This is a genomic window from Streptomyces sp. NPDC087310, assembly GCF_044744405.1.
Classification (GTDB): domain Bacteria; phylum Actinomycetota; class Actinomycetes; order Streptomycetales; family Streptomycetaceae; genus Streptomyces.
In genome coordinates this window covers 114,818-172,488 of the sequence record NZ_JBIUYF010000009.1, presented here as the reverse complement: position 1 = coordinate 172,488, position 57,671 = coordinate 114,818, and the positions used below count along the sequence as shown (strand labels likewise).

General features: G+C 74.4%; 17 protein-coding genes (2 of these 17 running past the window's edge). 6 read left to right on the top strand and 11 right to left on the bottom strand.

Annotated features, from left to right (window positions below; translation table 11 throughout):
• The 9 genes in view from hypF to ACIO3P_RS31465 are tightly spaced (at most 51 nt apart) and all read right to left on the bottom strand, a layout consistent with a single transcriptional unit that may run on beyond the window.
• On the bottom strand, nt 1-2,164 hold the 5' portion of the coding sequence (gene hypF / locus ACIO3P_RS31505) for a carbamoyltransferase HypF (RefSeq protein ID WP_401849961.1). The gene continues 440 nt to the left of window position 1, outside the view; 2,164 of the gene's 2,604 nt are visible here — the first part of the coding sequence; its start codon is at nt 2,162-2,164; the stop codon falls past the left edge of the window.
• A 4-nt stretch (nt 2,165-2,168) separates the two neighbouring features.
• Nucleotides 2,169-2,711, bottom strand: a complete 543-nt coding sequence (locus tag ACIO3P_RS31500) for a hydrogenase maturation protease (protein WP_329826597.1) — start codon at nt 2,709-2,711, stop codon at nt 2,169-2,171.
• Between the two features lie 51 nt (nt 2,712-2,762).
• Nucleotides 2,763-2,882 (bottom strand): DUF6893 family small protein, encoded by a 120-nt coding sequence (locus tag ACIO3P_RS31495; RefSeq protein WP_401786930.1) that lies wholly within the window; start codon nt 2,880-2,882, stop codon nt 2,763-2,765.
• Complete coding sequence (locus ACIO3P_RS31490; RefSeq protein ID WP_401849959.1) at nt 2,864-4,357, bottom strand: hypothetical protein; 1,494 nt, start codon at nt 4,355-4,357, stop codon at nt 2,864-2,866. The genes ACIO3P_RS31495 and ACIO3P_RS31490 overlap by 19 nt, the downstream gene beginning before the upstream one ends.
• A complete protein-coding gene (locus tag ACIO3P_RS31485) occupies nt 4,354-5,070 on the bottom strand; it encodes a DUF6084 family protein (protein ID WP_329826599.1) in 717 nt (238 codons plus the stop codon). Before ACIO3P_RS31485 ends, ACIO3P_RS31490 begins: the two co-directional genes overlap by 4 nt.
• Nucleotides 5,067-5,777, bottom strand: coding sequence for a DUF5947 family protein (locus ACIO3P_RS31480; RefSeq protein WP_329826600.1), 711 nt, complete (start codon nt 5,775-5,777; stop codon nt 5,067-5,069). The genes ACIO3P_RS31485 and ACIO3P_RS31480 overlap by 4 nt, the downstream gene beginning before the upstream one ends.
• Nucleotides 5,774-6,769 (bottom strand): NifU family protein, encoded by a 996-nt coding sequence (locus ACIO3P_RS31475; protein ID WP_401849957.1) that lies wholly within the window; start codon nt 6,767-6,769, stop codon nt 5,774-5,776. The genes ACIO3P_RS31480 and ACIO3P_RS31475 overlap by 4 nt, the downstream gene beginning before the upstream one ends.
• A gap of 1 nt (nt 6,770) precedes the next feature.
• Entirely contained in the window at nt 6,771-8,543 is a 1,773-nt protein-coding gene (locus ACIO3P_RS31470; RefSeq protein WP_329826602.1) for a nickel-dependent hydrogenase large subunit, read from the bottom strand.
• Between the two features lie 32 nt (nt 8,544-8,575).
• Complete coding sequence (locus ACIO3P_RS31465) at nt 8,576-9,631, bottom strand: hydrogenase expression protein HypE (protein WP_329826603.1); 1,056 nt, start codon at nt 9,629-9,631, stop codon at nt 8,576-8,578.
• A 176-nt stretch (nt 9,632-9,807) separates the two neighbouring features.
• Here ACIO3P_RS31465 and ACIO3P_RS31460 point away from each other — a divergent pair, with 176 nt between their 5' ends.
• Both ACIO3P_RS31460 and hypB read left to right on the top strand, forming a co-directional pair.
• A complete protein-coding gene (locus tag ACIO3P_RS31460; protein ID WP_329826604.1) occupies nt 9,808-10,137 on the top strand; it encodes a hydrogenase maturation nickel metallochaperone HypA in 330 nt (109 codons plus the stop codon).
• A 4-nt stretch (nt 10,138-10,141) separates the two neighbouring features.
• The gene (hypB, locus tag ACIO3P_RS31455; protein WP_401849955.1) at nt 10,142-10,951 is read left to right on the top strand and encodes a hydrogenase nickel incorporation protein HypB; all 810 of its coding nucleotides are present in this window, start codon (nt 10,142-10,144) and stop codon (nt 10,949-10,951) included.
• Here the strand turns inward: hypB and ACIO3P_RS31450 are convergent, their stop codons facing one another.
• Together ACIO3P_RS31450 and ACIO3P_RS31445 are read right to left on the bottom strand one after the other, a co-directional pair.
• Nucleotides 10,952-11,974: a Gfo/Idh/MocA family oxidoreductase gene (locus ACIO3P_RS31450; protein ID WP_401849953.1), complete on the bottom strand. Its 1,023-nt coding sequence runs from the start codon at nt 11,972-11,974 to the stop codon at nt 10,952-10,954.
• Nucleotides 11,975-12,043: 69 nt separating this feature from the next.
• Nucleotides 12,044-12,829 (bottom strand): TIM barrel protein, encoded by a 786-nt coding sequence (locus ACIO3P_RS31445; RefSeq protein ID WP_329826607.1) that lies wholly within the window; start codon nt 12,827-12,829, stop codon nt 12,044-12,046.
• 182 nt (nt 12,830-13,011) lie between these two features.
• Here ACIO3P_RS31445 and ACIO3P_RS31440 point away from each other — a divergent pair, with 182 nt between their 5' ends.
• The 4 genes from ACIO3P_RS31440 to ACIO3P_RS31425 form a co-directional block, all read left to right on the top strand.
• Nucleotides 13,012-14,040: a LacI family DNA-binding transcriptional regulator gene (locus ACIO3P_RS31440; RefSeq protein ID WP_401849951.1), complete on the top strand. Its 1,029-nt coding sequence runs from the start codon at nt 13,012-13,014 to the stop codon at nt 14,038-14,040.
• Between the two features lie 1,205 nt (nt 14,041-15,245).
• Complete coding sequence (locus ACIO3P_RS31435) at nt 15,246-34,520, top strand: SDR family NAD(P)-dependent oxidoreductase (RefSeq protein ID WP_401849949.1); 19,275 nt, start codon at nt 15,246-15,248, stop codon at nt 34,518-34,520.
• Nucleotides 34,521-34,547: 27 nt separating this feature from the next.
• Nucleotides 34,548-56,120, top strand: a complete 21,573-nt coding sequence (locus ACIO3P_RS31430; RefSeq protein WP_401849948.1) for a type I polyketide synthase — start codon at nt 34,548-34,550, stop codon at nt 56,118-56,120.
• Nucleotides 56,117-57,671, top strand: the 5' portion of a protein-coding gene (locus tag ACIO3P_RS31425; protein WP_401978245.1) for a type I polyketide synthase. The gene runs 4,538 nt beyond the window's last position; 1,555 of the gene's 6,093 nt are visible here — the first part of the coding sequence; the start codon lies at nt 56,117-56,119; its stop codon lies off the right edge, out of view. The genes ACIO3P_RS31430 and ACIO3P_RS31425 overlap by 4 nt, the downstream gene beginning before the upstream one ends.

Below are 57,671 nucleotides of genomic sequence, written 5' to 3'. Positions count from 1 at the left end.
CGTGCCGCACCCCCGCCAGCGACGCCACCGCGTCGAAGAGACGGCCCATGCTCGATGTCGGTACACACCCGAAGTCCGTCGCGAACTGGTGTGCCAGTACGCCCCGTTCGAGGGCCGGGCAGGCCGCCACCGAGGGCAGCTCCTTCTCCCAGGCGACCCCCGCGGCCCGCAGATGCGCGAGCGCCATCCGGTACGGCCGCAGCACACTCGCGTCGCCGCCCGCCAGCGGCACGTACGCCAGGTGCGCCGCCCGCCGGAACGACTTGTAGCCGGCGATCAGGGCCTCGCCGCCCCACACCGCGCCGTCGGTGCCATGGCCGGTGCCGTCGAAGGCGAAGCCGATGACGCTCTCGCCGGGGCCGAGACCGTGCTCGCCCATCACGGACGCGATGTGCGCGTGGTGGTGCTGTACGGTGCGCACGGCCCGGCCCCTGGCGTGTGTACGGGCCCAGACGCCGGAGCGGTAGCCGGGGTGCCGGTCGGCCACGAGCTGTTCGGGCGCGACGCCGGTCAGCAGCGCCAGATGGTCCGCCGTACGGGTCAGCGCCTCGACCGTGGAGAGGTCGTCCAGGTCGCCGACGTGCTGACTGACCCAGGCGTAGCCGCCCTCGCCCAGCGCGCAGGTGTTCTTCAGATCGGCGCCCGCCGCGAGCAGCGGCGGCACCTCGAAGGGCAGGGCGAGGGGGAGCGGCGCGTACCCCCGCGATCTGCGCAGGGGCAGTTCGGCGTCGGCGACGAACCGGCTGACCGAGTCGTCGCACGGCACCTGGATCGCCCGGTCGTGCCGCAGCCAGGCGTCGACCAGCGGGGCGAGTTCGCTCAGCGCCCTCGCGTCGTCGGTGACGATCCGTTCGCCGGAGCGGTTGCCGGACGTCATCACGAGCGCGTCGGGCCCGGGGGCGTCGCCGTCGAGGCCGAGGAGAAGGACATGCAGGGGGGTGTAGGGGAGCATCAGCCCGAGATCGGGACTGCCGGGGGCCACGGCGTGCGCGACCCCCCTGTCCGGGGCGGGCGTCCGGCGGGGGAGCAGCACGATCGGCTTCCGCGCGCCGGTGAGCAGCGCGGTCCCGCCCTCCGTGAGCGTCACCAGCTCCCCGGCGACGCCGAGGTCCGCGACCATCACCGCGAAGGGCTTGCCGCCCCGGTGCTTGCGGCGGCGCAGCCGGGCGACCGCCGCTTCGTCGCGGGCGTCGCACGCGAGGTGGTAGCCGCCGAGTCCCTTGACCGAGACGATCCGCCCCTCGGCGAGCAACCGCCGTGCCGCACGCAGCGCTTCGTCGCCGTGCAGCGGTGTTCCGCCGTCCTTGGCGATCAGTTCGAGACGGGGGCCGCAGGCGTGACAGGCGATCGGCTGGGCGTGGAAGCGGCGGTCGCGCGGGTCGCCGTACTCCGTTCGGCAGTCCGCGCACATCGGGAACGGCGCCATGGTCGTCGCCGCGCGGTCGTAGGGCAGGCCGGTGACGATCGTGAACCGCGGTCCGCAGTGGGTGCAGGTGATGAAGGGGTGGCGGTGGCGACGGTTCTCCGGGTCGCGCAGTTCGGTCAGGCAGTCCTGGCAGGTCGCGACGTCAGGGGAGACCAGGGTGCGGGCCCGGTCGCTCGCGCTGGAGTCCTCGATGGTGAACCCGGCGCCGCCGACGAGCGGCAGGTCGGTCTGCGTCACGGACTCCACGACCGCGAGCGGGGGCGGCCGGTCCCGCAGACGCCGGCCGAACTCCGCCACCGCTTCGAGGTCACCCTCGACCTCGGCGAGCACCCCGGCGCCGGTGTTGGACACCGCGCCGACGAGGGCCAGTTCGGCGGCCGTGACATAGACGAAGGGGCGGAAGCCCACGCCCTGGACGACGCCGCGCACCTCGAACCTGCGGCGGACACGGGGCTGTCGGGGCGCCGGATCCGCCGCCGGATCCGCCTCCGGCTTCTCCGCCGAGCGGGCGCCGCTGCCCATCATCTCCAGCCCCGACAGCGCCTGCGCCGCCTTCGCCTCGTCGATGATCTCCAGAGCGAAGCCCATGTGCAGCAGGACCCAGTCACCGGCGGCCGGCGGCGCGTCGAGCATGCCGACGTTGACACGGCGCCGGGCGCCCTCCACGTCGACGAGGGCGAGCTGGCCCGCGTACCCCTCGACGGTCTCCACGACTCGTCCGGGAATGCCGAGACACATGCGATCAGGACCTCCGGGGCCGGTCGGGCGCGGATGTGAGGGCGGGGTCGGGCTCCGAGGACGGTGCGGCTCCGACGGCCGGCAGCCGGCGGATCAGCTCCCGCACCGCCGACACCGCCCGGGGGACGGCCGCGGCGACGGCCTCGCCGAGACCGATGCCCTCGTCGACACCGGCCGGGGTGCAGCCCACGAGGTGGGTCAGCGGGAGCGTACCGCCTAGTTGGTGCAGATTTGCCAGCACCGCGACCGGATTCATACCGTGTGCGTCGAATTCACCCGTACCGAGGTCGTCCGGGCCGATCCGAAGCACCGTCAGCTCACCGGGTGGCCCGCCCCCCGGATACGCGTCCACCAGCACCAGCGCGTCGTACCCGTCGAGCAGGTCGTACGCGAGGTGCATGCCCCGGATGCCGTAGTCGACGATCCGGACCCCGGGGGGCAGCGGCGGCCCGGGGTCGGCGGCGAGCCGCCGCACGACCTCGGGGCCGAAACCGTCGTCGCCGAGGAAGAGATTGCCGATGCCCGCGACGAGCACGCCTCCGGTCATGTCAGGACCGGCTCTCGGCGCACGGTCGCGCTGGTCGTTCCTGCCGCGCGCTCACATGGAGCGCATTCTCAGGTACCTGCGGATGTCGGGGATCGAGCGCACGCCGACGGCGACGGCGACCGCCGCCACGGCGGCGACCACACCCGTGGTGATCAGTCCGAGGAATCGCACGATGGGTTCTCCTTCCGGAACTCCGGTGACGGGGGATCGGGGATGGGCGGGCCGGGATCGCCGGCGGGCAGCGGTTCCAGCTCTTCGGGGGCGAAGTAGAAGTAGCGGCCGTACCAGTCGTGCAGGTCGGCCGCCGGGTCGTCGACGAGGACGAGGGCGACATGCACACCGCCGTCCACGTCCGCGAGCACAGCCGTCACCCGTGCCACCTGACCGGCGAAGAACAGGTCCTGGGCGTCGGCGCGGCGGGTCGGACGCACGCGTACGAGACTGCCCTTGGCGACCCGGACCCCGTCGACCATCACGCTGTCGGAACCCGGTGACACGGCGGCGTCCGCCGCCGGATCCCACCACGGGGCGCCCCCGGTGTCGAAGCCGGCGGGAGCGGCGTCCCGCGCGTCGCCGGTGAGCTCCGCCGCGCCCGGGCCGGTCGCCGCGCCCGGGCCGGTGACCGGACCGTGCGGGTCGCGCAGCAGGCCGTGGAGCCGCTGGAGGTCCCCGGGTGTCATCGCGTCACAGCGGTCGATGATCTCGCGGGCGCGGGGATCGGTGGCCCGGGCCTCCGCCTTCTCCCGCTCCGTCATCGTCATCACCCGGAGCGTCAGGATCTCGTCGATCTCGGTCGAGTCGAACAGGGCGCCCGCGCTCTGCTCGGCGATCTCCGGGTGGTCGTAGAGGATGATCGGCGCGCCGAGCACCGTGTCCGCGGAGCCCTTCGCCCCGGCCAGGACCGGCCAGCAGCGGTGCTGTGCGCACCGGGCCGCCGCGGGGGCCGCCGCGTCCGGGGGCTCGCGCAGGGAGACGAAGCGGGCGCCCCGGGCCTGGAGGAGCAGGTGCGTGCCGATCAGCGAGACGCGGATCGCGGCGTCCTTGCCGGCGACGGTCCCGGCGTGCTCGTTCTCCACCGAGACCGACAGCCGCAGGAATCCGTCGTCCTGCCGGGTACGGGTACGGACCCGGGCCACCAGCGGCTCGCGGCGCCGTACGACCGCGCCGACCGTCACCCCGTCCGCGTCCGTCAGGGGCTCGATCTCCTCGCCCCCGGCGACCGTACAGAGCTGATCGCTCGCCCCGTTCAACGGGACCGCCCCCAGGTCGATCTCCCGCTCGACCGCCTCGTCCCAGCTCAGCACCGCCACACCGGCCACGGTGAGTTCACCGACGGCCACATGGCCGCCGTCCTCGGTCCGCCGCCGTACCTCGCGCACCTGATGCTGGAGGAACCGCAGCCGTACCGTCACCTCGGCCGTCCTCGGCGCGTCGGCCGGGACCGCGAGCAGGCACTCCATCGCCATGTCCGGATCCTCGGCGAAGCTCGCGGGGGTCGCGGAGGGCGGCCCGAGGACACCGAACTGCCAGCGGGACCGGTTCTTGTGGGCGCTGGCGCGATACGGGTACAGCAGGTAGCCCTCGTACAGCACCGCGTCGGCGACCTCACGCACGTGGTCGAGGCCCACCGGAGTCGTCCCGGTCACCGGACCACCTCGTCGAGATCACCGGAGGCGGCAGCGGCGCACGCCCCCACGCCTCCGTCCGCACCCGCGCCGGCCAGCAACGTCCGCACCGTCTCGTCCCAACTGATCAGCCCGCGCCGCTCACGGAAGTCCGCGAAACCGGCGAGCACGTCGTGATCCAGCCTGATCCAGCCGGAGTGCGGGAAGTGGAACGCGATCAGTTGCCGCCACACGGCGACCGGCAGCTCGTACCGCGCCTCACGGTCCCAGGGCACCTGCCGCACACCGAGCCCCGAACGGCCCCCGCCCCGGGCGAAGACGGTGCCCGAGAACAGCAGGCTGATCGGCACCGTCCCGTCCTCCCCGAGCGCGTGCAGATAGCGGGAGCCGACGACGTCGAAGTCGTAGGTGCAGGGCAGCGCGAGATCGACCTCGGTGGAGCCGGTGAACCCCTGCACCGTCGTGTTGCACTGCATCCACAGGAACGGCCGGAGCGTGTCCGGCCACCGCTCCCGCTCCCCGAACAGGCCCCGCAGCCCGTCCTGTTCGGCCTGGTCGTACGGGCGGCGCTGCGGTTCGACACGGACCTGGCAGCGCAGCACGATCGCATGGACCGGCTCGTCGGAACCGTCCTCGATCCGCAGCCGCGCGGTGAGCTGCGGAGCCGCGCTGTACGGCTCGGCGACGATGTCGCGTACGGAGAACTCCAGGCCGGGCGCCACGGGACGGCTCATGAGGAACCCTCCGCGGCCGTCGCGCCCGTCGTCGTTCCCGCCGCCGTCCGCTCCGGGTGCGCGGGTCTGCTGCGCGCCCTGACCCGCTCGAAGAAGGCGTCCATCGCGGCGTGCGCCTCCTGGCCGCCGTCGAAGCCGCGCCACACCGCACGCAGCCGTCCGACCAGTTCGTAGCAGGCGTCGATCGGCACCAGATGGCACGACGCCACGCCCTCGCGTCCGTCCCGTCCGGTACGGCGCACGAGCAGCGCCTCGACATCGGCGCGCACCACCGCCAGTTCGGGGGCGGCGGCCACCAGCGTGGTCCAGGCGTCGAGCGGCAGTTCGGACTCGGTCGCCCCGGCAGGGCCTGGGTAGAACGCGACGGTGCGGTCCTGGGCCGAGTTGCGGAACAGGAAGGCCAGCCCCACCGGGATCTGCAGCTCGTCCCAGGCCCGCGCGTCCAGCGGGAGCCCGTCGAAGCTCAGATACCGGTCGGGCACCGCCCGGTAGCGCAGATGCGCCCCGTCCTCCGTGAACAGCAGGTAGCAGGCCCGGCAGGAGCACATCAGGCCCCGGCTCTCCAGGTTCACCACATGCTGGTGGTCCGCACCGACCGGCGCGGCGCACATCTCGCAGCGTTCGCCGGTGACCGGCTCGGGGCGGTTGCGGGTGACCCGCAGCAGCGTCGCGACCGGTGACCTCGAACGGCCCGTCGGCGCGCTCATGTCGCGACCGCGGGCGCGGCCGGTACGGCGACCGAGACCGAGGCCCCGTCCGCCAGTACGGGCAGCGGGTCCAGGTGCGCGCCGTCCGCGTCCGTGTCGACACAGGCACCGGCCCGCCGTACGTCGTAGTGCGCGCGGCAGGCCGAGCACCGCAACACCCCGTCCCCGGCGCCGCCGCCCAGCCGCCGGGCCAGCGTCGCGCCCTTCATCGGCTGCTCGCACCGGGCGCACCGGTCACGGAAGGCGAACACGTCGGGGCCGATCCGGCAGGCCACCACGGGGAACCCGGCGGCGCTCAGCCGCTCGACCCCGCCGGACTCCAGGGCGAGCAGCGCCGGCACCTGCTGCCAGCTCGCCCCCGAGCCGCCGGCCTCGGCATCGGTGCCCGTACCGGTGTCCGTACCGTCCGGAGCCGCTGCGCGCAGCCGCGAGAACAGCGAGTCCACCGGCACCAGCGGACCCGGCGCCTCCGGTGGATCGGCCGCGTCCTCCACCTCGATGGCGCTGATCTCCGGCGCCGCCGCCTCGACCGCGCCCCGCACGGCGAGCGCGAGCGTGGCGGAGGAGGACGGGCAGCCGTCGCAACTGCCCAGCAGCCGCAGCCGTACGGCCCCGTCCGCCGTGACGCCGAGCAGCTCCACGTCACCGCCGTGCGAGCCGAGATACGGCCGGACGCTCTCCAGCGCGTTCTCGACCCGCGTCTCCACGCTGTACGGGTGCAGTCCGTGCACCAGCAGCACACTGGCCACCAGATCGTCGTCGGCGAGGGCGGCCAGGACCTTGTCGTCCAGCCCGCCGTGCTCGTGGACGAGGTCGAGCAGCCGCTCCAGGCCGGCCCCGTAGAAGTCGGTGACCAGCCGGACCAGCTCCTCGCCGCGCTCGCGCGCCGCCGGGCCGCCCGCCGCGCCGGCCGAGATCAGTGCGTCGATGCGTTCCCCGGTCGCCCGCCAGACCTCGGACGGCGCGGGCTCGTGCGTCTGCCGCTCCGCCATGTCACTCACTGCCCGCGGACTGCGTGGGCGAGTGCAGCAACTCCAGCTTCTTGCCCTCACCGAGATACATGTGGACGCCGCAGGGGAGACAGGGGTCGAAACTGCGTACCGTACGCATGATGTCGATGCCCTTGAAGTTCTCCCGGTCGTTCTCCTCGAAGATGGGCTGGCCCTGCACCGCGTCCTCGTACGGTCCGGGCGTCCCGTAGGAGTCACGCGGGCTCGCGTTCCACGGGGTCGGCGGGTACGGGTGGTAGTTGGCGATCTTGCCGTCCCTGATCACCATGTGGTGCGAGAGCACCCCGCGCACGGCCTCCGTGAAGCCGCAGCCGACGCCCTCCTCCGGCACCTCGAACTTCTCCCAGGTCTTGGTGCGGCCGGCCCGGATCTCCCCGAGCGCCTTCTCCGCGAAGTGCAGCGCGCAGGCCGCCGCGTACGCCTGGAAGTAGGTGCGCGCCCGGTTGCGCTCGATGGTGTTGCTCCAGCGCGGGACGTGCCACTCGAACTCGACCGGGCCCTTGGTGGCGGTCTTGGGGAGGTTGATCCGCACACTCTTGCCGGTGGCCTTGATGTAGCCGATGTCGACCAGGCCCGCCAGCGCGGTGGTCCACAGCCGGGCGAGCGGTCCGCCGCCGGTGTCGAGCGCGAGGTAGTCCGTGCCGTCGAACCAGCGCGGCGACATCACCCAACTGTACTTGTCACCCAGGTCGCGCTTCTGGGGCTGCGGGTTGGTGTGCTGGTTCCACGGATGCCGCCGGTCGACCGGGTTGCCGAGCGGGTCGTGGGTCACGAACATCTCCTGCTCCTCCCAGTCGTTGTAGTACGACGAGCCGAGCAGGATGCGGATACCGAGGTTGATCTTCACCAGGTCGGTGGTGACGAGCTTGCCGTCCACGACGACACCGGGGGTCACATACATCTTCCGGCCCCAGGCGGTCATGTCCCGGTACTCGAAGTTGCAGTGCTCCGGGTCCTGGAAGGAGCCCCAGCAGCCCAGCAGGATACGGCGGTTGCCCACCTGTTCGTAGCCGGGCAGCGCCTCGTAGAAGAAGTCGAAGAGGTCGTCGTGGAGCGGCACGACCTTCTTCATGAACTCCACGTAGCGCTGGAGACGGGTGATGTAGTCCGTCATGAGCTGGATGGTCGCCACCGTGCCCACGCCACCGGGGTAGAGCGTGGAGGGGTGCACGTGGCGGCCCTCCATCAGACAGAACATCTCGCGGGTCATGCGGCTGACCTGGAGGGCCTCGCGGTAGAACTCGCCGGTGAACGGGTTCAGCGCGCGCATGATGTCGCCGATGGTCCGGTGCCCGTGGGCGTCGGCGTGCGGCGAGGGGGTGCGATTGGCCTGTTCGAGGACGCCGGGATTGGTCTCGGCGACCATCTTCTCGCAGTAGTCGACCCCGACCAGATTCTCCTGGAAGATGTTGTGGTCGAACATGTACTCGGCGGCCTCGCCGAGGTTCACGATCCACTCGCCGATGTGCGGGGGCTTCACGCCGTACGCCATGTTCTGCGCGTAACAGGAACAGGTGGCGTGGTTGTCACCGCAGATCCCGCAGATCCGGCTGGTGATGAAGTGGGCGTCGCGCGGATCCTTGCCCTTCATGAAGACCGAGTAGCCGCGGAAGATCGAGCTGGTGCTGTGGCACTCGGCGACGACCTTCTGCTTGAAGTCGATCTTCGTGTAGATGCCCAGACTCCCGACGATACGGGTGATGGGATCCCACGCCATCTCCACCAGCTCGTCTTTACCCTGGCTCGTCGTCGTCATGATGAGGCCGCCTCTTTTTCCTTTTCGGTGCGTTACCAGGTGCGGGTGGCGCCGGTGGTCAGTTTCTTGCCGCGGGTACGCCACTTGGGCTCGCGGTCGAGGGTGTGCGTGGTGATGTTCCGCAGCCGCCGCATCGTCGAGCCGTACAGCCCGACGGCATTCGTGGAGAGCTTTCCGCCGGGAGGCTCGTCCATGAACGGCATGAATTTGTCGGGGAATCCCGGCATGGTGCAGCCGATGCAGATTCCGCCGACGTTGGGGCAGCCGCCGATACCGTTCATCCAGCCGCGCTTGGGCACATTGCATTTCACGGTGGGGCCCCAGCAGCCCAGCTTGACGATGCACTCGGGCTGGCCGTACTCGGTCGCGAAGTCGCCCTGCTCGTAGTAGCCGGCCCGGTCGCACCCCTCGTGCACCGTACGGCCGAACAGCCAGGTCGGACGGAGCGACTCGTCGAGGGGGATCATCGGGGCCTGGTCGGTGGCCATGTAGAGCAGATAGGTGAGCGTCTCCGACAGGTTGTCCGGCTGGATGGGGCAGCCGGGGACGCACACGATCGGGATACCCGCCTTGGACTTCCACTCCCAGCCCAGGTAGTCCGGCACGCCCATGGCGCCGGTGGGGTTGCCCGCCATGGCGTGGATGCCGCCGTACGTGGCGCACGTACCGACCGCGACGACCGCCGTGGCCTTGGGCGCGAGCCGGTCGAGCCACTCACTGGTGGTCATCGGCTGCCCGGTCGCCGGGTCGTTGCCGAAGCCGCACCAGTACCCCTCCTCGTGCAGCTTCTCGTTGGGGATCGACCCCTCGACCACCAGGACGAACGGTTCCAGTTCGCCCCGGTCGGCCTTGAAGAACCATTCGAGGAAATCGTCGGCGCCGCCGGTGGGGCCGCACTCGAAGTCGATGAGCGGCCAGTGCACGGCGATCTGCGGCAGGCCGGGCAGCGCGCCGAGCGCGATTTCCTCGATGCTGGGCTGCGTGGCGGCGGTGAGTGCCACCGAATCCCCGTCGCAACTCAGTCCCGCATTGATCCACAGGACATGGATGAGAGTGTTCTCCGCTTTTACCGCTGCTTCTGTCGGCATAGCCCGCTGCCTTCCGGGATGGGACCGCCCGATACCAGTGAGGGTGGCGACACTCACCTTGCTACCATCTAGAATCCGCCCGGTTGTTCTGTCAACACGAGATTGTTCCGGGTGACCATCCATTAGCCCCGGTTCGGCCGGGGCCGAATGGGTGAGTGAGGGAAAGCTGGCCATTGATGCATGAATTGTCAATCACCCAGAGCGTGGTCGACGCGGTGTGCGAGCGTGCCGCGGGAAGACCCGTGCGTACCGTCCGGCTCCGGGTGGGGGCGCTGACCGCGGTGGTGCCCGACGCGATGCGGTTCTGCTTCGATCTGACCACCGCGGGCACGGTCGCCGAAGGCGCCCTCCTGGAGATCGACCAGCCCCCCGGAACGGCGCACTGCCGGGCGTGTGAGCGGGACTTCACCCTGACCGATCTTGTATTGCTGTGTCCGTGCGGCAGCGCCGACGTGAATATCACGTCGGGGCGGGAGCTGCAGATCGTCTCGATGAGAGTGGGCTGACCCCATGTGCGGTACTTGCGGTTGCGTCGGCGGAAGCGGTGAGGGCGGCGGGACGAGGATCGCCGTACCGCACGCCCACCCGCACGACCACGACCACGTTCACGCCGGCCACGGCCCCGACCACACCGGCGTACGGGACCACCCGTCGGCCGACCGGGGGAGTACCGGGGACGGCGAGACCATCACCCTCGAACAGAAGGTCCTCGTCAAGAACGACGACCTGGCCGTCCGTAACCGCGCCTGGCTCGCGGAACGGGGCATCGTGGCCGTGAACATGATGAGTTCGCCCGGGGCCGGCAAGACCACCCTCCTCGAACGCACCCTCAGGGACTTCGCCGGCCGCCGCCCGGTCGCCGTCATCGAGGGCGACCAGGAGACGGCGCTCGACGCGGAGCGGATCAGGCGGGCGGGCGGCACCGTCGTCCAGATCAACACCGGCGCCGGCTGCCACCTCGACGCGGAGATGGTGCGGGGCGCGCTCACGGCCCTGGAGCCGGAGCCGGGCTCGCTGATCCTGGTCGAGAACGTGGGCAATCTGGTCTGCCCCGCGCTCTTCGACCTCGGGGAGCGCAGCCGGGCCGTGATCATCTCGGTCACCGAGGGGACGGACAAGCCGCTCAAGTACCCGTACATGTTCGCCGCCGCCGACCTCGTGGTCATCAACAAGATCGACCTGCTCCCGTACGTCGACTTCGACGTCGAGCAGTGCGAGAAGTACGCCCGGTCGGTCAATCCGGATCTGCGGGTTCTGACCGTCTCGGCGACCACCGGCGAGGGGATGGCGGCCTGGTACGACTGGGTCGCGCACCCCTGATCACTCCGCGGCCCGCTCCACCCGGACCGGGCCGCCGGTGGTGACGGACTCGATCGCGGCGAGGGCGATGGCCAGCGCGGCGCGGGCGTCCTCGCCGGTGACCGCGGGGGCGCGCCCGGTGCGGACGCAGTCGGTGAAGTCGGCGAGTTCGGCGACGTAGGCGTCGCGGAACAGGTCCTGGTCGTAGCTGACGCTCTCGGCGCTGACACCGTCCGGGCCGTAGGACGTGAGATGGGTACGGCGCACCTCGCCCATGGTGAGCATGCCCGCCGAGCCGAAGACCTCGCCGCGTACGTCGTAGCCGTACACGGCCTGGAAGTTGGCCTCGGCGGTGGCGAGGGCGCCGTTGTCGAAGCGGATGGTGACGACGGCGGTGTCGAGCAGGCCGCGGTCCTTGAAGTCGGGGCGGACCAGGGCGTCGGCCAGGGCGAAGACCTCGACGGCCTCGGCACCGGGGTTGAGGTAGCGCAGGGTGTCGAAGTCGTGGATCAGCGTCTCCAGGAAGATCGTCCACGGCGGGATGGGCGCGGGGTCGGCCAGCTTCGGGTCGCGGGTCAGCGAGCGCAGGAGCTGCGGGGTGCCGATGGAGCCGGCGGCGACCTTGTCGTGGGCGGCGCGGAAACCCTCGTCGTAGCGGCGGTTGAAGCCCACCTGGAGGGCCACGCCCGCCTCGCGGGCCGCGGAGACGGCGCGGTCGGCTTCCGCGAGGGTGACGGCCATGGGCTTCTCGCAGTAGACCGCCTTGCCCGCCCGGGCCGCCGCCTCGACGAGATCGGCGTGGGTGCGGGCCGGGGTGGCGATGACCACGGCGTCGATCTCCGGGGCGGCGAGGAACGCGGCGATGTCCGTGTACGCCACGGGGGCGTCCAGATGGTCCGCGAGGCGCCGGGCCGTGTCCGGTACGGGGTCGGCGACCGCGGCGAGACGGACACCGGGGATGCGCCGGGCGAGGGTCGTGGCGTGGAAGGAACCCATCCGTCCGGCGCCGATCTGGCCGACGGCGAGGGGTGGCTGAGAGGGCATGCGGAATCTCCGTATCTCCGTACGTACGCCGTGACCGGGCGAGGCCGGGCCATGGCCGGGGGAGTGTGTTCAGGTGGTGGTGAAGGCGGTACGGAAGCGCTCCATGGCCAGGTCACTGTCGGTGGAGGCCCATGCCTCCATGGCCACGGTGCCCTGGTAGCCGAGGTCCGTGAGGGCGCGGGCGACGGCCGGGTAGTGGATCTCGCCGGTCCCGGGCTCACAACGGCCGGGGACGTCCGCGACCTGGATCTCGCCGATCAGCCCCAGGCCGTGGGCCCGCCGGACCAGTTCGACGAGGTTCCCCTCGCCGATCTGCGCGTGGTACAGGTCGAGGTTCATCCGCAGGCCCGGCCGGTCCACCGCGGCGACCAGGGCCAGGGTGTCGGCGGCCCGGGCGAACGGCACCCCGGGATGGTCGACCGCGGTGTTGAGGTTCTCCAGGGTGAAGACCACTCCGGCGCTCTCGCCCAGCTCCGCGATCCTGTCGAGGGTCCGCAGGGCGGCCGGCCACAGGGGACCGGTGTCCTCGTCGGCGACCGGCACCACCGGCAGGCCCGCGCCGTCCAGGCCGGTGCCGTGCAGGTTCAGCCGCGGGCAGCCCAGTCGTTCGGCGGCCTTGACCGACTCCTCGGCCGTGCGCAGCAGCTCCGCCGCCCCGTCCTCGTCGGTCAGGGTGCCGCGGAGATAGCCGGTCATCGAGGAGAGGACGGCCGGGGTCCTGGCCAGCGCGTCGAGGTCGTGCCGGCTCCAGTCCCAGATCTCGACCTGGAAGCCGGCGTCGTGGATACGCCGGGCCCGCTCCTGGATCGGAAGGTCCCGGAAGACCATCTCGGCGCAGATCGCCAACGTGTACATCCGCCACCCGCCTCACTTCTTCTATAACGTTCTAGTCGGGGTTGCAGTACGCCAGTCGGCCACCCTGGCTGTCAAGGGCCGGGAACGCCCGGACTGGAACGTTGCAGTAGCGCGGGGAGGCGGCCGTACCACCTGGTCTACGATCGGCGGCCCGGGGGAGTTGTCTACCGAGGAGGCCAGACGTGCCACCGATCTCCGCGGCGGGGGACCGGAAACGGCCCACCCTCGCCGATGTCGCGGCGCGCGCGGGCGTCTCCACGGCGCTCGTCTCCGTCGTGATGCGCGGGGCCAAGGGCGCCGGCGCCGCCACCCGTGAGCGGGTCCTCGAAGCCGCGCGGGAGATCGGCTACCGGCCCGACACCCGGGCACGCCTGCTGCGCAGCAGCCGTTCCCGTCTGCTCGGGGTGCAGTTCGGACTCCAGCACCCCTTCCACGCCGACCTGGTGGAAGGCGTCTACGGTGCGGCCGAGTCCGCCGGGTACCAGGTCGCGCTGAGCGCGGTCGCGCCCAGCCGCGGCGAACAGCACGCCCTGGAGACGCTGCTCGCCGACCGCTGCGAGGCGCTGATCCTGCTCAGTCCCGAGCTCCCCGCCGCACGGCTGACGGAACTCGCCGGCCAGATGCCGGTCGTCTCCGTCGCCAGGAGACTCCGGCAGCCGTCCGGAGCCGTCGAGGTGGTACGGACCGCCGACGACGAGGGGGCCCGCCAGGCCGTGGACCACCTGGTCGGGCTCGGCCACCGGGCCGTCGCCCACATCGACGGCGGCCGGGCCCCCGGCGCGGCCGACCGGCGCCGCGGCTACCGCACCGCCATGAACCGCCACGGGCTGGGCCGGCACACGTACGTCCTGCCCGGTGGGCCGACCGAGGAGGACGGCGCGGCGGCCGCCCGTACGCTGCTGGCCGGCCCGACCCGTCCCACCGCCGTACTGGCCTTCAACGACCGCTGTGCCACGGGCGTCCTCGACACCTTCCTGCGCGCCGGTGTCCCGGTCCCCGGCGAGGTCTCCGTCGTCGGCTTCGACGACAGCCGGCTCGCGCGCCTGGCCCACATCGACCTCACCACCGTCGGCCAGGACGTCGCCCGCCTCACCCGGGAGGCCGTGGCACGGGTCGTGGGACGGCTCGACGGGGATCCGGTCCCCGACCGGGAGACCGTGGTGGCCCCGCGCCTCGTCATCCGCACCACCACGGCGGCGCCACCCGGGTAGCCCCGGCCCGGGCCGGGGCCACCGGTGGGCCTGAACCGAGGGGCCGCCGGGCCGGCCCCTTACAGAACATCGGCTCTGTCACTACGTTTTTCCGGACAGATCTACGGCAATGGTGGCCGGTTTGTGCTGGATTACCGGTTCTCTCCACCTCCTGGACCGAAGCGGCGGATTCAATTCCGGCCAGGGCGCGGTGACATGGTCCTGTGCCGACCGCTTCCGTACGAGACGGGCGGTCTCGCCCGTGTTCGGCAGGTCGGCACGGTCGATGACCGATTGTCGCCGGTCTCCACCGCCGGTCTCCGCGGAGCCGCCCCCCGGGCGGCCGGGTGGTGGCAGGCGGCACCGGTCACTCCCGTACACCAAGCCCCGTGATCCTCGCGGGCCCTGGCGTACGGGACCTGGCCTGCGTGGTTCGCGCCGTCGCGGCCGGGCGGAGCCGGGCGGCCGGAGTCCGGAGGGGGGCGCGGGGGCGCGTCTCCTCCGTATCCTGTTGGCCCCGAATCCATGAAGCAATATGCCCACGTCAATTTCCCATGATCCGGCTGGAAAGATCTAATTCCTTGATCCTCGGCGTCCCGCTCGTTTCGACGGTCACGCCGACCCGGCCGGACGTTCATGACACGCGGGACGCTCGGGCTGTCCAGTTTTCGCCCCTTCAGATTTCTCGCCGCGGGCTCGTATGGTCTGCAGTGAGAAATCGAATGACTGATGGCGGGGAGGGCGTAAGTGCGTGGTGAACTCCTGGCGCGCAGACGCACGCGATGTTCTTCGGGACCAGCGGGAAAAGGCGTTCTTCCCCTGATCGGCGAGATCCGCTACGTTTCTTCAGCCGTCGGCCCGCCGGCTCCGGGGGAGCCTTCGCGGACCGGTCCGTTCTCCGTCATCGGCGACTGAGGACGGGACGGCGCCGGGCGTGAACCCGCGGGTCACCCCTACGCCTCCGGGACCGGACCGGCGCTCTTCGTCCCGAGGTCGGAGCGGTGCGGGAGCCTTCCGGCATTCCGGCGACGAAGCCCCGATGACGGATATCGATCCGCCGAAGCGTAATCGAGAGTTTTCCGGAACTTCATAAATCCGGGAGAGCTGCCGGATCACGCGCGGGCGAAGTGAGAGTCCGGTGCGCCGCACCGATGCTGTGTGCTGCTTGCAATCCCTGATGAAAACGGGCGAGAAACGGTGGTGGGCGCGTGAGGACGGCTGGGGACGTGACTGATTCAACAATTCAGGGCCATGGTCGTAAAGGCCCTGTTGCCATTGTCGGACTGTCCTGCCGTCTTCCGAAGGCCGCCGACAGGCACGCGTTCTGGACGATGCTGGCCGACGGAGCCCACGGCGTGACGGACGTCCCCGCGGACCGGTGGGACCACGCCGAGTACTTCGACGAGGACCCCGGCGCACCGGGGAAGGTCAACACCCGCAGGGGCGCCTTTCTGGACCAGGTCGACCGGTTCGACCCCGCCTTCTTCGGGATCTCACCGCGCGAGGCCACCGCCATGGACCCGCAGCAGCGCCTCGCGCTCGAACTGAGCTGGGAGGCGATCGAGGACGCGGGGATCGTCCCCGGCAGCCTCGCGTCCACCAGGACCGGCGTGTTCATGGGAGCGATGAACGACGAGTACGCCACCCTCACCCGCCGGGCCGGGCTGCGCCAGGTCGACCAGCACACCTTCACCGGAGTGCAGCGCAGCCTGATCGCCAACCGGGTCTCCTACTTCCTCGGCGTGCGCGGACCCAGCGTGACCATGGACACCGGACAGTCGTCCTCCCTGGTCGCGGTGCACCTGGCCGTACAGAGCCTGCGGACCGGAGAAGCCGACATCGCGCTGGCCGGCGGCGTGAACCTCACGCTCACCCCCGAGGGCGCCGTCGGCGCGGCCAAGCTCGGCGCACTCTCCCCCGACGGCCGCTGCTACACCTTCGACGCCCGGGCCAACGGCTTCGTCCGCGGCGAGGGCGGCGGTGTCGTGGTGCTGAAACCCCTGGCCGCCGCGCTCGCCGACGGGGACCGTGTCCACTGCGTCATCAACGGCAGCGCCGTCAACAACGACGGTGGCGGTGACGGGCTGACGGTGCCCAGCGGTCCCGCGCAGGAAGAGGTGCTGCGCCTCGCGTACGAGCGGGCGGGGGTGGACCCCGCCTCGGTCCAGTACGTGGAGCTGCACGGCACCGGTACCCGGCTCGGCGACCCGATCGAGGCAGCGGCCCTCGGCGCCGTGCTGGGCGCGGCGCGCGGCACGGCGGCCCCGCTCCAGGTGGGTTCGGTCAAGACCAACGTCGGCCACCTGGAATCCGCCGCCGGTGTCACCGGGCTCATCAAGACCGCGCTGGCGATACGGCACCGGCTGCTGCCGCCGAGCCTCGGCTTCACCACACCGAACCCGCGGATCCCGCTGGCCGACCTGAACCTCGACGTCCGCGTCACGCACGGCGAATGGCCCGCGCCGGACCGGCCGTTGGTTGCCGGGGTCAGCTCGTTCGGGGTCGGCGGGACCAACTGCCACGTCGTCCTCTCCGAGGTCTCGGCCGCGGCTGACGTGGCGGTCGAGGTCGCATGCGAGCCCTCGGCCGGGCCCGGGGGCGGCGGGGCGCCCTGGGTGGTCTCCGGCCGGTCGGTGGCGGCGGTACGGGAACAGGCCGCGCGCCTCCGCGCGCAGGTCGCGGACCACCCGGAGACGGACCTGTCCGACCTGGGCCGCTCCCTCGCCACGACCAGGACCGCCTTCCGCCACCGGGCCGCCGTGACCGCCACCGACCGGGCCGGATACCTGGCCGGACTCGACGCCCTCGCCTCCGGCGACGCGGCCCCGGGGCTGGTCCAGGGCACGGCCGACGCCCCGAGCGGCACCGTCTTCGTCTTTCCCGGTCAGGGTTCCCAGTGGACGGGGATGGCTGTGGAGTTGATGGGGTCCTCGGGGGTGTTCGCGGCGCGGATGGGGGAGTGTGCGCAGGCGCTGTCGCCGTTCGTCGACTGGTCGTTGTCCGAGGTGTTGGGCGACGGTGAGGTGTTGGGGCGGGTGGATGTGGTGCAGCCGGTGTTGTGGGCGGTGATGGTGTCGTTGGCAGAGGTGTGGCGTTCGTACGGTGTGGAGCCGGCGGCGGTGGTGGGGCACAGCCAAGGGGAGATCGCCGCGGCGTGTGTGGCCGGTGCGTTGTCGCTGGAGGACGGTGCGCGGGTCGTCGCCCTGCGCAGCCAGGCCCTCGTCTCCCTCTCCGGACGCGGCACGATGGCCTCCGTCGCCCTGCCCGCCGGTGAACTGACCCTGGGCGGCTCCCTGTCGGTGGCCGCCGTCAACGGACCGCGCTCCACGGTGGTCGCCGGTGACGAGAGCGCGATCGACGCGCTGGTGGCGGAGTTGACCGACCGGGGCGTCAGGGCCCGCCGTATCGCCGTCGACTACGCCTCGCACTCGGCCCACGTCGAGACGATCCGCGACCGGCTGCACACCGCGCTGGCCCCGATCACACCACGGACCGCCTCGGTCCCGTTCTTCTCGACGCTGACCGGGCAGTGGCTCGACGCCGGTGCGACGGACGCCGACTACTGGTACCGGAACCTCCGCAGCACCGTCCGCTTCGAGGAGGCCGTCCGCGGGCTGCTCGCAGCGGGCCACCGGGCGTTCATCGAGGTGAGCCCGCACCCCGTACTGGTGATGGGCGTCCAGGAGACCGCCGAGGCCATGGGCGTACCCGTGGTCGTCGTGCCCTCGTCCCGGCGGGACGACGGCACGCGGGCCCGTGTGATGGCCTCGCTCGCCGAACTGTCCGTGCGCGGGGCCGGTATCGACTGGTCGGCGGTCTTCCCGGGCGGACGCCGCGTCGAGCTGCCCACCTATCCGTTCCAGCGACAGCGCTACTGGATCGCCCCGGCGCCCGAATCGGCAGCGTACGAAGGCGAGTCGGCGGATGCCGGTGACCCGGTGGGCGCGAGGGAGCCGACGGGCGCGGGCGCGCCGGTGGACAACGGGCGACCGGCGTACGAGGACACCCCCCTCGGGGCGGACGTCCTCGACGCCGGCCGGGTGCGGCAGCTCGTCCGGGCCCACGCCGCCGCCGTCCTCGGCCACACCACCCCGGCCGCGGTCGAGACGGACCTGCCCTTCAAGGACCTCGGCTTCGACTCCCAGATGACCGTCGAACTGCGCGACCGCCTCAGCGGCGCGCTCGGCCGGCGGCTGCCGTCCGCCCTGCTCTTCGACCATCCGACGCCGGACGCGCTCATCGCCCATCTCTCCGGCGCCCCCGCCTCTCGCCCCGCCGCCCGCGCCGACGGCTTCGCCCCCGGCAGCGACCCGATCGCGATCGTCGGGATGAGCTGCCGCTTTCCCGGCGGCGTACGGAGCCCGGAGGACCTGTGGGACCTGGTGGTCTCCGGCGCGGACGCGATCTCGGCGTTCCCCGCCGACCGGGGCTGGGACCTCGACGCGCTCGCCGCGACCAGCCACACCCGGCACGGCGGATTCCTGCACGACGCGGCCGAGTTCGACGCGGCGTTCTTCGGCATCAGCCCGCGCGAGGCGCTCGCGACCGACCCCCAGCAGCGGCTGCTGCTGGAGATCTCCTGGGAGGCGCTGGAACGCGCCGGTCTCGACCCGGCCACGCTGCGCGACAGCGACACCGGTGTGTTCGTCGGGGCGATGGCCCAGGACTATGTGCCGCGTCTGCACGAGGCGCCGGACGGGTTCGCCGGGTACGGGCTCACCGGCTCCACCGGATCCGTCGCCTCCGGCCGCATCTCGTACGCCCTGGGGCTGCGCGGCCCGGCGCTGACCGTGGACACGGCGTGCTCCTCCTCGCTGGTCGCCCAGCACCTCGCGGCACAGGCCCTGCGGCGCGGCGAGTGCTCCCTGGCGCTGGCCGGCGGGGTGACGGTGATGGCCAACCCCGGCATGTTCGTCGAGTTCTCCCGGCAGGGCGGACTGGCGCCGGACGGCCGGTGCAAGGCTTTCGGCGCGGGCGCCGACGGTACGGGGTGGGCCGAGGGCGCCGGGATGCTCGTCCTGGAACGGCTCTCCGACGCCCGGCGCAACGGACACCCGGTACTGGCGCTCCTCCGTGGCTCCGCCGTCAACCAGGATGGCGCCTCCAACGGCCTGACCGCGCCCAACGGCCCCTCCCAGCAGGAGGTGATCCGGCGCGCGCTCGCCGACGCGGGACTCGCGCCGTCCGACGTGGACGCGGTGGAGGCACACGGTACGGGCACCACCCTGGGCGACCCGATCGAGGCCGAGGCGCTGCTCGCCACGTACGGACAGGACCGTGAACACCCGCTGTGGCTCGGTTCGTTGAAGTCCAACATCGGCCACACTCAGGCCGCCGCCGGGGTCGGCGGGGTGATCAAGACGGTCCTGGCCCTGCACCACGGGATCGTCCCCAGGACCCTGCACGCGGACGAGGTCTCGCCCCAGGTGGACTGGTCGGCGGGGCAGGTCGCGCCCGTCTCCGCGAACGTGACCTGGCCGGAGACCGGACGCCCGCGCCGGGCCGCCGTGTCGTCGTTCGGTGTCAGTGGCACCAACGCGCACACCATCATCGAACAGGCCCCGCCGGAAGATGAGTTGGCGCCGGAGCTCCTTCCCGGCTCATCGCCTGCCGAAGCCGCGGGCCCGGGACCCCTCCCGTGGCAGCTCTCCGGCCGTACGCCCCAGGCGCTCCAGGCCCAGGCGCGGCGCCTCGCCATCCATCTCGACGCCAGGCCCGGTCTCGGCGCCGCCGACGTCGGGCGCTCCCTCGCCGCCACCCGGTCCGCCTTCGAGCACCGCGCCGTACTGCTCGGCCGCGACCGCGACGAACTGCGCGGGCTGCTCACCGCACTGGCCGACGGGCGGACCGACCCCCGGCTGGTCCGGGGCAGCGCCGACACCACCGGACGCGTCGTCTTCGTCTTCCCCGGCCAGGGGTCCCAGTGGGCCGGGATGGCCGTCGAACTGCTCGCCACCGAGCCGGTGTTCGCCGCGCGCATGGCCGACTGCGCCGGCGCCCTCGCCCCGCATGTGACGTGGTCGCTCCTCGAAGTGCTCTCCGACGCCGAGGCGTTGGAGCGGGTCGACGTGGTGCAGCCCGCGCTGTTCGCGGTGCTGGTGTCGCTGGCCGCGCTGTGGCGCTCGTACGGTGTGGAGCCCGCCGCCGTGCTCGGGCACAGCCAGGGCGAGATCGCCGCCGCCTGCGTCGCGGGCACCCTCACCCTGGAGGACGCCGCCCGGGTGAGCGCCCTGCGCGCCAAGCTGATCCTCGCCGAACTCGCCGGCCGGGGCGGCATGGCCTCCGTCGCGCTGGCCCCCCAGGAACTGCTGCCACGCCTCGAAGCCTGGGACGGACGGCTCTCGTTGGCCGCGTCCAACGGGCCCACGGCGTCCGTCGTCTCCGGCACACCGGAGGCGCTGGACGAACTGCTGACCGCGCTCGACGCCGAGCAGGTCAGGGTCCGCAGGATCCCGGTGGACTACGCCTCGCACTCCCCGCAGGTCGAAGAGGTCCGCGACGCCCTCCTGGCCGCCCTCGCCACCGTACGGCCGCGCACCGCTCCCGGCACCGCTCCCGGAGCCACTCCCGGCACCGCTCCCGTCCGTTTCTTCTCCACCGTCACCGGCGGACCCCTCGACACCGCCGCCCTGGACGCCGCGTACTGGTACACCAACCTGCGCACCACCGTCCGCTTCGAGCAGGCCACCCGGGCCGCGCTCGACCAGGGGTACGACCTGTTCATCGAGGTCAGCCCGCATCCGGTGACCGTCCCCAGCCTCCAGGAGACCATCGAGGCCGCCGAGGCACACGCCGTGGCCCTCGGGTCGCTGCGCCGCGACGACGGGGGGCAGGAACGATTCCTCACCTCGCTCGCGACGGCCCACACCCAGGGCGGCACCCCGGACTGGACCGGCCTCCTCGGCACGGGACCCCGGGTCGAGCTGCCCACGTACGCCTTCCAGCGCGAACGGTACTGGCTGCTGCCCGAGCCGGTGAGCCGGGCCGTGAGCGGACCGGACGACTGGCGCTACCGCGTCACCTGGCGCCCCGTCACGCCCCCGCCGGCACCGCCACTGGCCGGGCAGTGGCTGCTGCTCGCCCCCGCCGAGGGCATCGGCGCACCCCTCGTCGCGCGGTGTGAACGGGCGCTGGCGGAAGCGGGAGCCGAGGTCGTCCGGCCGGCCGCCGGAGACCCGGCGGCGCTCACCGACCTGCTCACGGCGGGGAAAACACCCGCCGGAGTCCTCTCCCTGCTCGCCCTGGACGAGCGCCGCGCACCGGACGGCTCCGCGCCGCGCGGACTCCTCGACACCGTCGCGCTGGCCCAGGCGCTCTCCGGGCGGGAGATACCGCTGTGGCTCGCCACCCGGGGCGCCGTCGCCGTCGACCCCGACGACCGGCTCGACCACCCCGAACAGGCGGCCGTCTGGGGCCTGGGCCGCGCCCTCGCCCTCGAATCCCCCCGGGACCGGGGCGGACTGGTGGACCTCCCCGCCCACCTCGACGACACCGCGGCGGCCCTGCTCGCCGCCGCGCTCACCGGCGACAGCGACGAGGACCAGGTGGCCGTACGCCCCGCCGGTCTCTTCGTACGGCGACTGGTGCGGGCCGCGCTCCCGCCGGCCACGGCCGCCCCCTGGCGGCCCCGCGACACCGCGCTGATCACCGGCGGCACCGGCGCGCTCGGCGCGCGGGTGGCCCGCTGGCTCGCCGCCGCCGGGGCCGGACACCTCGTCCTGGCGAGCCGCAGCGGCCCCGAGGCACCGGGAGCCGCCGCGCTGCGCGCCGAACTCACCGCGCTCGGCGCCTCGGTGGAGATCGTCGCCTGCGACACCGCCCGCCGCGAAGAACTGGCCGCGCTGCTGGACTCCGTACCCGAGGACCGCCCGCTGCGCACGGTCGTGCACACCGCCGGAGTCCTGGTCGAGTCCACCGTGCGCACCCTCACCACGGAAGAACTCGAACAGACCCTGCGCGCCAAGACCGAGACCGCCCGCCATCTCCACGAACTCACCGGAGAACTCGACGCGTTCGTACTCTTCTCCTCCGGCGCCGGTGTCTGGGGCAGCGGCGGACAGGGCGCGTACGGCGCGGCCAACGCCTACCTCGACGCGCTCGCCCGGCACCGCCGCGACCACGGGCTGCCCGCCACGGCCGTCTCCTGGGGCGCGTGGGGCGGCGGCGGGATGGGCGCAGTCGACGGCGCCGAGGACGTCTGGCGGCGCCTCGGCGTCCTCCCGATGGACCCCCGATCCGCCGTCACCGCGCTCCAACGGGCCCTGGACGCCGGGGAGAACACCCTCACCGTCGCCGACATCGACTGGCGCCGCTTCGCCCCGGCCTTCGCGTCCGCCGGACCCCGGCCGCTCCTCGCCGACCTGCCCGAGGCGCGGCGCGCCCTGAACGGGCCCACCGATGACACCACCACGGACCCGGCCGCCGCGACCCCCCGGCGGCCCGAACGGATCCGGAAGCTGGAGGGCCTGCCCGAGGCCCGGCGCACCGACGCCCTGCTCGAACTCGTCCGCGCCGAGGCCGCCGCCGTACTCGGCCACACCGACCCCCGCGCCGTACGGCCGGGACGGCCCTTCAAGGAGAGCGGCTTCGACTCGCTGACCTCCGTCGAACTCCGCGACAGGCTGGTCGCCGCCGTCGGCCACCGGCTCCCCACGAGCCTCGTCTTCGACCGGCCGACACCGACGGCGCTCGCCCGCCACCTCGACACCCTGCTGTTCGGCGCCGCCACCACCGGGACCGGCACCACCGGGGCCTCCGACGAACCCGTCGCGATCATCGCCATGGCCTGCCGCTACCCGGGCGGCGTCAGCTCCCCCGAGGACCTGTGGGAGCTGGTCGCCGCCGGTACGGACGCGGTGTCCGAGTTCCCCGCCGACCGGGGCTGGAACGTGGAGTCCCTGTACGACGCCGACCCCGACCGGCCGGGCACCTCCCATGTACGGCACGGCGGATTCCTGTACGACGCCGCCGAGTTCGACGCCGAACTCTTCGGGATGAGCCCCCGCGAGGCACGGGCCACCGACCCCCAGCAGCGGCTGCTGCTGGAGACGGCCTGGGAGACGTTCGAGCGCGCGGGCATCGACCCCCGGTCACTGGCGGGCTCCCCGACCGGGGTGTTCGTCGGCGCGATGTCCCAGGACTACGGGCCCCGGATGCACGAGGCACCGCAGGACTTGGAGGGCTATCTGCTCACCGGCAACATCGGCAGTGTGGCCTCCGGCCGCGTCTCGTACACCTTCGGCCTCGAAGGCCCGGCGATGACCGTCGACACCGGCTGCTCCGCCTCCCTCGTCGCGCTCCACCTCGCCGCGCAGTCCCTGCGGCGCGGCGAGAGCTCGATGGCGCTCGCGGGCGGGGTGACCGTGATGTCCACCCCCGGTGTGTTCATCGAGTTCTCCCGGCAGCGCGGACTCGCCCTCGACGGCCGGTGCAAGGCGTTCGGGGCGGGCGCCGACGGCACCGGCTGGTCGGAAGGCGTCGGCCTGCTCCTCCTGGAGCGGCTCTCCGACGCCGAACGCAACGGCCACGAGATCCTCGCCGTCGTCCGGGGCAGCGCCGTCAACCAGGACGGCGCGTCCAACGGACTGACCGCCCCCAACGGCCCCTCGCAGGAGCGCGTCATCCGGCGCGCCCTGGCCGACGCCGGACTCACCCCGGCCGAGGTCGACGCGGTCGAGGGACACGGTACGGGCACCACACTCGGCGACCCGATCGAGGCCGAGGCGCTGCTCGCGACGTACGGGCAGAACCGTGAACGCCCCCTGTGGCTCGGTTCGTTGAAGTCCAACATCGGCCACACCCAGACCGCGGCCGGGGTCGGCGGTGTGATCAAGATGGTGCAGGCGATGCGCCACGGCGTCCTGCCGAGGACCCTGCACGCCGATGAGCCCTCGCCCCGGATCGACTGGTCGGCGGGCGCCGTGTCACTGCTCACCGAGGAGCGCGCCTGGCCCGACGAGGGCCGTCCGCGCCGCGCGGGCGTCTCCGGATTCGGTGTGGGCGGGACCAACGCCCATGTCATCGTCGAACAGGGCCCGCCGCCCGGCCCCGTCACCCCGCCCGCCCCCGTCACCCCGCCCGCCGACGCCCCCGGCGCGCTGCCCTGGCTGCTGTCGGGCCGTACCGAACAGGCCCTGCGCGACCAGGCGCGGAAGCTCTCCGCACACCTCGCCGCCCACCCGGACACGGCCCCGCTCGACGTGGCGTACACCCTGGCCACCGGCCGGACCGCGCTCGACCACCGGGCCGTCGTGTTCGCGGCCGACCGCGCCGGATTCGCCGCCGCACTCGACGCGCTGGCCACCGGCGACGACGTGTGCGCCCGGGGCATCGCCGACGAGGACCCCGGAACCGTCTTCGTCTTTCCCGGTCAGGGTTCCCAGTGGGTGGGGATGGCCGTGGAGTTGATGGGGTCCTCCGCGGTGTTCGCGGCGCGGATGGGGGAGTGTGCGCAGGCGCTGTCGCCGTTCGTCGACTGGTCGTTGTCCGAGGTGCTGGACGATGGCGAGGCGTTGGGGCGGGTCGATGTGGTGCAGCCGGTGTTGTGGGCGGTGATGGTGTCGTTGGCAGAGGTGTGGCGTTCGTACGGTGTGGAGCCGGCGGCGGTGGTGGGGCACAGCCAAGGGGAGATCGCCGCGGCGTGTGTGGCCGGTGCGTTGTCGCTGGAGGACGGTGCGCGGGTCGTCGCCCTGCGCAGCCAGGCCCTCCGGGAGCTCTCCGGCGGTGGCGCGATGGCGGCGCTGCTGCTCGCACCCGACGAGGTCACCCGGCTGATCGAACCCTGGGACGGCCGGCTCACCATCGCCGCGTACAACGGCCCGAATTCCACCACCGTCGCCGGGGACCCCGAGGCCGTCGAAGCGCTGCACGCCCACTGCGAGCGCGAACGGATCCAGTCCCGCCGCGTCGCCGTCGACTACGCCTCCCACTCGCCGCAGGTCGAGGAGATCCGCGACCGGCTGCTCGCCGACCTGGCCCCGATCACCCCGCGCCCGGCCGGCATACCGTTCCACTCCACCGTCACCGGCGCACCGCTCGACACCACCGGGCTGGACGCCGCGTACTGGTACACCAACCTGCGCAGGCCCGTCCTCTTCGAACCGACCGTACGGGCCCTGATCGACGCGGGACACGGCATCTTCATCGAGCCGAGCGCCCACCCCGTCCTCACCACCGCCGTCCAGGACACCGCCGAGCGGGCCGGGCGACCCGTCGCCGCGTTCGGCACCCTGCGCAGGGAGGACGGGGCGGCCGACCGCTGGCTGGCCTCCCTCGCCGATGCGCATGTCCACGGCGCCCCCGTCGACTGGTCCGGGCTCCTCACCGGGGGCCGCAGGACCGATCTGCCCACCTACGCCTTCCAGCGCGAGCGGTACTGGCTGGACCCGGTCACCTCGTCCGGGCGCGCCGTCGCGGAGGGCGCGGCGGGCCTCGGGCTCAGCTCCGCGGCCCACCCGCTGCTCGGCGCCGCCGTGGAGTTGGCCGGCACGGACGAGTACGTCCTCACCGGACGGGTGTCCCTCCGTACCCACCCCTGGCTCGCCGACCACGCCGTGTCCGGCACCGTACTGCTGCCGGGCACCGCGTTCGTCGAACTCGCGCTGCGCGCCGGGGACGAGGTGCGCTGCGACCGGATCGACGAACTGACCCTGAGCGCACCCCTGTTGATCGACGGCGAGGTGACCCTCCAGGTTCTCGTCGGGGCCGCCGACGCCGACGGGCGGCGAACAGTGGCGGTGCACTCCCGTACGTCCCAGGGCGCGTCCTGGACCCGGCACGCCGACGGCGCGCTGTGCGCCGGAGGAGCGCCGGGATCGTCCCCGACCGGGGAAGAGATGGCCTGGCCGCCGCCCGGGGCGCGTCCCGTGGAACAGGCGGGCCTCTACCCGGCGCTCGCCGCGACCGGCTACGACTACGGCCCCGCCTTCCAGGGCCTGCGCGCCGTATGGCAGGACGGCGACGACCTCCTCGCCGAAGTGGCGCTCCCGGACGGCGAGTCGGCCGACGGCTTCGCGCTCCACCCCGCGCTGCTGGACGCCTGCCTCCATCCGCTGGGGCTCGGAAAGGGGCTCGGAACGGGCCTTGGAACGGGCCTCGGTTCCGAGCCGGGCGACGGGGCCGGGACACGGCTGCCGTTCGCCTGGACCGGGGTCCGGCTGCACGCGGTGGGCGCCACATCCGTCCGCGTACGGATCTCCCCGTCCGGCGGTGACGCGGTCTCCGTGACGGTCAGCGACCCGGCGGGCGCACCGGTCGCCACGGTGGCGGGCCTGGTCCTGCGGCCCCTGGCCGCCGGGCAGCTCACCGCCGCACGCCACGACGACCACGACGCGCTGTTCCGACTGGTCTGGAACCCGCTCACCGCCCAGGCTCCGGTCCCGTCCCCGATTCCGGCCGGCCCCGTCAGGGGGATCCCCCTCATGGGTACGGCGGCGCTGGACACGGCCCTCGCGGAGGGCGCGCCGCTGCCCGCCGTCGTCGCCGTACGGCCCGACGCGCCGGCCGGGGACGACCTGGCCGCCCGCGTCCACGGGGCGACCGCGCGCCTGCTGGAACTGTTGCGCACCTGGCTGGCCGACGAGCGGCGCGCCGCCACCCGGCTGGTGATCCTCACCCGGGGCGCCGTCGCCGTCCGGGCGGACGAGGAGATCCTCGACCTCGCGTGGGCGCCGCTGTGGGGGCTCGTCCGCGCGGCGCAGACCGAGAACCCCGATCGGTTCCTGCTCCTCGACACGGATACGGGCAGTGATACGGATACGGCCCCGGGCGGTGATGGTGATGGCGATGTGGATACGGACCCGGTCGTCGACGCGGCCGTCGCCGCCGTACTCGCGGCCGGAGAGCCGCAGGCCGCGCTGCGCGGCGGCGCCGTACTGGTGCCACGGCTCGCCCGGCCGGCAGCCACCCGTCTCCCCGTCCCCGCGCTCGACCCGGACGGCGCCGTACTGATCACCGGAGGCACCGGAACGCTCGGCGGCCTCGTCGCCCGGCACCTCGTCACCACCCACGGGGTCGCCCACCTCGTACTGATCGGCCGCCGGGGCCCGGACGCGCCCGGCGCCGCCGAGCTGAGCGCCGAACTCACCGCCCTCGGCGCCGAGGTGACCGTCGCCGCGTGCGACGCCGCCGACCGGGACGCGCTCGCCGCGCTGCTGGCGGACCTCCCGGTCCGGCTGACGGCGGTCGTGCACACGGCGGGCACCGTGGACGACGGCGTCCTGGAATCACTCACCCCCGACCGGCTCGCCCCCGTCCTGCGGCCCAAGGTCGACGCCGCCCTCAACCTGCACGAACTCACCGACGGTCTGGACGCGTTCATACTGTTCTCCTCGGCGTCGGCCACCTTCGGCACCGCGGGACAGGCCACCTACTGCGCCGCCAACGCGTTCCTCGACGCGCTCGCCCACCACCGCCGTACGGCCGGACTCCCCGCCGTCTCCCTGGCCTGGGGCTACTGGGAGCAGACCAGCGAGCTGACCCGTGGCCTCGGCGCCGGTGACATCGCCCGCCTGGAACGCTCGGGGGTGCTCCCGCTCACCACCGGGCGCGGACTCGCGCTCTTCGACGCGGCGCGGGGCCTGGCGGAACCCTTCGCGGTCACGGCACGGCTCGACACCGCACCCCGGGCCCAGGTCCCCGCCCTGCTGCGCGACCTCGTCAGGGCACCCGCCCGGCGCGCCGCCGAGGGCCCCGCCGTCACCCCCGGCGGGACCGCGCTGTCGGACCGGCTCACCGGGCTCTCCGTACCGGAGCGCGCACAGCTCCTCCTCGCCGAGGTGCTGCGCCACGCCGCCGCAGTCCTCGGCCGTACCGGATCCACCGGACTGCTGCCGGGACGGCCCTTCCGGGACAACGGGTTCGACTCGCTGACCGCCGTCGAACTGCGGAACCGGCTCACCACCCTGACCGGGCTGCGACTGCCCGCCACCCTGGTCTTCGACCACCCCACCCCCCTCGCGCTCGCCGACGACCTGGCGCGTCGGCTGACCGCTACCACCACCGGTGCCGCCGCCCCGCCCGCCGCCCCGGCCCCCGTTCCCGGCGACGAGCCCATCGCGATCGTCGCGATGGCCTGCCGCTACCCGGGTGGTGTCACCTCGCCCGAGGAGCTGTGGGAGCTGGTCGCTGCCGGTACGGACGCCGTGTCCGACTTCCCCGCCGACCGGGGCTGGGACGTCGAGGCGCTGTACGACCCGGACCCCGCCAGGACCGGCACCTCGTACACCCGGAGCGGCGCGTTCCTCCACGACGCGGCGGACTTCGACCACGAACTGTTCGGGATGAGCCCCCGCGAGTCCCTGGCCACCGATCCACAGCAGCGGCTGCTCCTGGAGACCACCTGGGAGGTCTTCGAACGGGCGGGCATCGACCCGCTGTCGGTGAAGGGCAGCAGCACCGGGGTGTTCGTCGGCGCGATGTACAACGACTACGCCTCCCGCATCCACCAGGCCCCCGCCACCGTCGAAGGACAACTGCTCACCGGCAGCGCGGGCAGTGTCGCCTCCGGGCGGCTGGCCTACGTCTTCGGTCTCGAAGGCCCGGCGATCACCGTCGACACCGCGTGCTCCTCCTCGCTCGTCGCCCTGCACCTGGCCGCCAGGTCGCTGCGCCAGGGCGAGAGTTCGCTGGCGGTGGCGGGCGGGGTGACACTGATGGCGGGACCGACCCTGTTCGTGGAGTTCTCCCGGCAGCGCGGACTCTCCGCCGACGGCCGCTGCAAGGCGTTCGGCGCGGGGGCCGACGGCACCGGCTGGGGCGAGGGGGTCGGCGTCCTGCTGCTGGAACGGCTCTCGGACGCGGAACGCAACGGCCACGAGGTCCTCGCCCTGCTGCGCGGCACCGCCGTGAACCAGGACGGCGCGTCCAACGGCCTGACCGCGCCCAACGGTCCCGCTCAACAGCGTGTGATCCGGGGGGCCCTGGCCGACGCGGGGCTGACCGCCCAGGACATCGACGTGGTCGAGGGGCACGGTACGGGGACGACGCTGGGCGACCCGATCGAGGCGCAGGCCGTACTGGCGACGTACGGGCAGGACCGTGAACGCCCGGTGTGGCTGGGATCGTTGAAGTCGAACATCGGGCACACCCAGGCCGCCGCCGGGGTCGGCGGCGTCATCAAGATGGTCGAGGCGATGCGCCACGGCACCCTCCCGAGGACCCTGCACGCCGACGAGCCCTCGCCCGAAGTGGACTGGGAGCGCGGCGCGGTGGAGCTGCTGACCGAGGCCCGGCCGTGGCCCGACGGGGCACCCCGGCGCGCCGGGGTCTCCTCCTTCGGCGCGGGCGGCACCAACGCCCACGTCATCATCGAACAGGGCCCGATCGCAGAGCAGGGTCCCATCATCGAACAGGGTCCGGCCACGGAGCAGGACCCGATCACCGAGCCGGGCCCGATCGCCGAGCGGGGCCCGATCACCGAAGCGCCCGCCGTTTCCGCCGCCACGACCTCCGCCGGGAAAACCGCCCCGCTGCCCTGGGTGCTCTCCGCCAGGAGCGAGCCGGCGCTACGGGCCCAGGCCGCCCGGCTGCTCTCCTTCCTCGCGTCCCACGACGACCTCGGTCCCGCCGAGGTCGGCCACTCCCTGGTCACCACCCGCGCCTCCCTGGACCACCGCGCGGTCCTCGTGGCCGCCGACCGCCCCGAATTCCTGGCGCACCTCACCGCACTCGCCGAGGGCGGCGGACCCGCCGTCGTCGGCAACGCCGGCGGCCACGGCCGTACGGTCCTCGTCTTCCCCGGCCAGGGCTCCCAGTGGGCCGGAATGGCCCTCGGACTGATGGGGTCCTCGCCGGTGTTCGCGGCCCGGATGGCGGAGTGTGAGGACGCGCTGTCGCCGTACACGGACTGGTCGTTGTCCGAAGTGCTGGGCGACGCGGGCGCGTTGGAGCGGGTGGACGTGGTGCAGCCCGCGCTGTTCGCGGTGATGGTGTCGCTGGCCGCGCTGTGGCGCTCGTACGGTGTGGAACCCGCGGCGGTCGTCGGGCACAGTCAGGGGGAGATCGCCGCCGCCTGTGTCGCCGGGGCGCTCTCCCTGGCCGACGCCGCCCGGGTGGTCGTGCTCCGGAGTCAGGCGCTGACCGAGCTGTCCGGGCGCGGCGCCATGGCCTCGGTGGCGCTCGGCAGGGACGCGCTGGGGCCCCGGCTCTCCGCGCGGCTGTCGGTCGCCGCCGTCAACGGGCCCGCGTCCACCGTGGTCTCCGGAGACCCCCTCGCCCTCGACGCGCTCCTCGACACTCTCACCGCCGAGGGGGTACGGACCCGTCGTATCGCGGTGGACTACGCCTCCCACTCCGGCCATGTGGAGGCCGTACAGGCCCGGTTGCTCGACGACCTCGCCCCGATCACCCCCCGCACCCCGCGCATCCCCTTCTTCTCGACCGTCTCCGCGAGCTGGCTCACCGAGCCCGTCGACGCCGGCTACTGGTACCGGAACCTGCGGGGGACCGTCGAGTTCGAGGCCGCCACCCGCGCGCTCGTCGCGGAGGGGTACGGCGTCTTCGTCGAGGCGAGCCCGCACCCCGTCCTCACCGTCGCGATCCAGGAGAGCGCCGAGGACGCCGTCGTCGTCGGCTCGCTGCGCCGCGACGAGGACGGGCCGCGCCGCTTCCTCACCTCCCTCGCCGAGGCCCATGTCCGGGGCGTCGACGTCACCTGGACGCCCGCGTTCCCCGGTACCCACCGCCGGGTCGGCCTGCCCACCTACGCCTTCCAGCGCGAACGGTTCTGGCTGGAGCAGAGCCCCGGAGGCCCCGCCGATGTCACCTCGGCCGGGCTCCACCCCGCCGAACACCCCCTGCTGGGCGCGACCGTGGCCCTGCCCGGATCGGGCGGCCACCTCGCCACGGGACGGCTCTCCCGGGACGACCACCCCTGGCTCGCGGACCACGGCGTGCTCGGCACGGTCCTGCTCCCGGGCGCCGCGCTCGCCGAACTCGCCGTCCGGGCCGGGGACCAGATCGGCTGCCCCCACCTGGAAGAACTCGTCCTCCACGCGCCGCTCGCGCTGCCCGCGAGCGGCGGCGTACCGGTACAGCTCGAACTCGGCGGGCCCGACGCGTCGGGCCGGCGCACCCTGAGCGTGCACGCGTACGGCCCCGACGGCCAGAACACCTGGACGCGGCACGCCACCGGTGTCCTGGCCCCCGCCCCGGAACAGGCGGGCGAAGCGCTCACCGCGTGGCCGCCCACCGGCGCGACCCCGCTCGACCTCGGCGCCTTCTACCCCGGGCTCGCCGACCGCGGCTACGGCTACGGGCCCGCCTTCCAAGGGCTCCGCGCCGCCTGGCGCGACGGCGAGGACATCGTCGCCGAGGTCGCCCTGCCGGAGGAACACCACGCGCAGGCCGCGCTGTTCGGGCTGCACCCCGCCCTCTTCGACGCGGCCCTGCACACCGTCGGGCTCGGCAAGGCCCTGGACGGGCACGACCGGCCGCTGCTGCCGTTCTCCTGGCAGGGGGTGAGCCTGCACGCGGTCGGCGCCGCGGCGCTGCGGGTCCGTACCCGCTTCACCGGACCCGACACCGTCTCGCTCACCCTGGCGGGACCCGACGGGGCACCGGTGGCCACGGTCACCTCCCTCACGGTGCGGCCCCTCGCCCCAAAGCGGCCCGCCGCCGCACCCGCCGTACGCGACGCGCTGTTCCACGTCGCATGGCGCGAGCAGCCCCGAACGGCCCCGAACGGCGCCGTCGAGGGCCCGCTCCTCGTGCTCGGCGCGGACGGCCTCGGGATGCGCGCCGCGCTGGAGACGGCCGGCGTATCGGTGGCGGTGTGCCAGGACCTGGCCGACTGGAACCCCGCCGGGGACGCACCCGTTCCCCGGTCGGTGGTCACCGGCGACCTGCCGGGACGCACCCCGCGCGAGGCCGTACGCCGAGCCCTCGCCCTGGTACGGAGCTGGCTCGCCGACGACCGGTTCGCCGCCTCGCGCCTGGTCCTCGTGACCCGTGGCGCGGTCTCCACCCGCCACGACGAGGACATCACCTCCCTCGCGCAGGCCGCCGTGTGGGGCTTCGTCCGTACGGCACAGGCGGAGCACCCCGGCCGGTTCGCCCTGCTCGACCTCGGCGCGGGGGAGCCGCCCCTCGCCGGGCTGCCCGCCGCGCTGGCGTCGGGCGAACCCCAACTCGCCCTGCGCTCCGGCGGCTTCCTCGTCCCGCGCCTGGACAGGCTCGACCGGAGCGGCACCCTGCTGCCACCCCCGGACGGGGCGTGGCGGCTCGACGTCACCAGCCCCGGCACCCTGGAGAACCTGGCGTTCCTGCCCGCGCCGGAAGCCGAAGCGCCCCTGGGCGAGGGCGAGATACGGGTCGCCGTACGGGCCGCCGGGCTGAACTTCCGCGATGTCCTCATCGCGCTGGGCATGTATCCGGGCGCGGGCATCATGGGCAGCGAGGGCGCCGGAACCGTACTCGAAACCGGTCCTGGAGTCACCGGACTCGCCGTCGGCGACGCCGTGTTCGGCCTGTTCCTCGCCGGCTCCTTCGGCCCCCGCGTGGTGGCCGACCGGCGGCTGGTCGCGAAGGTCCCGGCCGGCTGGTCCCTCACCGACGCCGCCTCCGTCCCCGTCACCTTCCTCACCGCCTACCACGCCCTGGTCGACCTGGCGGGGCTGCGCCCCGGCGAGTCGGTGCTCGTGCACGCGGCGACCGGCGGTGTCGGTACGGCCGCCGTCCAACTCGCCCGGCACCTCGGCGCGGAGGTCTTCGCGACGGCGGGCCCCGGCAAATGGCACGCGCTGCGCGCCCTCGGCCTGGACGAGGACCACATCGCCTCCTCCCGCGACCTCGACTTCGAGGAGCGCTTCCGCGAGGCCACCGGCGGACGTGGCGTCGACGTCGTCCTCAACTCCCTGGCCCGCGCGTTCACGGACGCCTCCCTGCGGCTGCTGGCCGAGGGCGGCCGGTTCACCGAGATGGGCAAGACGGACCTCCGCGACCCCGACGAGGTCGCCGCGCGGTATCCGGGCGTGACCTACCGGGCGTTCGAGCTGATGGACGCGGGACCCGACCGGGTCCGCGCGATCCTCGCCGAACTGCTGACGCTCTTCGAACGCGGCGTCCTCGCCCCGGCGCCCGTGACCACCTGGGACATCCGCAGGGCGCCGGACGCCGTACGCTTCCTCAGCCAGGCCAAACACCTCGGCAAGCTCGTCCTCACCCTGCCCGCCCCGCTCGACCCGGACGGAACGGTCCTGGTCACCGGCGCGTCCGGGACCCTGGGCGGCGCCGTCGCCCGCCATCTCGTGACCCGGCACGGCGTACGCCACCTGGTGCTCGCCTCCCGGAGCGGCCCCTCCGCCGAACTGTGCGCCGAACTCACCGCGCACGGCGCCACGGTGACCGCCGCCGCCTGCGACATCGCCGACCGCACGGCGCTGGCCCGCCTCCTGGACGCGGTCCCCGGCCCCCATCCGCTCACCGGGGTGGTCCACGCGGCCGGGGTCCTCGACGACGGAGTGGTCGACTCGCTGACCCCGGAACGTATCGACACGGTCCTGCGGCCCAAGGCCGACGGCGCGGCCCATCTCCACGAACTGACCCGCCACCTGGACCTGTCGGCGTTCGTCCTCTTCTCCTCCGCCGCCGCGACGCTCGGCAGCGCGGGCCAGGCGGCGTACGCGGCGGCCAACGCCTATCTGGACGCCCTCGCCCAGCACCGCCGCGCGACGGGCCTGCCCGCCACCTCGCTGGCCTGGGGTCTGTGGGCCGAGCGCAGTGCGATGACCGGGCATCTGGACGACAACGACCTGGCCCGCATGGGTCGTTCGGGCATCGCGCCGCTCACCACCGAGGACGGCCTCGCGCTCTTCGACGCGGGCCGCTCCGCCGCCGAGGCCGCCGTCGTACCGCTGCGGCTGGACCTCGCTGCGCTCCGGTCACACGCCGGGGACCCGGCGTTCCCGCCGCTGTTCCACGGTCTCGTCCGGGCCCCGGCGCCCCGGGCGGCCGAGGCACCACCGGCCTCCGAGGGGGTACGCGACCGGTTCGCCGCCCTGCGCGGGGCCGACCGGGAGCGCGCGCTGCGCGAACTGGTCTGCGACCACGCGGCGACCGTCCTCGGACACGGCGACAGCGCCTCCGTCACACCGGGACGGCCGTTCAAGGAGCTCGGGTTCGACTCGCTGACGGCCGTGGAACTCCGTAACCGGCTGGGCGGCGCCACCGGGCTGCGGCTCTCCGCGACACTCGTCTTCGACCACCCCACGCCCCTCGCCCTCGCCGAACACCTGCGCGCCGAACTCTTCGCCGATGAGGAACCGGCGGGCGCCTCCCCGGCGGCCGAGCTGGAACGGCTCGAAGCGGCGCTCGCCCTGGCCGCCCCCGACACGTTCGACCGGACCCAGGTCACCACCCGGCTCCGCGCGCTCCTCAAGCGCGTCGAGCGGGCCGAGCGGGCCGAACCGAACGGGCAGGCCGGGCCCGACGGCGCACTCGACCTCTCCTCGGCCACGCACGACGAGATCTTCGCCCTCATCGACGGGCAGCACGACGACGTCTGAGGCTCCCCCCACCCGCTAGGAGACACCGTGGCGACCGAACAGGAACTCTTCGCCTACCTCAAGAAAGCCACCAGCGATCTTCAGCAGGCCCGGCGCCGGGTCCGTGAACTGGAGTCGCCGGAGCCCGTCGCCATCGTCGCGATGGCCTGCCGCTACCCCGGCGCGGTGCGCTCGCCCGAGGACCTGTGGGAGCTGGTCGCCTCCGGCACCGACGCCGTGACGCCCTTCCCCGACGACCGCGGCTGGGACCTCGACGGGCTCTACGACCCGGATCCGGATGTGCCCGGCACGTCCTACGGCAGGGAGGGCGGCTTCGTCGTCGGCGCCGCCGACTTCGACGCCCCGTTCTTCGGCATCTCGCCGCGCGAGGCGCTGGCCATGGACCCCCAGCAGCGGCTGCTGCTGGAGACGTCGTGGGAGGTCCTGGAGCGGGCGGGCATCGACCCGGCCACGCTGCGCGCCGGCAGGACCGGTGTCTTCACCGGGATCAGCCACCAGGACTACGCGCTGGGCCTGAACACCTCCGCCGAGGTCTCCGAGGGACACCTCATGACGGGCAACGCCGTCAGTGTGATGTCCGGCCGCGTCGCGTACACCTTCGGCTTCGAGGGGCCCGCGGTCACCGTCGACACCGCCTGCTCGTCCTCGCTGGTCGCCCTGCACCTCGCCGTGCAGTCGCTGCGTACGGGGGAGTGCACCCTCGCGCTCGCGGGCGGGGCCACCGTGATGGCCACCCCGAACGCCTTCACCCGGTTCAGCCGGGAGCGCGGACTGGCCCCCGACGGCCGGTGCAAGGCGTTCGGCGCGGGCGCCGACGGCACCGGGTTCAGCGACGGCGTCGGCGTCCTGCTGCTGGAACGGCTCTCGGACGCCGAGCGCAACGGCCACCGGATACTGGCGGTCGTCCGGGGCAGCGCGGTCAACCAGGACGGCGCGTCCAACGGGCTGACCGCCCCCAACGGCCCCGCCCAGCAGCGCGTCATCCGGGAGGCGCTGGCCGCCGCCGGGCTCGACCCGTCCGAGGTCGACGCCGTCGAGGCGCACGGTACGGGGACCACACTCGGCGACCCGATCGAGGCGCAGGCGCTCCTCGCGACGTACGGGCAGAACCGGGACCGCCCGCTGTGGCTCGGCTCGCTGAAGTCCAACATCGGGCACACCCAGGCCGCCGCGGGCGTCGGCGGCGTCATCAAGATGGTCCAGGCGATGCGCCACGGCACCCTGCCGAGGACCCTGCACGCCGACGAGCCCTCGCCCCGGGTGGACTGGTCGGCCGGGGCGGTGGAACCGCTCACCGAGGCGCGGCCGTGGGAGCCCGGCGCCGGAGGCGTCCGCAGGGCCGGCGTCTCCTCCTTCGGGATCAGCGGCACCAACGCCCACGTCGTCCTGGAGGAGCCGCCCGCGCGCCAGGAGACCCCCCGGGCGCCGGGGCGGGCCCCGGCCGCGACGCCCTGGGTGCTCTCCGCCAGGAGCGCGCCCGCCCTGCGGGCCCAGGCCGAGACCCTGCTCGCCTTCCTGGACCCGCGCCGAGACCACCACGCCGACATCGGTGCTGCCGTCACCGACACCGACCTCGCCTTCTCCCTGGCGACCACGCGGGCCGCGCTGGAACACCGCGCCACGGTCGTCGCCGGGGACCGGGACGGCCTGCTCGCCGCGGTGCGGACCATCGCCGACGGATCGGCGGCCACCACCGTGGCCGGCGCCGACCCCAAGGTGGCGTTCCTCTTCGCGGGCCAGGGCTCCCAGCGCGTCGGTATGGGCCGTGAACTCGCCGCGCGCTTCCCGGTGTTCGCCGCCGCGCTCGACACGGTGTGCGGGGCCCTCGACCCGTATCTCGACCGGGCGCTGCGCGATGTCATCGACGGTGACGCGCCGACCCTGGACTCCACCGACCACGCCCAGCCCGCGCTGTTCGCGCTGGAAGTGGCGCTCCACCGGCTGCTGGAGTCGTGGGGTGTCCGGCCCGACGCGGTCGCCGGGCACTCGGTCGGGGAGATCGCCGCCGCGCACATCGCCGGGGTGCTGACGCTCGACGACGCCGCACTGCTGGTGAGTGCCCGGGGCCGGCTGATGCGGCGCCTGCCCGAGGGCGGCGCGATGGTGGCGATCGAGGCCCCGGAGGCCGAAGTCCTCCCGCTCGTCGCCCCGTTCACCGGACCGTTCACCGGCGCCGGGGCATCCGTCGCCGCCGTCAACACCGCGACGTCCACCGTCGTCTCGGGTGACGAGAGCGCCGTACGGGAGATCGCCGCGCACTTCGAGGAGCGAGGCGTCCGCACCAAACGGCTGCGGGTGAGCCACGCCTTCCACTCCCCGCTGATGGAGCCCATGCTCGCCGAGTTCGCCGCGGTCGTCGAGGGCCTGTCGTTCGCCCCGCCCGAGCTCACCTTCGTCTCCACCGTCACCGGCCGGGCCATGACCGATGAAGTGGCCACCCCCGCCTACTGGGTCCGTCACGCGCGGGACGCCGTACGGTTCGCGGACGCCGTCACCGAACTGGCCTCCCTCGGCGTCACCGCGCTCGTGGAACTGGGCCCGGACGCGACCCTCTCCGCCCTGGCGGCGGGCGCCGCCCCGGTGGTCCTGCCGGTGCTGCGCAAGGACCGGGACGAGGAGCGTTCCGCCGCCGCCGCGCTGACCGGCCTGTGGGCGCACGGCGTACCGGTGGCGTGGCCCGCGTACTTCACCGGCACCGACCCGCGCCCCGCCGACCTGCCCACCTACGCCTTCCAGCGGGAGCGGTACTGGCTCGACCCCGTCACCTCCGCGCCCGGCCGGGCGAGCGCCCTCGGGCTCGGCGCGGCGGACCATCCGCTGCTCGGCGCCGTCACCACCCTCGCGGCGGGCGACGGGCTGCTGTTCACCGGCCGGCTCGCCACCGCGACCCACCGGTGGCTCACCGACCACGCCGTCGACGGCACCGTCCTGCTGCCCGGCACCGCCTTCGTGGAACTCGCCGTACGCGCCGGGGACGAGGCGGGGTGCGACCGCGTCGACGAACTCACCCTGCTCGCCCCGCTCGTGCTGCCCGCGCACGACGGCGTACGCCTCCAGATCGCGGTGGGCGCGCCCGACCCGGCGGGCCGGCGCGCCGTCACCCTGCACTCCCGGCCCGAGGGGTACGGCGCGGACGAACCGTGGACGCTGCACGCGAGCGGTCTCCTCGCCCCGTCCACCACCCCGCCACCGGACGACCTCGCGGTCTGGCCGCCCGAGGGCGCCACGGCGCTGCCGGTCGACGGGGTCTACGCCCGCCTGGCCGAACGGGGTTACGGATACGGGCCCGCGTTCCAGGGGCTGCGCGCTGCCTGGACCCGCGGCGACGAGGTCTTCTCCGAGGCCGCCCTCGATCCGGTGGGGCAGCGGGACGCCGCGGCGTTCGGCCTCCATCCGGCGCTGCTGGACGCCGCCCTGCACGCCACCGCCGTACGGACCCTCGGCGACGGGGGAGCGCGGCTGCTGCCGTTCTCCTGGAACGGTGTGTCGCTGTACGCCTCGGGCGCGACCGCGCTGCGCGTGCGGGTCGCCCCGGCGGACGACGGCGCGCTCTCCGTGCTCGTGACGGACGACGAGGGGCGCCCCGTCGCCTCGGTCGACGCGCTGACCGTACGGGCGGCCGGCGCCGACGACGTCACTGCGGCCGGAGGGGGCGACGACGCGCTGTTCCGGCTCGACTGGACCGAACTCCCGCCCGCCGACGCGCCGGAACGGGGGCCCGGGAGCCTGGTGGTGCTCGGCGGCGACGGCCTCGGACTCGACCTCGATCCCGGTGCCGGCCCCGCCGTGCGCGTCCACGCCGCACTCGCGGAGCTGGACACCGTGCCGGACACCGTCCTCGCGCCGTTCCTCACCCCCGGTGCGGGCGGCACCGACCTCGCGGGCGCCGCGCACACCGCCACCCGGCGGGCGCTCGCGCTCGTACGGGAGTGGCTCGCCGACGAGCGGTTCGCGGCGTCCAGGCTGGTCTTCCTCACCCGTGGCGCACTCACCGCCGACCTGGCGAACGCGCCGGTCTGGGGCCTCGTACGCGCCGCGCAGTCGGAGCACCCCGGCCGGTTCACCCTGCTCGACCTGGACGAGATCACCCCCGAGGGCGTCCGCGCGGGGCTCGCCGCCGACCATCCCCAACTCAGGTTGACGGAGGGGCGGTTGAGGGTGCCCCGGCTCGCCCGGGTGGGCGCCGCCGCCGGTGGCGCCGAGCGCCCCGCCCCCTGGTCCCCGTCCGGAACCGTACTGATCACCGGCGGTACGGGCGGACTCGGGAGCCTGGTCGCCCGCCATCTCGTCACCGAGCACGGGGTGCGCCGGCTCGTCCTCGCCGGGAGGCGCGGCCCCGAGGCCCCCGGCGCGGCCGAACTCTCCGCCGAATTGGGAGCGTTGGGTACCGAGGTGACCGTCGTGGCCTGCGACGCCGCCGACCGGGACGCCTTGGCCGCCCTGCTGGCCGCGCACCCGCCGAACGCCGTCGTGCACACGGCGGGCGTGCTGGACGACGGCGTCATCGCCTCGCTGACACCCGAGCGTCTCGACGCCGTCCTGCGGCCCAAGGTGGACGCCGCCGTCAACCTGCACGAACTCGCCCCGGACCTCGACGCGTTCGTCCTCTTCTCCTCGGCGTCCGGGCTGCTCGGCGGCGCGGGACAGGCCAACTACGCCGCCGCCAACGTCTTTCTCGACGCCCTCGCCACCGTCCGTACCGCACAGGGCCTGCCCGCGCTCTCCCTCGCCTGGGGAGCCTGGGCCGGTGACCACGGCATGACCGGCACCCTGGACGAGGCCGACACCCGGCGGATGGCGCGCGGCGGAGTGCTGCCGCTCGGCGCGGAGCGCGGACTCGGCCTCTTCGACCGGGCGTTGGCGGCTGACCGGCCGCTGCTCGTCCCGATGCTGCTGGACACCGCCGCCGTACGGAACTCCGGCGAGCCCGTGCCCGAACTCCTGCGCGGCCTCGTCCGGCCGCCCCGCCGGCGCGGCGCGGCGGGCGGCGCCGGGGACGGCGGTGGCACCGCCCTGGCGCGGAGGCTGGCCGCGCTCGACCCGGCCGACCGCGTGGCCGAACTGCTCACCCTCGTCCGTACCGAGGTCGCCCTCGCCCTCGGGTACGCCGATCCGGGGGCCATCGAGGCCGACAAGGCGTTCAAGGACCTGGGCTTCGACTCGCTGACCGCCGTGGAGCTGCGCAACGCGCTGCACACCCGGACCGGGCTCCGGCTGCCCGCCACCCTCCTGTTCGACGCGCCCACCCCGCTGGTCCTCGCCGACCGGCTCGCCGCCGAACTCGCCGGGACCGGCGGACCGGGCGCCGCAGCCCCGGCCGCCCAGGCACGCGCCCGTACCGACCAGGAGCCGATCGCCATCGTCGCGATGGGCTGCCACTTCCCCGGCGGGGTGCGCTCGCCCGAGGAGCTGTGGTCCCTCGTCACCGGCGGCGTCGACGCCGTCTCCGCCTTCCCGGACGACCGAGGCTGGGACGTGGACGCGCTGTACGACACGGACCCCGACCGGCCGGGCACCTCGTACACCCGGCACGGCGGATTCCTGCGGGACGCGAGCCGGTTCGACCCGGCCTTCTTCGGGATGAGCCCCCGCGAGGCGCTGGCCACCGACCCGCAGCAGCGGCTGCTGCTGGAGACCACCTGGGAGGTGTTCGAACGCGCCGGTATCGACCCGGCGACGGTGAAGGGGACCCCGACCGGTGTTTTCGTCGGGGTCATGTACAACGACTACGCGCAGTGCCTGGCGGAGAGCCTGGAAGGGCACATCGCCGGCGGCAGCGCCGCCAGCGTGGCATCCGGGCGCCTCTCGTACACCTTCGGCCTCGAAGGCCCCGCCGTCACCGTGGACACGGCGTGCTCCTCCTCGCTGGTCGCCGTGCACCTCGCCGCCCAGTCGCTACGGCAGGGCGAGTGCACCCTGGCGCTCGCGGGCGGTGTCACCGTCATGTCCACCCCCACCACCTTCGTCGAGTTCTCCCGGCAGCGGGGCCTCTCGCCCGACGGCCGGTGCAAGGCGTACGGCGCGGACGCGGACGGCACCGGCTGGTCCGAGGGCGTCGGCCTGCTCCTGCTGGAACGGCTCTCCGACGCCGAACGCAACGGCCACGAGATCCTCGCCGTCGTCCGGGGCAGCGCGGTCAACCAGGACGGCGCGTCCAACGGACTGACCGCCCCCAACGGCCCCGCCCAGCAGCGCGTCATCCGCCAGGCCCTCGCCAACGCCGGGCTCGGCGCCGCCGACATCGAGGCCGTGGAAGGACATGGTACGGGGACGACCCTGGGCGACCCGATCGAGGCGCAGGCCCTGCTCGCCACGTACGGACAGGACCGGGACCGCCCGCTGTGGCTGGGCTCGCTGAAGTCCAACATCGGGCACACGCAGGCCGCCGCGGGCGTCGGCGGCATCATCAAGATGGTGCAGGCCATCCGGCACGGCGTCCTGCCCCGCACCCTGCACGCGGACGAGCCGTCGCCGCACGTGGACTGGTCCGCGGGCGCCGTCTCGCTGCTCCACGAGAACCTGCCGTGGCCCGGGACGGGACGGCCGCGCCGCGCCGGTGTCTCCTCGTTCGGGGTGAGCGGCACCAACGCGCACACCCTCCTCGAAGAGGCCCCGCGCCCGGCCGCCCCGCCCCGGCCCCGCGAGGTGCCGGCCCCGCCGACGGAGCCGGTGCCCTGGGTCCTCTCCGCGAAGACCCCGCAGGCCCTGCGCGCACAGGCCGCCCGGCTCGCCCGGCACCTGGACGACGACCCGGAGACCTCCGGCGCCACCGCCGCCGATGTCGGGCTGTCCCTGGCGACCACCCGGTCCGCCTTCGACCACCGGGCCGTCCTCGTCGGCCACGACCCGGGCGAATTCCGCGCCCTGCTGGCCGCGTTGGCGGCCGACACCGTATCCGCCCGGATCGTACGAGGCACCGCGCGCCCCCCGGGCAAGACCGTCTTCGTCTTCCCCGGCCAGGGCTCCCAGTGGCCCGGCATGGCCGTCGACCTGCTCGCACACCCGGTGTTCCGGGCCTGGATGGAGGAGTGCGCCGCCGCGCTCGCCCCCCATGTGGAATGGTCCCTGTGGGACGTCCTGGGCGACGCCGAGGCGCTGCGTCGCGTGGACGTCGTCCAGCCCGCGCTCTTCGCCGTGATGGTCTCGCTCGCCGCACTGTGGCGCTCGTACGGTGTGGAGCCCGCCGCCGTCGTCGGACACTCCCAGGGCGAGATCGCCGCCGCCTGCGTCGCGGGCGGCCTCTCCCTGCCCGACGCGGCCAAGGTCGTCGCCCTGCGCAGCCGGGCGATCCTGGAACTCTCCGGACGCGGCGGCATGGTGTCGCTGCCCCTCTCCGCCGCCGAGGCGGCCGGGCGGCTCGGCGGCCGGGACGGCCTGTCGGTCGCCGCGGTCAACGGACCCCGCTCCGTCGTGGTGGCAGGCGACGACCAGGCCCTCGACGCGCTGCTGGCCTCCTGCGAGGCCGACGGCATCCGCGCCCGCCGGGTCCCCGTCGACTACGCCTCCCACTCCGCGCACGTCGAGGCCGTCCAGGAGGAGCTGCGTACCGTCCTGGACGGCATCACACCACGCTCAGGGCCCGTCGCCTTCTACTCGGCCGTCACCGGCGCCCTCCTCGACACCACCGCACTCGACCCCGCCTACTGGTACCGCAACCTCCGCGAGACCGTACGGTTCGACGAGGCCACCCGGGCGCTGGCCGGCAGCGGCCACCACCGCTTCATCGAGATGGGACCGCACCCCGTCCTCGCCGTGGGGATCCGCGAGACCCTGGAAGAGCTCGGCGCCGACGGCCAGGTCCTCGGCTCGCTGCGCCGCGACGACGGCGGCCCCGAGCGCCTGCTGCTCTCCCTCGCCGAAGCACACGCCGGAGGCCAACGGCTCGACTGGCAGGCGGTGTTCGCCGGGCTCGGCGCGCGCCGCGTCCCGCTGCCGACGTACCCGTTCCAGGCCGAGCGGTACTGGCCCGCCCCGCGCGCCGGACGGCGCGGCGACCTCACCGCCCTCGGACTGAGCGCGAGCGGCCATCCGCTGTTCGGCGCCGGGGTCCCGATGGCCGAGGGCGACGGCGTACTCCTCGTCGGCGCGCTCTCCCTGGCCACCCACCCGTGGCTGGCCGACCACGCCGTGGGGGACACGGTCCTCCTGCCCGGCACGGCCTTCGTGGAACTCGCGCTGCGCGCCGGGGACCACATCGGCTGCGCCGGACTCGCCGAACTCACCCTCCAGGCACCGCTGATCCTGCCCGCCCGGGGCACCGTACGCCTCCAGCTCACCGTGGGGGAGCCGGACGAACACGGCAGGCGGCCGATCACGGCCGGCTCCCGGCAGGACGACGACGGGCCATGGACCCGGCACGCCACCGGCGTACTCGAACCGACGGCCGCCGCGCCGGAAACGGGCCCCGACGCCACGGACTTCACCGCGTGGCCGCCGCCCGGCGCCACCCCTGTCGCGGTCGACGACCTCTACGACCGGCTGCCCGGCATCGGGCTGCGGTACGGGCCCGCCTTCCAGGGCGTCCGCGCGCTCTGGCGGCGCGGCGACGACCTGTTCGCCGAGGTACGGCTCGCCCCCGAACAGCGCGACGAGGCAGGGCTGTTCGGGGTGCACCCCGCCCTGCTGGACGCGGCGCTCCACCCGTTCCTGACCGGCGTCCTGGACGCCGACACACACGACGGACAGGTGTCGCTGCCCTTCGCGTGGACCGGGGTGGCCCTCCACGCGACGGGCGCGAGCGCGCTACGGGTCCGGCTCGCCCCGGGAGGCCGCGTCGAGGCCGCCGACGAAAGGGGCGCGCCCGTGGCGACCGTGGGCGGCCTCTCCTCCCGCCCTGTCCCCGTCGCCGGACTCGCCGCACACGGCCCGCTGTACCGGATCGTCTGGCAGCCGCTCGCCCCGGACCCGGCCGGTGACGCGGGCGGTACGGGCGGGGTGATCCTGGGCGAGGACATCCTCGGCCTCGGACTGCCCGCGTACCCCGACCTCGACACGCTCGCCGCCGCCCGCCCGGCGGCCGGGCCGGTGTTCGCCACCCTGTCGGGCGGACCGGGGACGGACGCCGTCCACACCGCCACGCACGAGGCGCTGGCCCTGGCACAGGCGTGGACCGGCGACGAACGCTTCGACGGATCCCCTCTGGTCGTGGTGGGCCGGGGCGCGGTCGCGACGGCCGGGGACGAGGACGTGCCCGACCTGGCCGCGGCGGCCGCACACGGGCTGCTGCGCTCGGCGCAGTCGGAGCACCCCGACCGGATCGTCCTGGTCGACATCGACCACACCGGGGATTCCACGGCCCTGCTGTACGCCGCGGCCGCCTCCGGTGAGCCCAACGTCGCCGTACGCGAAGGCGAGTTGCGCGTACCGCGACTGGACCGCGTACCGGCGGACGCCGAGGCGCCGACCGGGTCGTGGGATCCGGACGGTACGGTGCTGATCACCGGCGGCACCGGTGTGCTGGGCGGCCTGGTCGCCCGGCATCTCGCCGCCACCCACGGGGTACGGCGTCTCCTGCTGACCAGCAGGCGCGGCGCCGCTTCCCCGGGCGCCACCGAACTCGCCGCGGAGCTGGCGGCGTTGGGCGCCGAGGTGACCGTCGCGGCCTGCGACGCCGCCGACCGGGACGCCCTGGCGGCCCTGCTGGCCGGCCACCGGATCACCTCCGTCGTGCACACCGCCGGTGTACTGGACGACGGGGTCATCGGCGCACTCACCCCCGAACGCGTCGACACCGTCCTGCGGCCCAAGGCCGACGCGGCACTCCACCTCCATGAACTCACCCACGATCTGGACGCGTTCGTGCTGTTCTCCTCGGCCGCCGCCGCGTTCGGCGCCCCCGGACAGGGCAACTACGCGGCGGGCAACGCCTTCCTCGACGCGCTCGCCCAGCACCGCAGGGCCCGCGGGCTGCCCGCCGTATCGCTCGCCTGGGGACTGTGGGAGCAGTCCAGCGCGATGACCGGCCACCTCGGCACGGACGACCTCGCCCGGCAGCGCGCGACCGGAGCCCTCGCGCTCCCGTCGGCGGAGGGGCTACGGCTCTTCGACGCGGCGACGGCCCCGCCCGGCGCGGACCCGGTGACCGGCGTGGACTCAACGGCGGTTCAGGGTGCGGCACTTCTCCTGCCGCTGCGGCTCGACCTCGCCCGGCTGCGCGCCTCCGCCGCCCCCGTCCCCGCGCTGCTGCGCGGACTCGTCAGGACCGCCGCGCGCCCCACCGCCGGTACGGCCACCACCGACGGCTCGGGGCTCGCCCACCGGCTGACCGCCCTCCCCGTCGAGCAGCAGCACCGCGAACTCCTCGACCTGGTACGGGGCCACGCCGCTGCCGTACTCGGTCACCCGGGACCGGAGGCGATCGACCCGGACACGGCCACCCGCGACCTCGGCTTCGACTCGCTCACCGCCGTGGCGCTCCGCAATCAGCTCGCCGAGGCGACCGGGCTGCGGCTGCCCGCCACCCTCGTCTTCGACCACCCGACCCCGGCCGCGCTCGCCACCACCCTGCGCACCCGGCTGACCGGCATCTCCGAGGCACCGGCCGCACCGGTCGCCGGGACCGTCGTACCGTCCGACGACCCGATCGCCGTCGTCGGGATGGCCTGCCGCTACCCGGGCGGGGTGCGCTCGCCCGAGGACCTGTGGGAACTGGTGGCGGCGGGCGGCGACGCGATCGCCGCGATGCCCGGCGACCGGGGCTGGGACATCGACGGGCTCTACGACCCCGACCAGGACCGCACCGGCACCTTCGCCACCCGCGAGGGCGGATTCCTCTACGACGCCGCCGAGTTCGACCCGGCGTTCTTCGGGATCTCCCCGCGCGAGGCCCTGGCCATGGACCCGCAGCAACGGCTGCTGCTGGAGACCTCGTGGCAGGCGTTCGAACGGGCCGGTATCGACCCCGCGACGGCGCGCGGCAGCAGGACCGGTGTGTTCGTCGGCGTCATGTACCACGACTACGGCGCCGGGGCGGACGCCGTACCCGAGGACGTCGAGGGGTATCTCGGCGGCGGTACGGCGGGCAGTGTCGCCTCCGGCCGCGTCTCCTACACCCTCGGACTCGAAGGCCCGGCGGTCACCGTCGACACCGCCTGCTCCTCCTCACTGGTCACCCTGCACCTCGCCGCGCAGGCACTGCGGGCCGGCGACTGCACCATGGCGCTCGCGGGCGGCGCCACGGTGATGTCGACGCCCGGCACCTTCGTCGAGTTCTCCCGGCAGCGCGGCCTCGCCGCCGACGGCCGCTGCAAGTCCTTCGCCGCGGGCGCGGACGGCACCGGCTGGGGCGAGGGCGCCGGAATGCTCCTCCTGGAACGGCTCTCCGACGCCGAACGCAACGGCCACGACGTGCTCGCGGTCGTCCGCTCCACCGCGATCAACCAGGACGGCGCCTCCAACGGCCTCTCCGCGCCCAACGGCCCCGCCCAGCAACGGGTGATCCGCCAGGCCCTGGCCAACGCCCGGCTCTCCTCCGCCGATGTCGACGTGGTCGAGGGACACGGTACGGGGACCACGCTCGGTGACCCGATCGAGGCGGATGCCGTACTGGCGACGTACGGACAGGACCGTGAACACCCGCTCTGGCTCGGCTCGTTGAAGTCGAACATCGGCCACACCCAGGCCGCCGCCGGGGTCGCGGGCGTCATCAAGATGGTGCAGGCGCTGCGACACGGCCTGCTGCCCCGCACCCTGCACGTGGACGAACCGAGCCCGCACATCGACTGGACGGCGGGAGCGGTACGGCTGCTCACCGACGCCCGGCCGTGGCCCGACACGGGACGGCCGCGCCGCGCCGGTGTCTCCTCGTTCGGAGTGAGCGGCACCAACGCGCACGCCATCCTCGAACAGGCCCCCGAGGCGCCCGTACCCGACCATCGGGACGGCCCGGCCCCCGGTGCGGTGCCGTGGGTGCTGTCGGCGAAGACCGCCGAGGCGCTGCGTGCCCAGGCCGGGCGGCTGGCCGCGCGGGCGACGGACCGGCCGCCGGGCGATGTCGGCCTGTCCCTCGCGACCACCCGTACCCGCTTCGAGCACCGGGCGGTGGTGATCGGCGCGGACGGCGCCGCGCTCCTCGCGGGCACGGACGCCCTGGCGCACGGCGAGCCCAGGGCCGATGTCGTCGAGGGCGTCGCGGACCTGCGCGGCCGTACCGTCTTCGTCTTCCCCGGCCAGGGCTCCCAATGGGTCGGTATGGCAGGCGAGTTGATGGAGTCCTCGCCGGTGTTCGCGGCCCGGATGGCGGAGTGTGAGGACGCGCTGTCGCCGTACACGGACTGGTCGCTGTCCGACGTCCTGGGCGACGGCGAGGCGTTGGAGCGGGTGGAGGTGGTGCAGCCCGCGCTGTTCGCGGTGATGGTGTCCTTGGCCGCGCTCTGGCGCTCGTACGGTGTGGAACCCGCGGCGGTCGTCGGGCACAGCCAGGGGGAGATCGCCGCCGCCTGTGTCGCCGGCGCGCTCTCCCTGCCCGACGCCGCCAGGATCGTCGCCCTGCGCAGCCGGGCCATCGCCGCGACCCTGGCCGGTCACGGCGGCATGATGTCGCTGGCGCTCTCCGTCGCCGAAGCCGAGAGTGAACTCGCGCACCGGGACGGCCGGATCACCCTCGCCGCGGTCAACGGCCCCCGCTCCGTGGTCGTGGCGGGGGAGCCGGCCGCCCTGGAGGAGCTGCGGGCCGCCGTCGAGGAGAGCGGCCGGCGGGCCCGGCGGATCCCCGTCGACTACGCCTCGCACACCGCCCACGTCGAGGCGGTCGAGGCCGAACTCCTCGCCACCCTGGCCGATGTGGCGCCGAGGGCCGCGACCGTGCCGTTCTTCTCCACGGTCACCGCCGGATGGCTCGACGGCACCCGACTCGACGCCGCGTACTGGTACCGCAATCTGCGCGAACCGGTCCGCTTCGAGGAGGCCGTCCGGGAACTCGCCACGCACGGCTTCGACTTCTTCGTCGAGACGAGCGGCCATCCGGTGCTGACGGTGGGCGTACGCGAGACGCTCGACGCCCTCGACTCGCCCGCCGTCACCCTGGGTTCGCTGCGCCGCGACGACGGCGGACCCGATCGCTTCCTGCGGTCACTGGCGGAGGGGCATGTCCGCGGGCTGGCCGTCGAGTGGACGCCCGCTTTCCCGGGGGCACGCCGTACCGCCCTGCCCACCTACGCCTTCCAGCGCGAGCGCTACTGGCTGGAGTCCGGCAGGCAGCGCGCGACCGCCCCGCGGGACGCGACGGACCGCGCGTTCTGGGCCGCCGTCGAGCGCGCGGACCTGGCCGAGCTGACCGGCACCCTCGCCCTGACCGGGGACGAACCCCTCAGCGCCGTACTGCCCGCGCTCTCCTCCTGGCGGCGACGCCACCGGGAACGCTCCCGTACGGACGGCTGGCGCTACCGGACCACCTGGCAGCCCGTCGCCGCCACGCGCCGGCCGGCGGCCGGCACCCGCCTGGTCCTGCTGCCCGCCACCGGCGACGGGGCCGCGTGGGCCGACGCGCTCGGCGACCCCACGGTACGGATCGTGGTGGACGCCGACGACCGGGCCACCCTCGCGGCCCGGCTGCGCGCGGTACGGGACGCGCTGCCCGACGGCGGCCGGATCACGGGCGTGGTCTCGCTGCTGGCCCTGGACGGACGCGCCGGGCCGGCCGGGACCGCCGTGCCCGTGGGTACGGCCGCGACCCTCACCCTGGTCCAGGCCCTCGGCGACGCCGACGTGGACGCCCCGCTGTGGCTGCTCACCCAGGGCGCCGTCGCGGTCGGCCCCGAGCGGCTCGCGCGGGTGCCCCAGGCGCAGATCTGGGGGCTCGGCCGGGTCGTCGCCCTGGAGCACCCGGAACGCTGGGGCGGCCTGATCGACCTGCCCGAGTCGCCCGACGGGGCCGCGGCGGAGCGGCTGGCCGGGGCGCTGACCCGTACCGACGACGAGGACCAACTCGCGATCCGCGCCTCCGGTGTGTACGCCAGGCGCCTCACCCGAGCGCCCGAGACGTCACGCACGTCGTCGTCCACGTCGTCCCCCACGTCTTCGTCCGCGGCGGTATCGGACGCGGCGGTCCCGGACGCGACCTGGCGTCCGTCCGGGACCTGGCGTCCGTCCGGGACCGTCCTGGTCACCGGCGGTACCGGCGCCCTCGGCGCGCGGGCCGCCCGCTGGCTGGCGGCGTCCGGGGCGGGCCACCTCGTCCTCACCAGCAGGCGCGGCCCCGAGGCGCCCGGTGCGGCCGAACTCACCGCCGAACTGCGCGCATTGGGCGCCGAGGTGACCGTCGCCGCCTGCGACGCCGCCGACCGTGACGCGACGGGACGGCTGCTGGCCGAGCACCCGCCGACCGCGGTCGTCCACACCGCGGGCGTGCTGGACGACGGTGTCCTCGACCACCTCGACACCGGCAGGCTGGAGACGGTGTTCGGCCCCAAGACGGCCGCCGCGACCGTCCTCGACGCGCTGACCCGCGACCTCGGCCTCGATCTCTCGGCGTTCGTCCTGTTCTCCTCGGCCGCCGGAGTGCTGGGCAGCGCCGGACAGGCCAACTACGCCGCCGCCAACGCCCATCTCGACGCGCTCGCCGAACAGCGCCGTGCCGACGGCCTGCCCGCCACCTCCGTGGCCTGGGGCGCCTGGGCGGACAGCGGGCTCGCCATGGACGCGGGCGTCGTGGAGCGGCGGCTCCAGCAGGGCGGCGTCCTGCCCATGGCCCCTGACCTCGCCCTCGGCGCGCTCCAACAGGCCCTGGACCAGGGCGATACGGCGGTGATGGTCGCCGACATCGACTGGCAGCGCTTCACCGGCGCGGGCGCGGGCCGGACCCGCCCCTGGCTCGGCCGGCTGGCCGGCGCCCCGACCGCCCCCGACAGGACCGCACCGGACGCGGCACCGGACCTCGTCCGGCAACTCCGGGGCCAGGGCGCCGCCCAGCGCGCCCGCACCCTGCGGACGCTCGTCCGGACCCAGGCCGCCGTTGTCCTCGGCCACCGCGGCCCCGCATCCGTCGACGCGGGACGGGCGTTCCGCGACCTCGGCCTCGACTCCCTCACCGCCGTCGAACTGCGCAACCGGCTCGGCGCGGCCACCGGACTGAAACTGCCCACCACCCTGGTCTTCGACCATCCGACGGCCGCCCTCCTCGCGGACCGCCTGGAGCACGAACTCTTCGGCGCCGGCGAAGCGCCCGCCCCGGACGAGACGTCCGCCCCGGGCGACGCGCCCGCCGCGGACGACGCGCCCGCGCCGCTCGCCGCGACCGACAGCGACCCCGTCGTGATCGTCGCCATGAGCTGCCGGTTCCCCGGTGGCGTACGGAACCCGGACGACCTGTGGGAGCTGCTGGCCGCCGGGCGCGACGCCGTCGGCGCGTTCCCGGACGACCGCGGCTGGGACCTCGACGCGCTCCACCACCCCGACCCGGACCACCGGGGCACGACGTACACCCGGCACGGCGCCTTCCTCCACGACGCGCCCGACTTCGACGCCGACCTGTTCGGGATATCGCCGCGCGAGGCCCTGGCCATGGACCCGCAGCAGCGGGTGCTCCTGGAGACGGCCTGGGAGGCGTTCGAGGGCGCGGGCATCGACCCGGCCACCCTGCGGGGCAGCCGGGCCGGGGTCTTCGTCGGCACCAACGGGCAGGACTACGCGGGCGGTCCCGGCGACGCGCCCGAAGGCACCGAGGGCTATCTGCTGGCGGGCAACGCGGCCAGCGTCGTGTCCGGACGCATCGCCTACACCTTCGGCCTGGAGGGCCCGGCCGTCACCGTGGACACCGCCTGCTCCTCCGCGCTGGTCGCCCTGCACTGGGCGGCCCAGGCCCTGCGCCAGGGCGAGTGCACACTCGCCCTGGCCGGCGGGGTGTCGGTGATGTCGACCCCGGCCGCGTTCGTGGAGTTCTCCCGGCAGCGCGGCCTCGCCCCCGACGGCCGGTGCAAGGCGTTCGCCGACTCCGCCGACGGTACGGGCTGGGGCGAGGGCGCCGGGCTGGTCGTGCTGGAACGGCTCTCCGACGCCGAACGCCACGGCCATCCGGTACTGGCGCTCGTGCGCGGCAGCGCCGTCAACCAGGACGGCGCCTCCAACGGACTGACCGCGCCCAACGGCCCCGCCCAGCAGCGGGTGATCCGCCAGGCCCTCGCCCACGCCCGGCTCTCCCCGGCCGACATCGACGCCGTCGAGGCGCACGGCACCGGCACCACCCTGGGTGACCCGATCGAGGCGCAGGCCCTGCTCGCCACGTACGGGCAGCACCGTGAACGCCCGCTGTGGCTCGGCTCGGTCAAGTCCAACCTCGGCCACACCCAGGCCGCGGCGGGCATGGCCGGAGTGCTGAAAATGGTGCAGGCCATGCGGCACGCGACCCTGCCCAGGACCCTCCATGTGGACGCGCCGACCTCCCAGGTCGACTGGTCGGCGGGCGCCGTGTCGCTGCTGACCGAGGAGCGGCCCTGGGAAGCGGGCGAACGGCCGCGCCGCGCCGGGGTGTCGTCCTTCGGCGTGAGCGGTACGAACGCCCACCTCATCCTCGAACAGGGACCGGCGGCCCCGTCCCGTCCCGTACCCCCCGTCGCACCCGACCCCCTGCCCCTGCCGGTCGTCCTGTCCGGGCGGACCGAACCGGCCCTGCGCGCCCAGGCGTCGAGGCTGCGCGCGCATCTGTCCGCGCGCCCGGACGACACGCTCCTGGACCTCGCGTTCTCGCTGGCCACCACCCGCTCCGCGCTCGACCGGCGCGCCGTGGTGCTCGCCGGCTCCCGCGACACGCTGCGGAGCGGACTCGACGCGCTCGCCGAGGGCCGGAGCGCCGCCGGAGTCGTCACCGGCGCCGCCAGGACCGGGCGGAGCGTCGCGTTCCTGTTCTCCGGGCAGGGCTCGCAGCGCGCGGGCATGGGGCGCGAACTGTACGACGCGTACCCCGTGTTCGCCCGCGCGCTCGACGAGATCTGCGCGGAACTCGACCCGCTCCTCGACCCCCGGCTCGGCGGGTCCCTGCGTACGGCCATGTTCCGCGGCCCCGCCCAGGACAGCGCCCCCCTCGACCGCACCGAGCTGACCCAGCCCGCCCTCTTCGCCCTGGAGATCGCCCTCCACCGGCTGCTGGACCACTGGGGCATCACCCCGGAGTACGTGGCGGGCCACTCCGTCGGCGAGATCGCCGCCGCGCAGGTCGCGGGCGTCCTGTCGCTGCCCGACGCCGCCGCCCTGGTGGTGGCGCGCGGACGGCTGATGCAGGCACTGCCCGGCGGCGGCGCGATGCTCGCCGTGAACGCCCCCGAGGCGGCCGTCCTCCCCCTGCTGGCGGAGCACGAGGGCCGCGTGGCCCTCGCCGCCGTCAACGGGCCGGCCTCCGTGGTCGTCGCCGGTGACGAGGACCCGGTCACCCGGATCGGTGAACTCCTCACCGCCGCCGGGGTACGGACCAGGCGGCTGCGGGTCAGCCACGCCTTCCATTCGCCGCACATGGACGGGATGCTGACGGAGTTCCGCCGGATCGCCGACGGATTGACGTACGGCACGCCCCGTATCCCCGTCGTGTCGGCGCTGACCGGCCGGAGCGTCACCGACGAGATGGGCACGGCGGAGTACTGGACCCGGCACGCCCGCGACGCCGTCCGGTTCCACGACGCCGTCGGGACCCTGCGGGACCTCGGCGTCACCGTCTTCGTCGAACTCGGCCCGGGCAGCGCCCTCACCCCGATGGTGGTGGAATCCCTCGGCGACGGGGCGAGCGCCCTCCCCGTACTGCGCGGGGACCGGACGGAGACCGACGGCGCGCTCGACGCGCTGGCCCGGCTGCACGTCGCCGGGGTGAGCCCCGACTGGGCCGCCTTCCACGCCGGTTCCGGCGCGGCGCGCGTCCCCCTCCCCTCGTACGCCTTCCAGCGCAGCCGGTACTGGATGGAGCGCCCCGCACCCGCCGCCGACCTCGGCTCCGCCGGGCTCACCGTCTCCGGGCATCCGCTGCTCGGCGCCGGGGTGCCGCTCGCGCACGGCCCGGGCGCGCTCTTCACCGGCTCGCTCTCGGTACGGACCCACCCCTGGCTGGCCGACCACACGGTCTCCGGCGTGACCGTCCTGCCCGGCACGGCCTTCGTGGAACTCGCGGTGCACGCCGGGGACCAGGTCGGCTGCGCCACCGTGGAAGAACTCACCATCGAGGCACCCCTGGTGCTCCCGGAACGCGGCGCCGTCCAGGTCCAGCTCTGGGTCGACGGACCCGACGCCTCGGGACGCCGCGCACTGACCCTGTACGGACGGGCCGGCAACGACGACCCGGACGCACCGGCCGCGTGGACCCGGCACGCCGGCGGAGTCCTCGCGCGGGCCGCCACCGCGCCGGGGGACGCCCTCACGGCGTGGCCGCCCTCCGGCGCCGAGCCGGTACCGGTCGACGACCTGTACCGTACGGTCGCCGACGCCGGGTTCGGCTACGGACCGGTCTTCCGCGGGCTGCGCGCCGCGTGGCGCCGGGGCGACGAGGTGTACGCCGAGGTCGCCCTCCCCGAGGAGAACGGGGCGGCCGACGAGGCCCGCCGGTTCGGCCTGCACCCCGCCCTGCTCGACGCGGCGCTGCACACCGTCGCGCTCTCCCGGGCCGGCCAGGACGGCATCGGACGGATGCCGTTCGCCTGGTCCGGGGTGGCCCTGCACGCCTCGGGGGCCGCCGCGCTGCGCGTACGGCTCACCGCCACCGGGACGGACACGGTCGCCCTGACCGTCGCCGACCCGGCCGGGGCGAGCGTCGCCACCGTGGAGTCGCTGAAACTCCGCCCGGTCGCCGCCGGGCTCGGCGCGGCCCCCGCCAGGACCGACGCCCTCCACACGGTGGAGTGGACCCCGCTGGGGACGGCGCCCGTCGACATCCCCGTCAACACCCCCGACAACTCCGTCACACCCGTCGCGTCCGTCGCGCCCGTCGTACGGATCGCCACGGCCGCCGATCTCGCCGCGCTGGACGAGGTACCCGGCCTCGTCGCCGTGGCACCGCCCCGCACGGCGGGCACGGCGGCCGACCAGGCCCGCGGTGCCGTGCACCGGACGGTGGAGCTGCTTCAGGCATGGCTGGCGGACCCCCGGTGCGCCGGATCCCGTCTCGCCTTCCTGACCAGCGGCGCTGCGGGGCCCGACGGTCCCGGCGGTCCCGGCACCTTCGGCCCCGACAGTCCGTACGGCGCCGACACGCTCGACGGCCTCGGTCAGGCGCCCGTCTGGGGCGCGGTGCGCTCGGCGCGCGCCGAACACCCGGGCCGGTTCCTCCTCGTGGACGCCGACGACCCGGCCGCCTGCCTCGCCCTGCTGCCCTCCCTCGCCACGCTGGACGAACCCGAACTGGCCGTACGCGCCGGGGCGGTCACCGTGCCCCGGCTGACCCGGCTCTCCTCCGACGACGCGCTCGTACCCCCCGCCGGGACCGCCGCCTGGCGGCTCGACATCCCCGTCCAGGGCACCCCGGACAACCTGCGCCTGGTCGGGGAACCGGCCGCCACCGCACCGCTGGACGACCACGAGATCCGGGTCGCGATCCGCGCGGCGGGCGTCAACTTCCGCGATGTCCTCACCACCCTGGGCGCCTACCCCGGCCCCGCCGTCATCGGCATCGAGGGCGCCGGCGTCGTCACCGGGACCGGCGCCGGGGTGGCCGACCTGGCGCCCGGCGACCGGGTCGCGGGCATCTTCTCCGGCGCGTTCGGACCGATCGCCGTCACCGACCACCGGATGGTCGCGCGACTCCCCGAGGACTGGTCCTTCGAACAGGCGGCGTCGGTCCCCGTCGCGTTCCTGACCGCGTACTACGCCCTCACCGACCTCGCCGGCCTCAAGGAGGGCGAGTCCGTCCTCGTCCACGCCGCGGCCGGCGGGGTCGGCATGGCCGCCGTACAACTCGCCCGGCATCTGGGCGCCGAAGTGTACGGCACGGCGAGCCCCGGCAAATGGGACACCCTCACCAGGGCGGGGCTGCCCGCCGACCGCGTCGCCTCCTCCCGTACGACCGACTTCGCCGGCCAGTTCCTGACCGCCACGCACGGCCGCGGCGTCGACGTCGTCCTCAACGCGCTCACCGGCGAGTTCATCGACGCCTCGCTGCGGCTGCTGCCCCGGGGAGGCCGCTTCCTGGAGATGGGCAAGGCGGAGATCAGGACCGCCGACGCGGTGGGCACCGGCCATCCGGGCGTCGCCTACCGGGCGTTCGACCTCATGGAGGCGGGGCCCGCGCGCATCCGGGAGATGCTCACCGACATCCTCGGTCTGTTCGCGTCCGGCGCGCTGACCCCGCTGCCCGTCAGGACCTGGGACGTGCGCCGCGCCCGGGAGGCGTTCCGCCACCTCGGCCAGGCCCGGCACATCGGCAAGGTCGTCCTCACCGTGCCCCGCCCGCTCGACCCGTCCGGCACCGTCCTGATCACCGGCGCGAACGGCGCCCTGGGCTCACACATCGCCCGCCACCTCGTCACCGCACACGGCGCCCGCACCCTGCTCCTCGTCGGCCGCGGCGGCGCCGACGACCTGCGCGACGAACTGCTCGCGCTCGGCGCCGACGCGACCTCCGCGGCCTGCGACGTCACCGACCGCGACGCCCTGGCCCGGCTGCTCTCCGGGGTCTCCCTGACCGCCGTCGTCCATTGTGCGGGCGTCCTCGACGACGGCGTGGTCACCGCGCTGACCCCCGACCGGATCGACACCGTCCTGCGCCCCAAGGTGGACGCCGCGCTCCATCTGCACGAACTGACCGCCCACCACGACCTCGCCGCGTTCGTGCTGTTCTCCTCGGCCGCCGCCGTCTTCGGCAGCCCGGGGCAGGCCGCCTACGCCGCGGGGAACACCTTCCTCGACGCCCTGGCCCGGCGGCGGCGTGCCGCCGGACTGCCCGCCCAGTCGCTCGCCTGGGGCCCCTGGGCCCCGGACGACGGCATGACCAGCCAGCTCACCTCCACCGACCTCACCCGCGTCGCCCGCGGCGGCATGGCCTCCCTGACACCGGCCCAGGGCCTGGCGCTGTACGACGCGGCAGGCGCCGCCGACCAGGCCCTCGTCGTCCCCGTACTCCTGGACCTCGCCGCGCTGCGCCCCCGGGCGGCGAGCACCGAAGGGCCCGCGGCCCTGCTCCGCGGCCTCGTCACCGCGCCGGCCCGGCGGACGGCGTCCCCGGCCGGAACCGCGGCGTCCGCGACCGCCCCCGAGTGGCCGCGCCGGCTCGCCGCCCTGACCGCCGCCGAACGCGACCAGGTCCTCGGTGAACTCGTCAGGACCGAGGCCGCCGCCGTCCTCGGCCATGCCACGGCCGACGCCATCGACCCCGACCGGGGCTTCCTCGACCTGGGCTTCGACTCGCTGACGGCGCTGGAACTGCGCAACCGGATGAACGCCGCCACCGCGCTCCGCCTCCCCGCCACCCTCGTCTTCGACCACCCGACCCCCCTCGCCCTCGCCCGGCACCTGCGCGACGCACTGGCCCCGGACCCCGGGACGGATCCGGCGGGTCCCACCGCCACCGCCACCGCCTCCGACGACAGCACCGACACCGCGGGACCCCCGCCGGAGAACCCCATCGACTCCATGGAGCTCGACGGACTGCTTGAGCTGGCGTACGAGAACGCCGACTCGGACTTGGAGATGTCATGACCGGCACCGGCGCCCCCACCGGAACCGAGCAGAGGATCGTCGACGCGCTCCGGGCGTCCCTCAAGGCCAACGAGAGACTGCGGCGGCAGAACGACGAACTCACCGCCGCCTCCGCCGAGCCGCTGGCGATCGTGGGCATGAGCTGCCGCTTCCCCGGCGGGGTCGCCACCCCCGACGCGCTGTGGGAGCTGATCTCCGCCGGGCGGGACGCGCTCACCCCGTTCCCCACGGACCGCGACTGGGACCTGGCGGCGCTCTACGACCCCGACCCGGACCGGGCCGGCACCTCGTACGTCCGCGTCGGCGGCTTCCTCCACGACGCGGCCGACTTCGACGGGGCCTTCTTCGGCATCTCGCCCCGCGAGGCCGCCGCGATGGACCCGCAGCAGCGCCTCTCCCTGGAGACCGCCTGGGAGGTGTTCGAGCACGCCGGGATCGACCCGGCGACCCTCCGCTCCAGCCGGACCGGTGTCTTCGTCGGCGCCGCCGACCAGGGGTACGGCACCCGGCTGCGGCCCCCGCCCGAGGACCTGGAGGGGTATCTGCTGACCGGCAGCGCCGCCTCCGTCATCTCGGGGCGGATCGCCTACACGCTCGGCCTGGAGGGCCCGGCGCTCACCGTCGACACGGCGTGCTCCTCGTCGCTGGTCGCCCTCCACCTCGCCCGACAGGCGCTGCGCCGCGGCGAGTGCTCGCTCGCCCTGGCGGGCGGGGTGTCCGTCATGGTGACCCCGGGCACCTTCGTCGAGTTCAGCAGGCAGCGCGGGCTCGCCGCCGACGGCCGCTGCAAGTCCTTCGCCGCCGCCGCCGACGGCACCGGCTGGGGCGAGGGCGCCGTCATGGTGCTGCTGGAAAGGCTCTCGGACGCCGAACGCCACGGCCATCCGGTACTGGCGCTCGTGCGCGGCAGCGCCGTCAACCAGGACGGCGCCAGCAGCGGTCTGACCGCCCCCAACGGCCCCGCGCAGCAGCGCGTCATCCGCGAGGCGCTGGGCGCAGCCCGGCTCACCCCGGCCGACGTGGACGCCGTCGAGGCGCACGGCACCGGCACCGCCCTGGGCGACCCGATCGAGGCACAGGCGCTGCTCGCCACGTACGGGCAGGACCGCGAACACCCGCTCTGGCTCGGCTCGGTCAAGTCCAACATCGGCCACACCCAGGCCGCCTCCGGGCTGGCGGGCGTGGTCAAGACGGTGCTGGCGCTGCGCCACGGCGTACTGCCGAGGACGCTGCACGTCGACGCGCCGACCCCGCGCGTGGACTGGGAAGCGGGCGCCGTGTCGCTGCTGACCGAGGCGCGGCCCTGGGTACGGCACGGGCGCCCCCGGCGGGCCGGGGTGTCCTCGTTCGGCGTCAGCGGCACCAACGCCCACGTCGTCCTGGAGGAAGCACCGGTCGCACCGGCCGTTCCCGAAGCCGCCGTACCGCGCCCCGGCGTCCTGCCCTGGGTCCTGTCGGCCAGGAGCGAGGAGGCGCTGCGCGCCCAGGCGGCGCGGCTGGCCGCCCACCTCACCACCAGGTCCGGCGACAGCCTCGCCGACATCGGCTACT

What these genes read in the sequence shown, in the direction of transcription:
- ACIO3P_RS31500 (WP_329826597.1), bottom strand. Translation starts at nt 2,711, where the DNA reads ATGACCGGAGGCGTGCTCGTCGCGGGCATCGGCAATCTCTTCCTCGGC.
- ACIO3P_RS31485 (WP_329826599.1), bottom strand. Translation starts at nt 5,070, where the DNA reads ATGAGCCGTCCCGTGGCGCCCGGCCTGGAGTTCTCCGTACGCGACATC.
- ACIO3P_RS31480 (WP_329826600.1), bottom strand. Translation starts at nt 5,777, where the DNA reads ATGAGCGCGCCGACGGGCCGTTCGAGGTCACCGGTCGCGACGCTGCTG.
- ACIO3P_RS31475 (WP_401849957.1), bottom strand. Translation starts at nt 6,769, where the DNA reads ATGGCGGAGCGGCAGACGCACGAGCCCGCGCCGTCCGAGGTCTGGCGG.
- ACIO3P_RS31470 (WP_329826602.1), bottom strand. Translation starts at nt 8,543, where the DNA reads ATGACGACGACGAGCCAGGGTAAAGACGAGCTGGTGGAGATGGCGTGG.
- ACIO3P_RS31465 (WP_329826603.1), bottom strand. Translation starts at nt 9,631, where the DNA reads ATGCCGACAGAAGCAGCGGTAAAAGCGGAGAACACTCTCATCCATGTC.
- ACIO3P_RS31460 (WP_329826604.1), top strand. Translation starts at nt 9,808, where the DNA reads ATGCATGAATTGTCAATCACCCAGAGCGTGGTCGACGCGGTGTGCGAG.
- hypB (WP_401849955.1), top strand. Translation starts at nt 10,142, where the DNA reads ATGTGCGGTACTTGCGGTTGCGTCGGCGGAAGCGGTGAGGGCGGCGGG.
- ACIO3P_RS31450 (WP_401849953.1), bottom strand. Translation starts at nt 11,974, where the DNA reads ATGCCCTCTCAGCCACCCCTCGCCGTCGGCCAGATCGGCGCCGGACGG.
- ACIO3P_RS31445 (WP_329826607.1), bottom strand. Translation starts at nt 12,829, where the DNA reads ATGTACACGTTGGCGATCTGCGCCGAGATGGTCTTCCGGGACCTTCCG.